The following is a 57,671-nucleotide window of genomic DNA, read 5'->3' on the forward strand; positions in this document are numbered from 1 at the left end:
TCCCCTGCTGAATTACATTTTTATACAACATAGCGTAGCGTCACCGCTCATTTTCTCCTTACTCATGTGTAATTCACCCTAAAAATTCATCACCTAGCGGCATCACAGTAAATTACGGATATTTGTCCTCGATACTCATACTCAACGGTGTTAAATATAATAATACTATCTAGAAATGTGTGGGTAATTACAGATAAGTTATGAACGTAGAACAAGATTTAGCGAAACTTCGTCGTTTAAATAGCATGGTTAATGGGCCACTTAAGCTCATTATCAGTGAAGTGTTGGCAATAACACCACTGGTTATTGACTGGATCAATGTACAAACCAGTGGCTCTGCAGTCTGCCGATACAAAGCCGACAATGTTCGGCAATATGAAGTCCGTTACCAATTTGGTAATATCGGCAACTTAGTGCACGAATTAACCCACGTCGCTGTGAATGAGTCTTATAATCTCGATTTTATCAACTACCCTAACAGAACTTCAATTGATCTGCCGGATAGAGAACTTGATATACTTGGTCGCTGCAAGAATGAAGATTTACGACAAACAAAGCAAATGAGTCAAAGTATGAATACAGCAAAAAGTGACATACTTATGCGCATTAAAGGCTGGACCGATGCATCAACAGAACTGTCACCAGCACAAAAATCGAATATATCAAACAAACTCATCTACGGTATGATAAACCCTCACAAAGAAAGTGACACAGTATTGAATCAAATTTTAGTGTGGTTATTTGAATGGGGCTTCCCAGTCACAGGGCAATATATCAATAAGCCAGTTGTAAACGCACTATATGAAGAGCTTAGCACCGCTGTAAAAACGGCTCACTTAGAGCGAAAAAATAGCAGGCTGCGCAACAAAATAAGGGAAAAATAGAATGACTAGCTAGGTATGCCCAAATATTGAAAACATAGGTAAAACTGATTAATAGATTGGTAGTTAACTATTTTATCAAACAAGGCCTGAGCCAATTTAAGCACTAACAATCTGAGACAAAAAAGCCGGCATTTGGCCGGCTTTAAATTCAATAATATGGTGCTTTATCTTACCTTAGCATCAATTTCCACTAAGTCAGTTAAATGGCATGTTTCACTTGAGTGCGTTTTAATACCATGCTCACCAAAATAATCACGCTGTGCTTGCACTAAATGACCATTACTTGGCGTGCTTAACGTTGCGATATACGTTTGTGTTGATGACAACACCGGAAATGCTAAACCACTTGAAACTGCCAGCCCCGTTACTTTACGTAATGCTGACATCTCTGTTTGTAAGCCGTCAATAAACTCAACGCCTTGTGCTACATCATCAAGGTAATCAGCACGGATAATACATCCAGCACGCCATGTCTGAAGTGTTTTAGCCAAGTCTACTTTCCATTGATGGGCACGTGATGCACCTTTAATTAAAGCTAACCCCTGACGGTAACAAAGTAAACTCGCCAAATAGAATGCTTGCTTTAATTCATCAAGATCAACATCGATATTGATGGTATCTTTGGCAGCATAGGTCATTTCTTTTGCCGCATGTGTATCAATCGTATTGGTCAAATGACGCGCTTGTACTGCGGCAACAAGCGATGGTACAGCAATACCAAGCTCTAATGCGTTCTGAGCAGTCCAAAGGCCAGTGCCTTTTGCACCCACTTTATTATCGATTAAATCGACTAGTGATTCATTTTTCGCCGTCTCTAAACGTAAAATATGACTAGAGATTGATAAGAGGTAGCTATTCAGCGTACCTTCTGACCAAGACTCGAATACCTCTGCTACTTCTTTAGGTGAACGACCCGTGCCATGGCGCAGTAACTGATACATTTCAGCAATGAGCTGCATCAAGGCATACTCAATGCCATTGTGTACCATTTTTACAAAATGACCACTGGCAGACTGACCTACACGCGCAAAACATGAATCACCATTATAACTGGCTGCAACTTTTTCAAACCATGGCTCGACACGCTCCCAGCCACCTTCTGATCCACTTGCCATCATAGCTGGGCCATGACGTGCACCTTCTGCTCCACCAGAAATACCCATGGTAGCGAATTCAAATTTATTCTGATATTTTAATTTACGAGTAATACCATCTTTATAGTTGCTGTTTCCACAATCAACGATGATATCTTCTTTCGCCACACCCGCTTCGACCAAATCACCACACACACGATCAACTAATTCACCGGCAGGAACCAGTAGTAAAATTGAACGAGGTGTTTCTAAACGTCTGACCATATCACCGAGATCTGAAACTATGTGTAAGCGCTCTGCCATGCCCAAAGATTGAGCGCAGCTAAGTAACTCAGCACCTGCGTCAGGGTTTCTATCATAGGCAACTAACGTTAACCCCTTTTCAATTAGGTTTAATGCTAGGTTTTTCCCCATCACGCCTAAACCAACTAATGCAACTTGCATTTAGTTTCCTCCTCGGTAACTACAAAATTGTGAGTAATCTATTACTTCGCGCCGCATTATACCCTAGCCGCTCTAAGAAGCCAGTGCATCACAGCGTATAACTAGCAAAGTCAGGCTAAATGTCCTTGCTAAACAGCTTTTTTTTCACTAGACACTTCTATGCGGTGTTTATTTAAGCAAACGCAATTGAACACGGTGCTGAAAATACTCTAAGATATTCACCAAAAGCCTCACCTTCGTACTTAAAACACACAGATGTTAACTAGCATAGTGTCAATATCAGAGATTGACCAACACTGACACCGGTGTCATAATGATGTAATACAGATCATATAATTTAATCCAAGTGTAAAAAAGAGTTTGAGACCAAATCTTTATACACATGATCTTTCTCATATGATGCATACGACGTTTTGTTTTGTAGCAAGGCAAAGCAGGTATCATCAATAGGTATGAATTTAAACAACCCTATAAATAGTAGGTCGACAGGAGATCCTGATGCTTAGACGCACAAAAATTGTAGCAACCCTTGGACCGGCAACAGACCGTGATAACAATTTAGAAAAAATTATCCGAGCGGGTGCAAATGTTGTAAGACTTAACTTCTCCCATGGCGTAGCGCAAGATCATAAAGACAGAGCTGAAGCGGTTCGTAAAATAGCCAAAGACCTGGGTAAACATGTTGCCATTCTAGCTGATTTACAAGGCCCAAAAATTCGCGTATCAACTTTTAAAGAAGGCAAAGTAACGCTAGATGTAGGTGCTAAATTTACACTTGATGCCGATATGGAGTTAGGCCAAGGTACCGCTGAAGCAGTCGGTATCGATTATAAAGAGTTACCACAAGATGTTAAATCTGGCGACCTATTACTATTAAATGATGGCCTTATTCAACTTACCGTTGATTCAATCGATGGTAACCTAGTCCATACCACAGTGACTGTCGGTGGTGTATTGTCTAATAATAAAGGCATCAACCGCTTAGGTGGCGGCTTAACCGCACCAGCATTTACAGACAAAGATAAAGAAGACTTAATAACCGCAGCTGAAATCGATGTAGACTACATTGCTGTGTCATTCCCTCGCAGTGGTGACGACATGCGTTACGTCCGCTCTTTGGCAGAAAAAGCAGGGTCAAATGCGCAATTACTTGCAAAGATTGAACGTGCTGAAGCTGTTGAAACACAAGCAGATGTAGACGATATTGTCCTTGCTTCTGATGCAGTCATGGTAGCACGTGGTGACTTAGGTGTTGAAATTGGCGATGCTGCACTGGTTGGTAAACAAAAGCTGATCATTAGCCGCGCTCGTTCATTAAACCGCACCGTTGTAACTGCGACGCAAATGATGGAGTCGATGATCGACAACCCAATGCCAACACGTGCTGAAGTAATGGACGTAGCAAACGCAGTTCTTGATGGTACCGATGCAGTTATGCTATCAGCTGAAACAGCTGCCGGCGACTACCCTGAAGAAACCGTTGCAACGATGGCACGTGTTTGTTTAGGCGCTGAATCGCAACCAGAAATTCATGTGTCAAAACACCGTTTAGACAGCATGTTCTCTGATACCTCAGAAACCCTTGCTTTATCAGCAATGTATGCAGCAAACCATTTAGATAGCGTTAAAGCAATTGTGGCACTGACTGAGTCTGGTAAAACCGCGAAACTCATGTCTCGTATTAGTTCGGGTTTACCAATCTATTCATTATCACGTCACGCCAGTACATTAGGCCAGACCGCACTATATCGCGGTGTATACCCGGTGTATTTTGACTCAACGACATGCTCTGACCAAACTATGGTACGTGATGCATTAGCAACGTTAGTTGAAGCGGGTTCGCTAGAAAAAGGCGATACCGTCATTCTAACGCACGGCGACGCGATGGAAACAGTGGGTGCAACGAATACAATGAAAATTGTTACTGTATAAATAACCCCGTTTGGGCGGCTTAATTCAAAGCTGCCCTTATTAGCTCGCTAAAGCGGCTTTGACCTTATCTCGATAACTTCGGCTCACTTTTAATTCTTGGCCATTATCTAACACTAATAAATATTCACCACTGCTTTGCGTCACCAACTTACTGATCTGTTTAGTATTTACAATTGCTGATCGATGCACACGAACAAACAAGGCAGGATCTAGCTCTTGTTCAAGCTCTTTCATCGTTTTACGCAAGATATGTGTTTGACCATCACTACAGTGTAAGCACATATAATCACCCGCAGCATCGACCCACTGAATGGTTGCAGTAGAAACGCGGACTATCTCGCCCTGCTCTTTTACGGCTATTGACTCAGGGTACTTTTTATCAACCAAGGTATCGCCTGTAGCGAGCTTTTTAAGGATCTCTTCACAGTTATTTCCTGTGATCCCCGCGACAAAGCTTGCGAGCTTTTTCTTATGCACATTGTCTTGCTGTGTTTTTAAATAACTTTGCACTTTTTCAACCGCCTGTTTTAATCTGTTGTCATCAACGGGTTTTAAAATGTAATCCAATGCGTGGATCTCAAATGCTTGCACAGCATATTGATCGAACGCAGTAACAAATACGATGGCAGGTAGTGGTTTAACACTTTCACTCAAAGCACGAGCAACCTCAAAACCATTCATCCCTGGCATTTGGATATCAAGAAAAACTAAATCTATATCATTTGTTTGGCACTGAGCGATAGCTTGCTCACCACCATTACACAATTCAACTACTTCTAACTCTGGAAATGATTTCAAACGAACCGCCAGACCTTTACGAGCCAATGGTTCATCATCAACAATCAATGTTCTAATCTTGCTCATTACTTCTTAGCCTTCTCAAAAGGAACCCGAATGTTTACTTTTAAACCATTGGGATCATTATGGGACAGTACAAACGAATAGTTATTTTCGTATAACGTTTTTAGTCTATCTATGGTGTTGGCAATGCCAACGCCTTGCGCGTTTTGTAAATGTCCATTTTTTAATTCTGCGCCGGGTCCATTGTCACCTACTTCTAACAATAGTTCATTGGCAAAAACTTGAGCTTTTATCTCTAACTTACCGCCCTCAACAAGGTGCGCTATTGCATACTTAATTGAATTTTCAATTAAGGGCTGTAGTATAAGGCTAGGTACTAATGCTTGTTTGGCTTCTTCGCTCACTTCTACATCAATACTTAACCTTTCATCAAAGCGCACTTTTTCTATTTCTAAATAAAGCATTAACGCATGTAATTCTTGTTCTAATGGGACCTTCTTTATTGGATCTGTATTTAAGGTATAACGTAAAAAGTCTGATAACCTTGATACCATTTGGTTTGCGTCTTTATTCTCTTCAACCAAAACCAACGTTGAAATAGCATTGAGGGTATTAAATAAAAAATGCGGGTTTAGTTGATAACGTAACATCTTTAGCTGCGCTTCGTGCGCCATTGTATTGGCTTTTAACGCTTTTTGACGTTCACTTTGCAGTAATTGATAGTACTTGATCCCAAAATACAGCCCGCTCCAACATAATACAATGTAAACTGAGTCTAGGCCTTGCTGAAAATAGTAGAACCATTCTGTAGGTCGATAGCCATGTCGATATATCTCCCACAAATTGAATTTTTGAATGACGGCCCACAATGTCCCTGTAAAATATGAGGCACCGAACACCACAAGAATAAGCACAACAGGTGACGCATTCCAGATGCGTCGATAAAGATACCTAAGTGGTACCGTTAATAAACACCCTGCATACGCGTTAAGCACGATCACAAAAACATAGATGTCTCGCATCTCAAACACTTTCGAGCCAATATAGTTAACCAAGGCATAGCCTAGCCAACCTGCTATTTGTAAAACCCAAAAAAATCGTTGTCGATTATCGACGAGTGCTTGCCAGTTCAACGGTATACTTAACTCCTATCATATTAATTTCATTATATATCAGTGACTACGTTTGGATCACTGCCGATGGTCTCAGAATTGTTACGACTCGACGCAAATAAAAAAGGCACCTAAGGTGCCTTTTTTACAACTATATTATTCGTTATGCCAATTTGTCTGACGCAACTTTGTATTTTGGATCTTCAATCACATTAACTTCAACCAAGTCATTCGCCTTATCAAGCAAGTCTTTGCAGTCTTGGCTTAAATGTCTTAAATGTAATTGCTTACCTGCTTTAGTGTATTTTTCAGCTAAATTATCAATGGCCTCTATCGCACTGTGATCTGATACGCGGCTATGCTTAAATTCAACAATGACATCTACAGGGTCATTTGCAACGTCGAATAACTCACCGAAATTTTTAACGGAACCAAAAAACAACGGGCCATGTAATTCATACACTTTAGAGCCTTGTTCATCAATATAGTTATTAGTATAAATATGTTTAGCATGTTCCCACGCAAACACCAATGCAGACACAATAACACCCACACAGACCGCAATTGCCAGATCGGTGATAACGGTTACCCCTGATACCAGCACAATGACAAATGCATCCGTCTTAGGGATACGTTTCATTAAGCGAAAACTCGACCACTCAAAAGTGCCCAGTACAACCATGAACATAACCCCCACCAATGCAGCTAATGGGATCATCTCGATAAGGCTTGCTGCGAACAAAATAAAGCCGAGTAATAAGAGTGCGGCTGTTATACCCGACAAACGACTACGTCCACCAGAATTAATGTTGATCATAGACTGGCCAATCATGGCACATCCACCCATAGCACCAAATACACCACAGGTCATATTGGCAGCACCCTGGCCAATACATTCACGGTTGCTATTACCACGAGTATCTGTAATTTCATCAATAAGAGTTAATGTAAGTAATGATTCAATCAAACCAATGGCTGCTAAAATTAACGCATACGGGAAAATAATTTTGAACGTTTCAAAATTAAACGGCACCATTGGAATATGAAATTCAGGGAAGCCACCAGCAATCGTTGCATTCACGTCGCCTGACATATCTTTTAAATAATCAAGCACGGTACGCGCTTCTAGGTCTAATCCAATCACTAAACCGGTTACAACCAATATTGCCGCTAATGACGACGGAATAGCTGTGGTTATCTTTGGTAGGAATTGAATTATCGCCATCGTTAATGCCACAAGCCCAGCCATAATAAGCAGTGGTGAACTATCCATCCATTGTAGCTGCCCATCTGCATCCATTACCTTAAACTGACCTAACTGCGCTAAGAAAATAACAATCGCCAAGCCATTTACAAAACCAAGCATAACGGGGTGAGGTACCATTCGAATGAATTTACCTAACTTAAAGACCCCTGCGAGTACTTGCAATATTCCCATCAAGAGCACCGTTGCAAACAGGTATTCAACCCCATGCTCCACAACCAAACTCACCATAACAACGGCTAGTGCACCCGTAGCACCAGAAATCATACCCGGACGACCACCAAATATTGAGGTAATTAAACCGACAATAAATGCAGCATATAAACCCACCAGTGGATCTACTTGTGCTACAAATGCGAAAGCGACAGCTTCTGGGACCAATGCTAATGCCACGGTCAAACCAGACAGTATGTCATTTTTAGCAGAGCTTGGCGCCTTGCCGATTAAATTAAACATTCATATCCTCTTGATTTACAACGAACAGAAAAGCGCTGGATTCTATCAAAATCCAGCGCTTTTAACAAATGGTGAACATTAACTATAGTACATTGTTATTATTTTAGTATGACAACGGTGCAGGCGCTTTATTATAAAGGCAGTGCCGTGGTGCGCTTGACGCAAGTCATCGTGACATTTGAGTGCACTTCTTGTACATATTCCAAATTAAGCAAATTATCTCGAACAAATTGCTCATACCCTTCTATGCCACGTGAAATAATGCGTAACATAAAGTCCATCGTACCGGCCATCGTGTAGCACTCTGTCACTTCGTCATAACTCATGATTAAGCTTTCAAACTCTGATAGATGGTTTCTTCCGTGATTTGATAAACGTACATGGGCATAAACCAACATATCGAACCCTAACTGCTTTTCATCGAGTAGCGCGACTTTTCCTTTAATATATCCATCTTGCTCTAGCTTAGCGATCCTGCGCCAACATGGTGATTGAGATAACCCAACTTTATCAGCGATCTCTGCTGTAGACAGACTTGCATCTTGCTGTAATAGTGCCAATATTTGACGATCAACTTGATTTAAAGACATATTTTCGTTCTTAATTTTAATTAAATTAGATAAATTATACATACAGAACTCATTTCTGTCTGTACTTTCCTTAGCCGTACTGTCCGCTCATAAATGGATTCGTACGTTTTTCATGACCAATCGAGGTATTCTCCCCATGCCCAGACAGTACCAATGTTTCCTCTGGAAGAGAGAATAGATTGTCTTTTATTGATTCTTTTAATTGCGCTGAGTTTCCTTTAGGAAAGTCTGTGCGCCCTATCCCACCCTTAAATAACACATCCCCCACGATCACGGTTTTAGCACTTTGTTCATAAAACACAATATGCCCAGGTGTATGTCCAGGGCAAAAAAGCACCTCTAAGCATATTTCACCCACCTGTACTGTGTCACCTGACTCTAACCAATTATCGGGTAAAAAAGTCTCTTTGGGCGCAAAGCCAAACATTTGAGCTTGCATTGGTAGTGCATCGAACCAAAAAAGCTCATCTTTATGCGGACCAATAATCTTAACATTAAGTTTGTCTCGCAATATATCAGCCGCGCCAACGTGATCGAGATGCCCATGCGTTAATAAGATAGCGTCTACCTTTAAACTATGCTCTGCAATCACAGACAATAATTTATCAGGATCGCCACCAGGGTCGATAACCGCACTTTTTCCCGTGACTTCACAGGTAATGAAGCGAGCGTTTTGCATAAACGGGGTTACCGGAATTGTTAATACTTGCACCCTACTCTCCAAATTCAAATAATACAGGGTACTTTAAATAAGCCTGATCATAAAAAGGAGTTTTCTTATAGAGCCAGTCTAAACGCGCTTTAGCATTTTTTGCGAACTCGCTGTCTTCTCGTATTTTTTTATCGAACTCTAACGCCATCGCAGGGTTATTTTTTAACATAGAACGGGCATAGGGTTCCAATGCATAATTTTCAACATACTCTGTACGTTGAAAAATCGTATTGAATTCGCCCCATTGAAAAAATGAGTCTGGTGCTTCTGGGTGCAACAGATGCGTGACCAATTCTGACTTGTCTTGGTTCGTTGAAACGTAATACCAATCAGTGAACGAGCTCGCAGGTAGTTCATCGAAGGCCACCTCGGCGCTAACCCTAAACCGCCCTTCAAAGGGAGAACTTGCAAAACTATGCTTAGTGATCACTGCTTGCTGCAATACTACTATCTCATCATTTGAAGTAACTTTTTCTACTAATAGTCCATGTAATTTTAATTTTTCCACAATATGCGGATAAGCTGGCGGTATATAAAATGCTTTTGGCACCGTCACAGTTTTAGCCACATCTTTTTGCCAATAAATAGGCAGCTTGTCATAGAACTCAGGTTTCCCCAAATATTTGGCTTCCATTTGACCGGATATGGCACTGTCAAAGTTCTTGTATGTGATCCCTTTAAACTGAATATGATCCGGTTGTTTGGCATAACGACGTTGCACCACTAATTCTGTCGGTTTATTAGCAAATTCTTGACTAACAGCCTCTTTCAATAAAGTATGATCCTTAGCCAAAGCCGATACTGCACCATCTAAAAAGACATATGTGCCTAACACTCGCTGTTTGTAAGGCTTTAATGAGTGGTTTTCAACTAAAATGGTAGGCACGCTTGCGAGATCACCCCAGCCATTTGAAAACCTCGGCGTAGCAACCCAACCCGCAAGCCCTTGTTTGAAATCACGCTTATTCATTACAAACACAAGTGGGCCGGCAATATGGCCTTTTTTCATTAATGTGTCGTCTATATGTGGTTTAAAATGCTCATCTAGCACTTTTGCAATGGCAGGTGACTCACTGGCAAATTGCGGGTTATAGCCGTAAGTCACGTCGTATTGATAGTCAGCACCATCAGTGACATGGACGTCAACATAAAGGTCTGGCTTATAATCCTTGATAACAGCCAAAATAGCGCGAACTTCCGGGGTATCTAGTTTTGTATAGTCGCGGTTCAAATTTAAATTATTTGCGTTGGTACGAAAGCCCATTTCAATTGGACCTCGCTGATTAATACGATTAAATTCACTTCGCCTCTCGTGCCCGTCAACATTCAAAATTGGCACAAATAAAATGTTAACCCTCGACAATATGTCTAAACGTTTGCCCGTAGCGATATCTCGCAGCAACATAAAGCCTGCATCTTTACCATCAATTTCACCAGCATGAATACCTGATTGGATCAACAACGTCGGCTTAGCACTATTGGTAATATCACCTTGACTAAACTTGCCCTGCTCAGACGCAACGAGCATTTTAATTGTTCGACCTGCATTGCTTTTACCAATATCTACCGCTTTAAATTGAGTTGGATTTGCAGCCACTAATCGCTCAACAAATGCCATAGTCTGACTATAATCAGGTGAAGCTAATCCACCACTTAACTCAAAATCAGTGGTTAAAGGCCCATTTTCCTGCATTAACTGCAAGCTTTTACCTTCCCACGCCATCTGTGGCGGTAAGTAAGCGTCCATACTAATTGTTGCTGATAACATAATAATACTGGCAATCATGCTGCATTCTCTAGTTCTTTGCCGGAATAGCACAATTATATCAATATTTTATTTAACAGCTTACAATGTGCGGTGATTCAACAAAAATATGCAGCTAATAACATGTTGCTCACATATTTACGGACTTTTAGCTAATACAAAGACAATATTATGAAAACGATTTTAATTACAGGGTGTTCAACCGGGATCGGCTACTATTGCGCAACTAATCTACACAAAGAGGGCTATCGAGTCATCGCGTCATGCAAACAACAATCTGATGTAGACGCACTGACTAAGGAAGGGCTTACATGCATACAGCTAGACTTAGCATGTAACAAGAGTATTCATGAAGGCTTTAACCTTGCTCTTGAATTGTGTGATGGCCAACTAGACGCCTTATTTAACAATGGTGCCTATGGACAGCCAGGTGCTGTGGAAGACTTACCAACCGACGCATTACGTGCTCAATTTGAAGTCAATGTCTTTTCTTGGCATACCCTGACAAACTTGGCTGTAAAACATATGCGTACTCGAGGCACTGGCCGTATTATTCATAACTCTTCAGTATTAGGATTGGTCGCATTGCCTTATCGAGGGGCTTACAATGCCAGTAAATTTGCCTTAGAAGGGCTAGCAGACACGATGAGAATGGAGCTTTCTAACACGAATATCCAAGTAAGCTTAATTGAGCCAGGCCCGATATTGTCCAAGTTTAGAGAAAACGCGCTACACGCCTTTATGAAAAATATTAATGTTAAAGACAGCGCACATACTGAAAATTACCAAAAGCAACTAAATCGCCTTGAATCTGACTCTGCACCACAAGCTTTTACGCTAGGCCCTGATGCTGTGTATAAAAAATTACTGCATGCACTTAACGCAAAAACAGCAAAGCCCAGATATTACGTAACCTTCCCAACGTACTTAATGGGTTACCTAAAAAGGTTACTGAGTACACGCATGTTAGATAAAGTTCTACTTAACAACAAATAACGAATTACGAGTTACAAGTTTAGGCTATTATCCTATTAAATTACCGGGACTTTTAACGCTTGATGAAGCTGGCTAAATACACGATTTAACCGAGGCACTTAAACAGCATGTAAAAATGTTCATTACTGAACACCAAGTCTATTTCAAATTGAGATATACACGCAGCAATGGGCAATAATCTTGCTGAGTGGGTGTTCTAAATACAGGCTAATTTGTGTCAGAGGATGGGTTTTATCTTCAAGTATGATTTATAAGATATAAGCAAGATCAAAAAAAGGAGCTCATGGCTCCTTTTTCGCATAATAAGTATAAACTTATTAAGCAGTAAGACTTTCTTTTGCTTTTGCAACTAGTGCTGCGAAAGCTACTTGATCGTATACTGCGATATCAGCTAGGATCTTACGATCGATTTCAATCGATGACTTTTTAAGGCCATTGATGAAACGGCTGTAAGATAGGCCATTTTGACGTGAAGCTGCGTTGATACGTGCAATCCATAGTTGACGGAATGTACGTTTCTTAGCTCTACGGTCACGGTATGCATATTGACCAGCTTTAGTGATTGCTTGGAACGCTACGCGGTAAACACGTGAACGTGCTCCATAGTAACCTTTAGCTTGTTTTAATACTTTCTTGTGACGTGCACGTGCGACAACGCCGCGTTTAACTCTTGCCATTTCTGATATCCTCTATTAAGCGAATGGTAACATACGGTTGATAAGACCAAGGTCATTTTTATGAACCATAGACTTAGCACGTAGGTGTAGCTTACGCTTAGATGATTTCTTAGTCAGAATGTGACGAAGATGCGATTGCTTGCGCTTAAAACCGCCTGAAGCAGTTTTCTTGAAACGCTTCGCAGCGCCTCTGTGTGATTTTAGCTTATAAGCCATTGCAATAACTCCAATAGTATTGCTTAAACAAATGTAAGTAGGCGGATGTTGCCATCACTTGGAAGGCCTAACTTACAACCATATTCCGGTGAAGGGTCACCCCTTTCTTTAAGACCGGTCAATACAGGTGGCCAGAGGCACTTTAAACCTGTATTAAATTCGCGCGCATTTTACCGTATCTATTACTTTTTAGCAATAGGGGCCATCATCATTATCATTTGACGACCTTCAACACGATTTGGGAAAGACTCAACAATTGCTAAATCTTCTAAATCGCCTTTAACACGGTTCAATAAGTCGATGCCGATTTCTTGGTGTGCCATTTCACGGCCACGGAAGCGAATAGTGATTTTAGCTTTGTCGCCCGCTTCTAAGAATTTTCTTAGGTTACGTAGCTTAACTTGGTAATCACCTTCATCAGTACCTGGACGGAACTTGATCTCTTTGATTTGGATCTGCTTCTGCTTTTTCTTCTGTTCTTTTTGTAATTTTGCTTTTTCAAAAATGAACTTACCGTAATCCATCACTTTACAGACAGGGGGTTCAGCATTTGGACTTATTTCAACTAAATCCACACCTAATTCATCAGCAATCGCCTGAGCTTCTCTTAACGACATGATTTTCGGTTCTTGGCCTTCTACACCAGATAATCGAACTTCTTTCGCTGTTATTTCTTCATTGATACGATTTTTTTGAGCTGTAGTTTGCCCTTTTTTTCCGCCTCTAATGGTACGTTCCTCCAAGAATATCAAAATATATTGTGTGCAGTTTGAATCTAACTACCGCACACAGGTTTTAGTACTTACAATTTTTACTTACGGTCTTTAATTTCTGCGCTAATATGCGCGATAAAATCATCAACCGAGAATTTGCCTAGGTCTTCACCCTTGCGTGTTCTCACTGCTACTTCTTGCTGTTCTACTTCTTTATCTCCAACAACAAGCAGATATGGTATACGTTTTAAAGTATGCTCCCGAATTTTAAAGCCTATTTTCTCATTTCTCAAGTCGGCACAGGCTCTAATTCCAAGTTTATTTAATTTTTGTACAGTTTCGTGCACATAATCAGCTTGTTTATCGGTAATGTTCATAATTACCACTTGCTTTGGTGCTAACCAAGTTGGGAATAAACCCGCATACTCTTCTGTCAAAATACCAATAAAGCGCTCAATAGACCCCAAAATAGCACGGTGGATCATGACAGGTGTTTTACGTTCATTATTTTCAGCGACATATGTTGCACCCAAGCGACCTGGTAATGCAAAGTCGAGCTGTACCGTACCACACTGCCATGCACGCTCTAAGCAATCATACAAAGTGAATTCAATTTTTGGTCCGTAGAACGCTCCTTCACCAGGCAAGTATTCAAACTCAATATTATTGACTTTCAGTGCTTCAGCCAAAGCTTGCTCTGCTTTATCCCAAATATCGTCTTCACCAATACGCTTTTCAGGGCGTGTCGACAGCTTAACAACAATTTTTTCAAAACCGAATGTTTCATACGTATCGTAAACCATCTTGATACACTGTGAAACTTCGTCCATTACCTGATCTTCTGTACAGAACACATGTGCGTCATCTTGCGTGAAGCCACGTACACGCATTAAACCGTGTAATGCACCTGATGGCTCATTTCGGTGACAACAACCAAACTCCGCCATACGTAATGGTAAATCACGGTACGACTTTAAGCCTTGGTTAAATATTTGTACATGGCCTGGACAGTTCATCGGCTTAATAGCATATTCACGTTTTTCTGACTCAGTTGTGAACATAGCATCAGAATATTTATCCCAATGGCCTGACTTTTCCCATAAACCACGGTCCATCATCATCGGACCTTTTACTTCTTCGTAGCTATATTCGCGCAGTTTTTCACGAACAAACTCTTCTAGCTCACGGTAGATGCTCCAACCATCATTGTGCCAAAACACCATGCCTGGCGCTTCTTCTTGCCAATGCCATAAATCAAGTGCTTTACCAATTTTACGGTGATCACGCTTTTCGGCTTCCTCTAAACGTTTTAAATACGCTTTAAGTTGCTTTTTATCTGCCCAAGCAGTGCCATAAATACGTTGCAGCATTTTATTTTCTGAGTTACCACGCCAATAAGCCCCTGCAACTTTCATTATTTTGAAGTGTTGGCAGAATTTCATATTCGGCACGTGAGGACCACGACACATATCCACATATTCATCATGGTGATATAGTCCTGGCTTATCATCTTTGTCGATGTTTTCGTCTAAGATCTCAATCTTATAACTTTCACCACGCGCTTCAAACGCATCACGCGCTTCTTGCCAAGAAACGGTTTTCTTAACAACATCGTAATTCGTTTTTGCAAGCGCTAACATACGCTTTTCTATTGCGTCCAAGTCTTCTTGCGTTAGAGAGTGCTCTAGGTCAACGTCATAGTAAAAACCATTGTCTATCGTTGGACCAATTGCCATTTTTACATCTGGGAATAGCTGTTTAATGGCATGACCGATTAAATGAGCACACGAGTGACGAATGATCTCTAATCCATCATCATCTTTGGCTGTAATAATCTCTAAGCTTGCATCTTCACTTATAATGTCGCATGCATCAACGCGTGTGCCATTAACTCGACCAGCAATGGTGGCTTTAGCCAAACCTGGGCCGATATCTTGAGCAACATCTAAAGTAGAAACTGGATTTTCAAAAGTACGCTGACTGCCGTCAGGAAGCGTAATAATTGGCATGATATGTCCTATTTACAGTGGTGACACCTACAATGCATCACATGTATAAAAAATTAATAATAATAATTGAATGTGCCTAACAACGCTTTTACGAATAAGCATTGGGTTACACAAGTAATTTACCTGTATTGTGTTTGAGGTCTTTCAAACCAGCAAGTATTTTGACTGTGCCCGTGACGAAATTCAAGAGAAAGACTAAAATTGATTCATTAAATGCAAATTTACTGCTCAAATTGAGTATAAGTAGTAAACAATTAAGGTATTCCATGGCCCATTCTCAGCAATATTGCTTCGCCTCACTAAATTTGCTTAATTTTACGGCACCGCCATTTTCGTTTTATCAACCTCATGAAACGTATAATGATACACAGTGGCAATCTAAAACCCAATTCATCACAGGGCTCATCGAACATATCAATCCTACAGTGATTGTGTTTCAAGAAGTTTTCAGTGTGGAAGTACTTGAAGCTTTGTGTAAAGATTTGGGGTTGATACACTTTGCAGTGGTGGATATGCCTCAGCCAGACAGTATGTACCCAACGGTGTTATTTAACCCCGTCGTTGCCGTCGCCTCAACGCACCCTTTGACTAGCGTTGAGGCATTAGAACCCTGCCCCGAGTTACTTGAATACCTTAATAACCAGCAGCAGTTTAGATTTAACCGGACACCAATCAAATGTAAAATAGAGTTAGAGGGTCTCGGGCCAATTGTCTGCTATGCCGTGCACTTTAAATCTCAACGAGTATTATCGATGGCGCATATGCTGGGCAGTTCAGAGCAAGATGATCCGCTACTAACCTTATTGCATGAAACCGTAGGCACAATGCAATCTCAAATATCCCGCTCATTAGAAGCCTCAATTATTTATTATGACGCTTTAAAAACCCAAAGAGAACAAAACTGCGCCACCTTGGTTATGGGCGATTTCAACGACCAATTACATAGCCCCGCACTGTCATTCATGACGCAAACCTTTCCACCTCAAGTAAGTAGTAACCCCCCTTTTGATAGCGTAGGCTTATTTGACAGCTATCTATTTGCCGATAACACCGTCTCATTAGCCGAAAAACCACCTACGCATTTTTACAAAGGAAAGGGCAACGTACTCGATTATATCCTCGCTTCCAAAAAGTTTAATCCAAATCAAATTAAGCCCACAGTAAAAGCACTGACATACCATAACTATGACGGCCACCTCGATGCAAAAAGAACCGAAGAAGATATCCGATATTCAGATCACAGTGCGATTGCAATAAAGGTCTCGCTATAATCTTTTGATTTAGTTCAGTGATTGCTATAATCGCCCGAGATTTTATATAAACTGGAAAGACAAATGAGAACATGTGGCGTTGAAATAGCGGGTAGCGAGGTGCTACTGTGCTTGCTAACTAAAGAAAACGACGTATTTGATATTCGTGATATTCGCCAAACTCGCTTCACACTGGGTAATGTCGGCCTAGACACTGAAGACATGCAAAAATTCCAATTTGATTTCGCAAAATTAATGCAAGATTATCAAGTTGATTCAGTAGCAATTCGCCAACGTATGCCAAAAGGTAAATTTGCAGGTAGTGCAACCGGATTTAAAATGGAAGCCGCCATTCAGCTAATTAAAGACTTAGATGTGCGTTTGCTGTCGACGACTGAAGTTAAAGAACAATTGAAACGCAATCCACTACCGATTGACTTCGCTGACACGGGACTAAAAAAGTTTCAAGAAAATGCATTTATTAATGCCTACGTATTTATACAAAAGAAAACATACCGCCCAGAAGAGTAACCCTTAATTAAAAGAGGTTACCGTTTTAACATAACCGCTTCTTGGCACAAAAAATCCGACATTAAGTCGGATTTTTTTTGCCTGAAGAACGTTCAAACTCTTAGGGTGTATCATTTGCGTAATGGTCAACGGAAAACGCATAACATACTTTGACTAAAAATAAGCCCGCTATGCACTGAAACCACAACGGAGATGACAATGATGCGATAACCATAAAACCCAATACAACAAAAGCAATCGCTATCACAGCCTGGGCTTTTCGCCCATATAATGCATTCAAAATTGCTGCTGTAATTATCGTATACCCCCATATAATAACGCTTTCATTCAGAGCAATATTGTACGACCAAGCTATCACAATAATATGAAAATGAATGGCAATAAACACCCAACGAGATTGGCTTCTCTGCTTATAATAGTCATTTGTGCCTTTGGTAAAATTAGCCACACACCCAGCTATCACATCAACTATTAACAAATCACCTATGATCCACTGCCACCACGCAACATCTGGTAATGTCTGTTGTCGAACAAAAAGCACATAGACAACATAACACCCAAACAAGGTCATTAGCCCTATTGAACTCAAAGCAAAACCAGACTGATGAGTGCCAAGCACTTCTCGTAATTGACTGGGAATTTTCATCTAACTACCCTCCTTGGTATTTATGTAATGCTTTGTTTATAATCAGCTTATTTTACTTATAATTATTGCGACTCATTAAGCTTGTTTTGCTGAGCAAAAAATAAGGTATCAGCAACAGCTCTTAAATCAGTATGGGGTATAAAGTCATCACTTAATGACAAAATACCATTGAGATTATTGATCAATCTATCATCTTCTAATTGCCCTGGCTTTAGGGCTGTTTGCAGCAAATGTAACGCCATATCGGCGAGTAATAATCGTTGCTTCTCTGGGAAAGTCGCATCATTTGCCGCCGCAGGATGGCGTAATACAGCTTGTTCAACTTGATCGTGCATACTCCAGCTCAGTGTGAGTATCTCTTGTCGCTGTTGCTTGTCCATAGCTTGCTCGATAACATAGTTTATAAGTTAGGCTGATACTTTGTAATAAATAATCACGAATTTCAATGCAATTTATTTCATTAAAGTCACTTTAGCCACTAAACAAGCCAAGTCATACTATGAATAGTTTAGCTAAAAAAAAGCGCTTCTAAAAAGAAGCGCCTAACTACTAGCTACAAAACTTGGAGAAGTGAATGTGCTAGTTAGTTATATTCAAACACCGTGCCTATTTGTAATAAATTTAACCGCCTGATCCTATTGAGGTAAAAAATACAGGCGACTTCCATTAGCAATATGCATCGCAACTATTTATGCAAATTGTTTCGGGTTTTTCGGGTAATAGTTAACTGACTGCTCAGCACATAAATCAAATTCACGGGTATTCTTGTAAGGCAGTTTCATAAACCCAGCGACCCCAACATCATCAATACTCATCGCGTATTGCATGATCCGTGCTAATAAAAGTTCGAATTGTGTTTCTTTCTCAGCATCTAACAATCGATAGTAATGGTGAATTTTAAGACGGTTTGGTAATGACTCAAATATAATGCAGCCCGTATGGTGAATTTGATTTAATTCAAAGACACATTGAATAATATTTTTGGGCAATTGCAGTTGTTCGTCAGGATCTTTACCGTCTTCAAAATAGCTATGTGGCCGCGTCACCTCATTATTAGCAACATCTACGACCGAATAGTGTAGCTTTGGCAACTTATCGAATATAAACGCCCCTGTTGCGTCTCGCTCAAGTTGAATTGTTTGCCGGGCGTCAAATAAGCAACATTTAAATAACCCTTTTTGGGTGATCCCCTGTGCGAGCATCACTGTGGCATTAACTGAATCTATCAACGCTTTATTCAGCGTTTCATCATGTAGTATTAAGCTCGACTCAACATACAAAGAGTTTTCTTTCCAATGAAAACTCAACCCACCCACTACAGGGTATTTCGCCAGCCTGCTAATTGACGCCAAAAATGCCTTTTCTGTATCACCAGTATCAAATAAAAACTCTTTGTAATAACGGTCTAGTTGCGCGTCATTAATATCATGTAATTGATGATTATGGTCAGCTCTGCGTAAAAACTCTTTACGTGAGCTATAAACCACCGTATCTGGTAAGTCATCTGTGTTGGTGATCCAAAACGGAATATTGGATTTGGGGCTTTTAAGACGTAACACAGGGAGGTACGATTTGGCTATTTTCGGCATATGTTGCATAAAGTAGTCTCCGGCTCGATCGCGCTCTTGCTTATTCTTGCTCAGCATAGCGTCAATGACAGCAGCAAACTCCTGAGGTAACCCCAAACTCTTAGCAGGGATCACTTGTTCACCAAAACGGCAAGACTGTGCACTTGCCAATGCATAAATGGTAGATGCAACACCTTGCTCATCAAAACGAGGGGATGACTGAGCACCACTCATTTGCTCATCACCAATAAAGTATACATCGCCCATTCTTGCGTTGGTACTGGCAACATCTGACGACATCAGATCCATAATATTGCTGGCAATAGGCTCACCATTGGTGTCTACTTGAGCATAGACAGAGCTTCCCCAGTCCACCAAAGAAAAACTCTTCGATGCTTCGTCCCAAACAATATTCGAAGGCTTAATATCGCCGTGTACTATCGGTTGTGGTAGTACGCCATTACGATGCGCTCTTAAGTCAAGTAGAACATTTCTTAGCAATAGCGCCAGCTCCACCAGCTCTTTTGGTTCAAAGCAGCCTCGCTTTAACGATACTTTTTCAAGATCCTCCCCCTTCGCTCGAGCCATCATCAAGATCCCTTGTTTTTTAACGCGTTCAAACGCTAAAAACTTGGGCACCATGGTATTATCAATTTGAGACAACATATAGGCTTCGTCTTCGAGTCGATCTCTTACACTTTGCGCTAAGGTGATCCTTGAAAACTTAAATACCCACTGCTGCTCATCAGCACTTACCCCACCGAATACAAAACCAAACGCGCCAGACCCTATTAGCTCAACGTTTTGATAGCCTAAAACACCCAATTGTTTTTTACATATATTGAGCCATTGCCTATGTTTTTTCGCATCATGATGTGACAACAAGTAAATCGATTGCTGTTCATTAATATAGAAATTATGAATTGATTTTAAATTGGCTTTCGCGTTGTTCGGTATTTTCATAAGTGACTATTTCAGACATAAAAAAGGCCGAATAACTCGGCCTTAATAAAACAATGTGCTATTAAGCGTTTTCTATTTTAGCCCAAGAATCTCGTAACCCAACAGTTTGGTTAAACACCAATGTATCAGATTTGTTATCTCGACAGTAATAGCCCATTCGCTCAAACTGGAAGCCTTGCTCTGCAACTGCATTAGCAAGTGAAGGCTCAAGTTTAGCGTGAGTAATAACGGTTAAAGAGTCTGGATTCAATACCTCTGAAAACGCTTCAGCAGCCGCAGGGTTTGGTACATTAAACAAGCGATCGTACTGACGTACTTCAGCATCAATACATTCAGATGCCGACACCCAATGGATAACCCCTTTAACCTTGCGTCCGTCAGTTGGGTTTTTACCCAGCGTTTCAGGGTCGTAAGAACAGAAGATAGTCGTAATATTACCATTGTCATCTTCTTCAATACGCTCTGCTTTAATAACATACGCATTTCTTAAGCGCACTTCTTTATCAAGCACTAGTCGCTTGAACTTTTTATTCGCTTCAATTCTGAAATCTTCGCGTTCAATGTACAGCTCACGAGTAAACGGTACTTCACGTGTGCCCATTTCTTCTATAGATGGATGGTTAGGCGCAACTAATTGCTCTACTTTGTCAGCATCATAGTTTTCTATCACCACCTTTATAGGGTCTAATACAGCCATTGCTCGTGGCGCATTTTCGTTCAAGTCATCACGAATACATGCCTCTAACATACCCATTTCGATCATATTGTCTTGTTTTGTAACGCCAATACGCTTACAAAACTCAACAACTGATCCCGGTGTGTAACCACGACGTCTTAAACCTGCAATGGTCGGCATACGTGGGTCATCCCACCCTTCAACATGATTATTTACCACTAAGTCATTAAGCTTACGCTTAGACATAATCGTGTATTCTAGATTGAGTCGAGAGAACTCAATTTGCTGAGGGTGGCACTCAAGGCTGATATTATCTAATACCCAGTCATATAAACGACGGTTGTCTTGGAATTCAAGCGTACAAAGCGAGTGAGTGATCCCTTCAAGCGCATCAGAAATACAATGCGTGAAGTCGTACATTGGGTAGATACACCACTTATCAGCAGTTTGGTGGTGGTGTACAAAACGAATACGATAAATGATAGGGTCTCGTAATACCATAAACGAACTTGCCATATCGATCTTCGCGCGTAGGACACATTCGCCCTCTTTGAATTCACCGTTACGCATTTTTTCAAACAATGCTAGGTTCTCTTCAACACTTGTATCACGGTGAGGGCTATTCTTACCTGCTTCGGTTAAAGTACCACGATATTCTCTTGCTTGATCCGGAGATAAAAAGCATACATAGGCTAATCCTTTCTCAATCAATTCAACCGCATAACCGTGTAATTGGTCAAAGTAATTTGATGAGTAACATATGTCGTTATCCCACTTAAAACCGAGCCAAGACACATCTTCTTGAATTGACTTTACGTAATTGATGTCTTCTTTTTCTGGATTTGTATCATCAAAACGTAAATTACATAAACCTTTATAGTCTTGTGCTATACCAAAGTTTAAGCAGATCGATTTTGCATGTCCGATATGTAAAAAACCATTCGGCTCAGGTGGAAAGCGCGTGTGCGTTTGCTGATGCTTACCACTCGATAAATCAGAATCAATAATGTTTCGTATAAAATTTGATGGGCGATTCTCTGTTTCCGCCATAGGTATGCATTCCTCAAAAATTTAGCACTCTTTATCAGCGCATTATTACAAAAAGCAAAGATAACTTACAGCAAATCCTTTGCTTAGTTTAAAGAATATTGGTCCAAGGGCTATCAATATCAATGAAGTTATAAAAATACATGACAAATTTTGTTCTAGCGCAATAAAAAAGTCATAAATAGCATCTATAGTGCGCTCAACATAAGATGTAACTTAAGGATATTCATCATGGCGTCAATGAGCTTAAATCGCGTTTATATTCCTGCCACTGCTCGCAATAATCAATATATTCTCGCTGAATTTAAACCCGAAACTGAGTTTTACGCATGCTTTGATAATGCCCAAAGCTGTTACGAACGACTCGCTAGACAACTATTTGCACTATGCGATGAATATGCCCTACACAATGTGCATTTAATCGCTAATGACAAACTACCTGTTGTACGCTTTCATGAAGAGTCACACTGTTTGCAGACTGAAAAGCAAATTTTGTTTTTTTATAACCCACAATATCATGAAGCGCATAAAACATATTGGCATGAAAATACCCAAGCCAAAAAAATACGCTTACTCTTTTTAGCAACTGGTGATGATATACGCTCTAACGCGGCCAACTTTCACAATAAAGTTAAAAAAACGCTTGATGCACTGCAACAAACACTGTCAGCTCACCCAATAAAATTTAAAGTCAGGGACCACCAACATCTAACGTATGACGTATTTGCTAAATCAAAAGGGAATAAAGAAAGTTATGGCTATAAATTACGTAGCCTTTACCCACGATATCAAGCGCGCAATTGCACCTTACCTGATGAACACTCGGAGATGACCTATGCAACGTTTAGTCTGCCCGTGACACGCTCCCTTAAAACCACCTATCAGCATTTGCTTTTGCCAAATGACAATACTAGATTTTACGAAACCATAGAAGATGCTTTCTTATCTGCTTGTGCTGACAAATCATTAACCCATGTTGCTTTTGTCGCAAATGGACGATTACCTATCATACGAAATAGCCGTACAGATAAATCCGACAAAAACTGTGAGCTACAAAAGCTAAGCTTTAATACTGACACTGAAGACACTCAGGTTAAATCTATTTGGCAAGATGATAAGCTGGTAGACACCCTACATTTTGTTGTTGTTGCTAGTAAATCCGACAAAAGAGATATGGGATACGGAAAATTTATGAACCAAGTAGAACCCATGGTCAAGGCATTTGCCGATAGCTTGGCGATTTCCCCTAAGAAGCAAGACGTCAACATTCGCTTTTTCCAGCATATTAGCTATCAGTATTAATAGTCAATTCGTAATTAGCGCTCCCGGTTAGGAAGATATTTTATCTCTTCCTAACCGCTTTGAACGGTACATTAGTTCATCAACCACTTTAATTATCTTATCTTTAGGGTGCTCTGCACTACTGGCAACTCCCGCACTGAATGTAACTGCCTCACTTTCGTGAGACAACTGTTCTTTAAGCACCGTTTGTAGTAATGATAAACGCTGCGTTAACTGTGTGACATCCATAAACTGACATACGACGACAAACTCTTCGCCGCCATAACGACATACGACGTCTGCATCTCCCCTAAAGTGCGATTTTAAATGTTGACTGAATCGAATCAAAATTTCATCGCCCACATCGTGGCCAGACACATCATTGATCCGCTTGAAATAATCTAAATCGAGCATCGCCAAAGTATATGACTGTTTCTTTTGTGATAGCTTGTCTATATGTTCTTGAAAATACCTGCGATTAAACAATTCCGTAAGCGGATCTTTATAAGCAAAATTACGATTAACCATACTCGCCTTTCTCTGCAGATAAGCAAAAAGTCCGATACTTAAACAGCTCAGTATTGCAATGAATATATAAGCTCGACTAAGCTGCTCTTCTTTTTCTAACTCTGCTAGATTGGCAGCCTGTGCTTTGAGTTTTTCGTCGGTTAATGCCAAATTCAATTTATGCTGTTCGGCTTCAAAAAAGCTTTGTGCCTCCTGCTCTAATACTTCTTTGGTCGCTAATTCATTCTCTTCTAAAAGGCGAATATAGCGCTTTAACACGTCGATACTATTTTCATAATCTTGTTGTAACTCTAGTACTTGTGCTTTTAGTTTAAGCGTTCTTCGCATATAGCGGTTGTTTAACGGACTTTGGTAGTTATCTAAGATCACCAGGGATTCTTGTAAATGAGTTTGGGCCTGCGGATATTTTTCCATGGCTGATAGTGCCTTTGCCAAGTTATTTCGTAATACAATAAGATGAGCGGGGTTCACTATAGCGATATATTCTAGCTTTTTAGCTTGTTCAAAATACCTAACCGCGTTCTCATACTCGTTTAATAATAAAGAGACTTTACCGAGCCCTGCATTTGCCCAAAAGTGATAGCGAGGTAACTTATATTGTTTAGCACTAGAGAGCATTTCTTGATAGCAGGCTCGGGCTTTTTCTACTAATTTAGACCGCAGTAACGCCATACATAAATTATACTTTATCGGTAAGCCATCCAAAATATTCTGCGATTGGACCGCTAAAGAGTTGGCCTGCGTGGCAAACTCAATGGCTTTTCTATGATACTTTAGTGTTGAATAATAAGCAGTTAGTCCATCTAATACAGCCAGTTTACTGACATCGCTAATGTCATTACGCATTATATAAGCATGTGCAGCCTGCACTGACTTAAGTGCTTCACTGTATTCTTCGCGCCAAATTGCGACAATCGCTTCCATTGCTTGAACACGCACCAGCATTGATGAGTCTTTCAGGTGAGTAAATGCCCTTCTCGCCTGCTTAACCAAGCGCTTAGCATCATCTAGTTGACCTTGTTCAATGGCAAAAAAACTACGATATAAATACCAGTAGCCGGCACCCCAAGTAAATTGTTGAACTTTAAGCTCAGCGTCATAACGGGAAAATTCACTTTTAGAACGTTCTATATGTCCGGCAAAAAAAAGCGCTCTGGCTTTAAGTGCACTTAAAAATAACTCGGCATCAGCGGGCTCACCAGTATGTTCCCACTTATTAGTCAAATTGAGATGTTGTTCGGGTGATTTTAGTACCGTTTGTTCAAACGACAAATACTCTTTGGTACTTGCATGCGCTACCTGATTTAACACGATCAAAGTACAAACAACTAAAATTGCTAAATTTACTCTTACCACTACACCAACTCATCAATTTGTATGAGCTCAATGTAATATTTTGTAAAGAAAAAGGCAACAAAAAAGGCCCCTTAAGGGGCCTTTTTTAAGCAAGAATTAGTAATTACCAACCCGCTTTTTCTTTTAGTGCAACACCGATGTCTGCAAGAGAACGTACAGTTTTAACACCAGCAGCTTCTAGTGCAGCAAACTTCTCGTCAGCAGTACCTTTACCGCCTGCGATAATTGCACCAGCGTGACCCATGCGCTTACCTTCTGGAGCAGTAACACCAGCAATGTAAGAAACGACAGGTTTAGTCACGTTAGCCTTGATGTATTCTGCAGCCTCTTCTTCTGCAGTACCACCAATCTCACCGATCATGACGATAGCTTCTGTCTGGTCATCTTTTTCGAACATTTCTAATACGTCGATAAAGTTAGTACCTGGGATTGGATCACCACCGATACCAACACAAGTAGATTGACCGAAACCAGCGTCAGTAGTTTGCTTAACCGCTTCGTACGTAAGAGTACCAGAACGAGAAACAATCCCTACTTTACCTGGCTTATGAATGTGACCAGGCATGATACCAATCTTAGTTTCACCCGGAGTGATAACACCTGGGCAGTTAGGACCGATCATACGAACACCTGATTGGTCTAGTTTAACTTTAACGTCAACCATATCAAGTGTTGGAATACCTTCCGTAATACATACGATAAGCTCAATACCTGCATCGATAGCTTCTAAGATAGCATCTTTACAAAATGGAGCTGGTACGTAGATAACTGATGCAGTAGCACCCGTTTCTAATACTGCATCACGTACAGTGTTGAATACAGGTAAACCAAGGTGCGTTTGACCGCCTTTACCCGGAGATACACCACCAACCATTTGCGTGCCGTACTGAATAGCTTGCTCTGAGTGGAAAGTACCTTGACCACCAGTGAAACCCTGACAGATTACTTTAGTATCTTTATTAATTAATACAGACATTATTTGCCCTCCGCAGCAGCAACAACTTTCTCAGCAGCATCAGTTAGAGATTCTGCAGCGATAATGTCAAGGTCAGAGTTAGCTAGAACTTCACGACCTAGTTCAGCGTTAGTACCTTCTAAACGTACTACTACTGGTACTTCAACGCCAACTTCTTTCACTGCGCCGATGATGCCTTCTGCAATCATGTCACAACGAACGATTCCGCCGAAGATATTTACCAATACAGCTTTAACATTGTCATCAGAAAGGATGATCTTGAATGCTTCAGCTACACGCTCTTTAGTTGCACCACCACCAACATCTAGGAAGTTAGCTGGCTTACCGCCGTGTAGGTTTACGATGTCCATAGTACCCATCGCTAGGCCTGCACCGTTAACCATACAACCAACGTTGCCATCTAGCGCTACGTAGTTTAATTCAAAGCTTGCTGCATGTGCTTCACGTGCATCTTCTTGCGAAGGATCGTGGAACTCACGGATCTTAGGCTGACGGTATAATGCGTTACCATCGATGCCAATTTTGCCGTCAAGACAGTGAAGGTTACCTTCGTCTGTCACAACTAGAGGGTTGATCTCTAGAAGTGCAAAATCATGATCATTGAACATATTTGCTAGACCCATGAAGATCTTAACAAACTGCTTCATTTGAACTGGGTTTAGACCTAGTTTAAAGCCTAACTCACGACCTTGGTAAGCTTGAGGGCCTACTAATGGATCGATTTCAGCTTTATGAATAAGCTCAGGTGTTTCTTCAGCAACAGTTTCAATTTCAACGCCACCTTCAGTAGATGCCATGAAAACAACTTTACGAGTTGCACGGTCTACAACAGCGCCAAGGTATAATTCGTTCGCGATGTCTGTACAGCTTTCTACTAAAATTTTAGCAACTGGCTGACCTTTTTCGTCTGTTTGGTAAGTAACTAAGTTTTTACCTAACCAGTTTTCAGCAAATGCACGGATTTCGTCTTTGCTATCTGCAAGTTTAACACCACCCGCTTTACCACGGCCACCGGCGTGTACTTGACACTTAACTACCCACTTGTCGCCGCCAATCTTAGCAGCTGCTTCTACAGCTTCCTGAGGAGTATCGCATGCGAAACCCTCAGATACTGGTAAACCATAGTCGGCAAACAGTTGTTTTGCCTGATACTCATGCAAATTCATGATGCTTTATCCAATTTCTTGTACTAAAAAAGCTGAATATTTATGCAAATAATCAGCTATCCCAAAATGCGCCCCTAGTATAGATCCCAAGGGTACTTATGAAAACCCTAGTTAGACCAAAGGCGCAAAAAAAAAGCTGTATGGACTAACATACAGCTTAATATCTAATCAGCTTGCTTATACATCCAGCAACAGACGTGTTGGATCTTCAAGAAGCTCTTTAATCGCTACCAAGAAGCCAACCGATTCTTTGCCATCAATTAGGCGATGGTCATAAGACAATGCTAAATACATCATTGGTAATATTTCAACTTTACCATTTACGGCCATTGGACGCTCTTGTATTTTGTGCATGCCTAAAATAGCAGCTTGTGGCAAGTTTAGAATTGGCGTAGATAACAATGAACCAAATACACCACCGTTGGTAATTGTAAAGTTACCACCCGTCATATCTGCCATTGACAACTTACCATCGCGGCCTTTAATTGCTAAGTCACGAATACCATTTTCAATACCAGCCATGCTCAGCTGATCTGAATCGCGCAGTACTGGTGTTACCAGGCCACGTGGTGTAGATACAGCAATAGAGATATCGAAGAAATTATGATAAACAATATCATCACCATCAATTGAAGCATTTACCGCTGGGTAGCGTTTAAGCGCTTCAGTTACAGCTTTAACGTAAAAAGACATAAAGCCAAGACGTGTATCGTGTGTCTTTTCGAATAGGTCTTTATATTGCTTACGAAGATCCATGATAGGCTTCATGTTCACTTCATTAAACGTTGTTAACATTGCTGTAGAGTTCTTTGCTTCAAGCAAACGTGTCGCGATTGTTTTACGTAAACGCGTCATTGGTACACGTTTTTGTGTACGCTCGCCCAATGCTGCAACTGGTGCAGGCGCTGGTGCCGCTTGAGCAGGAGCTGGTTTAGCAGCTGGTGCAGACAAGAATGCGTCAACATCTTCTTTAGTAATACGGCCGTTTTTGCCAGTACCTTTAATAACCGAAGCATCTAACCCTTTCTCGGCAATTAAGCGACGTACCGAAGGTGTTAGTACATCTGAACTTTCATCACTTGAGGTACTTGCTTCAGGTGCCGATGCTGGCGCTGCAGGTGCAGCAGAACCCGCGCTGATTTTACCGATAACTTGTTCGCCAAGTACGGTGTCACCTTCAGCGTGTATATGCTCACCCATTACACCGTCTTCAGGTGCAACAACTTCTAATACAACTTTATCTGTTTCAATATCTACCAAGTTTTGGTCACGGCTAACCGCTTCACCTGGTTGAACGTGCCAAGTTGCAATTGTAGCATCTGCTACTGACTCTGGAAGTACTGGTACTTTGATATCCACTTCGTTACCTTCTGATGCTGTAGTGGCTGTTGCCGCTGCTGTTTGTTCATTTGATTGCTGAGCTGGCGCACTTGCTGATGCACCGGCTGCACCGATAAGTGCAATAACTTGTTCACCTAAAACTGTTGCACCGTCAGCTTGTGAAATCTCAACGACTACACCATCTTCTGGAGCGACAACTTCTAATACTACTTTATCTGTTTCAATATCAACTAGGTTTTGATCACGCGTTACGGTATCGCCAACGCTAACATGCCAAGTTGCAACTGTTGCATCCGCAACAGACTCAGGAAGAACAGGAACCTTAATTTCGGTTGTCATCTCTTATCCCTTATTTTTAATTGTTAAAGCGTCAGCCACTAACGCATTTTGTTCTTTTGTATGGGTCGACATATAACCACATGCAGGTGCCGCAGACGCTTTACGTCCAGCGTATGTTAGATTTGCACCTGAAGGGATAGCTTCCCAGAAGTGGTGCTGAGAACAATACCAAGCACCTTGGTTTTGCGGTTCTTCCTGACACCAAACGAAATCGTTAACATGCTGATAGCGAGCCATGATCTCATCCATTTCCTGATGAGGGAATGGATAAAGTTGCTCCACACGCACGATTGCGACGTTATTAAGTTCTAGCTTACGACGTTCCTGCAGCAACTCGTAGTAAACCTTACCACTACAGAATACAACACGCTCAACAGATGCCGGATCAATATCATCAATCTCGTCAATCATATTATGGAACACGCCATCTGCAAGTTCATCCATTGATGATACTGCTAATGGGTGACGTAACAGTGATTTTGGCGTCATAACAATCAGTGGTCGACGTAACGGACGTACCGATTGGCGACGTAACATCGCATAAACCTGTGCAGGTGTTGAAGGAACACATACTTGCATATTATGATCAGCACACAATTGTAAGTAACGCTCTAAACGCGCTGAACTGTGCTCTGGACCCTGACCTTCATAGCCATGTGGTAATAGCATTGTAAGACCACACAAACGGCCCCACTTCTGTTCACCTGAACTTAAGAACTGGTCGAAAACAACCTGCGCACCATTGGCAAAATCACCAAACTGCGCTTCCCATAAAACAAGAGAAGTCGGTTCTGCTGTTGTATAACCGTATTCAAATGCTAGTACAGCTTCCTCTGAAAGCACAGAGTCATAAACTTCAAAAGCACCTTGATCAGCATGAATATTTTGCAACGGAAGGAATGTCTTACCATCGGCTTGATCATGAACAACAGCATGACGGTGGAAGAATGTACCACGACCTGAGTCTTGACCTGTCATACGAATATTGACGCCATCGTCAACAAGCGTTGCGTAAGCCAACGTTTCTGCCATGCCCCAGTCTAAAGGCTTTTCACCCGCAGCCATCAATTTACGATCTTCGTAAATCTTTTTCACGCGAGACTGTGCTTTATGATCTTCAGGATAAACTGATACTTTTGCACTCAGCTCTTTTAGTTTTTCAACCGGAACAGTTGGGTCATAAGCTACATCCCAATCATGGCCTACAAATTTTGACCAGTCAGATGAGTGTTTTGTATCAGGACGAATTTCTTCGACAACACGCTCACCATTATCCAAACCATTTCTGTAGTCATTGGCAAGTTGTTTAGCATCTTCAGCACTTAATACACCTTCGCTTGCTAACTTGTCTGCGTATAACTGACGCGGCACTGGATGTTTTTTGATCTTCTTGTACATAACTGGCTGTGTAGCACTTGGCTCATCAGCTTCGTTATGCCCATGACGACGATAACAAACAAGATCAATAACAACGTCACGGTGGAACTTGTTACGGAAATCTAACGCCAATTGAGTGACAAATGTAACCGCTTCAGGATCGTCTGAGTTAACATGGAAAATAGGTGCCTGAACCATCTTAGCGATGTCAGTACAGTAATCTGTTGAACGCACATCTTCTTGTTTACTTGTCGTAAAACCAACTTGGTTATTCACAACAATGCGGATTGTCCCGCCCACACCAAAAGCGCGAGTTTGAGACAAATTAAACGTTTCTTGGACTACACCCTGACCTGCGATTGCAGAATCACCGTGAATGGTTATAGGCAGTGCCTTTGACCCATTTTTACAACCTAGTCGCTCTAGACGTGCACGCACAGAACCCATAACAACTGGGTTAACAATCTCTAAATGAGATGGGTTAAACGCCAAAGCCATATGTACGTCACCGCCTTGCGTTGCAAAGTCAGATGAGAAGCCCATATGGTATTTAACGTCACCAGAACCAGCTAATTCGCCGTATTTACCAGCAAACTCGTCAAATAACTCTTGCGGGTTTTTACCTAGTACGTTAACTAAAACATTTAAACGGCCACGGTGTGCCATACCAATAACAGCTTCTTCTTGACCACTTTCACCGGCGCGATGAATAAGCTCTTTAAGCATAGGTACTAATGCATCCCCCCCCTCAAGAGAGAAACGCTTTGCACCGGGAAATTTAGCACCAAGATATTTTTCTAAGCCATCAGCAGCTGTTAGGCCTTTCAAGATGCGTAGTTTTGTTTCTTTGCTAAATTGAGGCTGTGAGAAGGTAGATTCAATGCGTTGTTGTAACCAACGTTTTTCTTCTGTAGAAGTGATATGCATATATTCCGCACCAACAGAACCACAATATGTGGTCTTCAATGCCGAATATAAGTCTTTCAACTTCATTGTCTCTTTGCCTGATGCAAAAGAGCCAATGTTATATTCTTTTTCTAGGTCCGACTCAGTTAAGTCATGATACTCAAGTTCTAAATCGCGAACTCGTTCTCGCTTCCATAACCCAAGTGGGTCAAGGTTTGCGTTTTGATGCCCTCGAAACCTAAATGCGTTTATGAGTTGTAGCACGCGTACTTGCTTGGCATCAGATGTGCCACTTGCTGCAACAACTACTTCTTTGTGTTTGTTTTTAGCAAGGTCCTTAAACTGGGCCCTTACTTCTGAATGTTTAACATCAACATCCACACCATCAACTTTTGGCAGTTGATCAAACACTTCTCGCCATTCTTCTGGCACTGAAGTCGCATCATCTAGATACGCTTCATAAAGCTCTTCTACATAAGCTACGTTTCCGCCGTACAAATGCGAAGATTCTAGCCATGCCTTCATCACACCTTCGTGCATTTATTAGCCCTTTTCTCTAGCGCAGAAATTTAATTATTAACAAGATGGCATGCTAAGCATGCCATCTGACTGTTTAAATATGTATTAAATCGAACGATTTAACAACATAGATTTTATATGACCAATGGCTTTAGTTGGATTCAAGCCCTTTGGACAAACGCTAACACAGTTCATAATACTGTGACAGCGGAATACACTGAATGCATCATCAAGATCAGCTAATCGCTCTTCAGTTGCCGTATCACGCGTATCTGCTAAGAAACGGTAAGCATGAAGAAGACCTGCTGGACCTATGAACTTGTCTGGGTTCCACCAGAACGAAGGACATGAAGTCGAACAACATGCACATAAAATACACTCATATAAACCGTCTAGCTTGTCACGATCTTCAACAGACTGAAGACGCTCCTCGCCACCCGTTGGCTTATCATTGATAAGGAACGGCTTAACTTTTTCATATTGAGTGTAGAATTGGCTCATATCAATTACTAAGTCACGAATAACCGGCAACCCCGGTAATGGACGAAGAATGATTTTGCCTTTTCCATTTTTCTGTAGCGATGAAATTGGCGTAATACATGCTAGGCCATTTTTGCCATTCATGTTCACACCATCAGAACCACAGACACCTTCACGACAAGAACGACGGAAAGAAAGAGTAGGATCTTGCTCTTTTAATAGTAAAAGCGCGTCCAACACCATCATGTCACGACCTTCTTCTACTTCTAGTTTATACTCCTGCATATGTGGTGCATTGTCCACATCAGGGTTATAACGATAAACAGATATTTCTAAAATTGCCATCGTTTTACTCCTAGTAAGTACGTGCTTTAGGTGGGAATGCTTCACGAGTTTTCGGCGCGTAGTTTACTTCACGCTTGCTCATGCTTTCCGTTTCAGGATTGAATACTGTATGACACAACCAGTTCTCATCATCACGATCTGGATAATCAAAACGAGAGTGTGCACCACGGCTTTCTGTACGGAAATTCGCGGCAACCGCTGTTGAGTACGCAGTTTCCATTAAGTTATCTAGTTCTAGACACTCAATTCTTTGCGTATTGTATTCAGTCGACTTGTCATCTAAACGAGCATGCTGTAAACGCTCTCTGATCTCTTTAAGCTGCTGTAAACCTTCAGCCATAGAGTCACCTTCACGGAATACAGAGAAGTTTAATTGCATACATTGCTGTAGATCTTTCTTAATTTGTGCAGGATCTTCACCCTGACCTTTCGTCGAGTTTTCCCAGCGATTATAACGCGCAAATGCCGCATCGATGTTATCGCTTGACGCTTGCTTAGTCACTTCAGCATTCGCCAAGTATTCACCTAAGAAGTTACCCGCAGCACGACCGAATACAACCAAGTCAAGCAGTGAGTTACCACCTAGACGGTTAGCACCGTGTACAGATACACAGGCGATTTCACCAACCGCAAATAAACCTTCAACGAGTTTATTATTACCCTCAGCATCAACGCTCAATACCTGACCGTTAACGTTTGTCGGTACACCACCCATCATATAATGACATGTTGGAATAACTGGGATCGGCTCTTTAGCTGGATCAACGTGCGCAAATGTTTTAGATAGATCACATACACCCGGTAAACGTTTATACAGTGTTTCTTCGCCTAAGTGGTCAAGCTTAAGCTTAATATGCGGACCTAAAGGACCATCACAACCACGACCTTCACGAATTTCTGTCATCATAGAACGAGCAACTACGTCGCGCGACGCAAGGTCTTTCGCGTTAGGTGCATAACGTTCCATGAAACGTTCGCCATCTTTATTTAAAAGATAACCACCTTCACCACGACACCCTTCAGTTACCAGTGTACCCGCACCTGCGATACCTGTCGGGTGAAACTGCCACATTTCCATGTCTTGCATTGCAATGCCTGCGCGTGTCGCCATACCTACACCGTCACCAGTATTGATATGAGCATTAGTCGTAGAGGCATAAATACGTCCAGCACCACCTGTTGCTAGTACAACGGCTTTTGACTTGAAGAAGGTAATTTCACCCGTCTCAATTTCAATTGCAGTACAGCCAACAACATCACCGTTATCGTTCTTAACGATATCTAGTGCATACCATTCAGAAAAAACGTTCGTTTTATTTTTGACGTTTTGTTGGTACAACAAGTGCAGCAATGCATGGCCCGTTCGGTCAGCTGCTGCAGCGGTACGAGCAGCTTGCTCACCACCGAAGTTTTTAGACTGACCACCAAAAGGACGCTGATATACGCGACCATTTTCAAAACGAGAAAATGGTAGACCCATATTTTCAAGTTCTGTGATCGCCTCTGGACCAGTTTGACACATATACTCGATTGCATCTTGGTCACCGATAAAGTCAGACCCTTTGACCGTATCGTACATGTGCCATTCCCAGTTGTCTTCATGTGAGTTACCTAGCGCAACAGTGATACCACCTTGCGCTGAAACCGTATGAGAACGTGTTGGGAAAACTTTCGAAATCAATGCGCAAGTTTTGCCTGATTCAGAAATTGCAAGCGCTGCACGCATACCAGCACCACCGGCACCGACTACAACAGCGTCAAATTCACGTACATGATATTTCACTTAAACACCCCACAAAACAAACAGGCCTATTGCTACGTAAGCAAGCGCCATAAGGTTTAACACGAAGCCAAGTACCGAGCGCAATGTCGTACACTTTACATAATCCGTTAAAACTTGCCATAAGCCGATAGTTGTATGCACCATAATGCATACAAGCGTCACTAAGGTCGCAGCTTTAACCGCTAAGTTTGAAAACAAACCTTGCCAAGCTTCGAATGTTAGTTCTGGTGTTAGAAGTAAATAGCCGACGATAAACACAGCATATGCTGCAATGATTAACGCGGTTGTACGCAGTGAAACGTAATCTTGTACGCCATCGCGTTTCAGAGTTGCTTGATTTAAGACCATATCCACACTCCTGCTAACACGGCTACAATTACAGAAATTGCAATCGCAATATTAGCGCTGCTGTTACCTGACTCTAATTCTTCCCAATGACCCATGTCTTGGATCAAATGACGGATACCAACGATTAGGTGATATGCCAACACAGAAAGCGTGCCCCACGCGATGAATTTTGCGATAAAGCCGTTAAACAGCCCTTTCACTAATTCAAAACCTTCAGGAGAAGAAAGAGACTCAGACCATGCCCAAAGTACAAACGTTAAAGCGAAGAATAATGCCACACCAGTTACGCGGTGTAGGATTGACGCTTTAGCCGTTGCTGGCATCGATATAGTCGTAAGATCTAGATTTACAGGTCTTTGCTTTTTCACAGTTACTTGCCCATCTTGCCCACAAAGGAGCTCATCTACTTTGTTTTTATAAAATCCACTTGCGCGACATGCGCAAATGGCACACTCTAGGTATACCTTCTTTTTGAACAAACCGATCTCAATATGCTCTGTTTGTTGTAAAAAAAGGTTTACCCACAGACGATACGGTGTAAAACCTATCACAGTATATAAGGCCGTGCGCGCTTTTACAATTCTTGTTTAGATTGAGACGCTTGCGAATTAGCCAATGGTATAATATTTAAACTGCACAGAATATTTATTATACATCTTTGCATAATTCCTAGAAAAATTGACTTTATACCCTAGTTTTACGTTAAAATGATCTGAATTTGCTTAACATTAGTATCACAACATAACAATCAGAATTGTTATTCCATAGGAGATAAATAGATGGCAGATAAAAAAGCCACAGTCCATATTGATGGTCACGACCCAATCGAGCTACCAATCTACTCAGGTACCGCTGGTCAAGATGTAATTGATGTTCGTACTTTAGGGGCTCATGGCCACTTCACATATGACCCAGGTTTTATGTCTACCGGTTCTTGTGAATCATCTATCACCTACATCGACGGTGGCAAAGGTGTTCTTTTACATCGCGGTTATCCGATTGAGCAGCTAGCTGAGCACTCAAACTACATCGAATTATGTTATTTACTACTAAACGGTGAGTTACCAACAGCTGAGCAACATGCTGAATTTGCAGATGAAATCACTCGCAATACCATGATGCATGAGAAAATTGCCGCGTTCTTCCAAGGCTTCCGTGTAGATTCACACCCAATGGCAATGCTGTGTGGTGTAGTTGGTGCATTATCGTCTTTCTACCACGACGATTTAGACATCTCAGATGCTAACCAGCGTCAGCGCAGTGCTATCAAGTTGGTTGCTAAACTTCCGACAATTGCTGCAATGGCGTACAAATATAACGTTGGTCAACCATTCGTTTATCCACGCAACGATTTAAGCTATGCAGAAAACTTCTTGCATATGATGTTCTCTGTCCCAGCGGAAGATTACACAGTTAACCCTGTTGTAGCGAAAGCTATGGACCGTATCTTCATGCTACACGCTGATCACGAACAAAATGCTTCAACGTCTACAGTACGTTTAGCTGGTTCATCAGGTGCTAACCCTTATGCATGTATTGCTGCTGGTATCGCGTCACTATGGGGACCTGCTCATGGTGGTGCAAACGAAGCGTGTCTTAATATGCTTGAAGAAATCGGTTCGCTTGACCGTATCGACGAGTATGTAGCGAAAGCAAAAGATAAGAGCGACCCATTCCGTCTAATGGGCTTCGGACACCGTGTATATAAAAACTTCGACCCTCGCGCAACTGTAATGCGTCAAACTTGTCATGAAGTTTTAAAAGAGCTTAATATTCAAGATCCGCTTTTAGACGTTGCAATGCGCCTAGAGCAAATTGCCCTTGAAGACCCATATTTCATCGAGAAGAAACTTTATCCAAACGTTGATTTCTATTCAGGTATCATCCTGAAAGCTATCGGTATTCCAACAAGCATGTTCACAGTTATCTTTGCTATGTCTCGTACTGTTGGTTGGATTTCTCACTGGGATGAGATGTTGTCTCAAGCAGGCCACAAAATTGGTCGCCCTCGCCAGCTTTACACAGGCTACGCACAACGCGACTATTCAGATGCAGCAAAAAGATAACGCCTATCTTTTATAAAAAGGCCGCCTTTGCGGCCTTTTTTATTGCATATGACAAAAATCAAATTACAATCCACTTCGGTAAAATCATCGGAAATAATATACATGAACACCATAGCTGAGCTTCGTCACGACTTCCCTTTATTGACTCGTACGGTTGATGGTCAGCCTTTAATCTACCTAGATTCTGGTGCTACCAGTCAAAAGCCTCAGTGTGTTATCGATGAAATAAATGATTTTTATCGTAAAAACAACGCTAACGTACACAGAGGTTTACACTCGTTAAGTGAAATCAATACATTCAAATATGAGCAAGTGCGGGTAAAACTAGCAAAATACTTAGCCGTTTCAGAACAAGAAATAGTCTGGACAAGCGGTGCTACAGAAAGTATCAACATTGTTGCTGCGGGCATTGCCAAAAGCTTGAGCCAAGGTGATATTATCCTGATTAGCGCATTAGAACACCATGCCAATATCGTCCCATGGCAACAAGCAGCAAAACTCAGCGGGGCATCTTTACAAGTGATGCCAATAGACCAACAAGGTGTGCTGGATTTAACCTCAGCCTTAGATATGATCGCCCAGTTACGACCTAAAGTGGTTGCATGTACCCACGCTTCAAACACATTAGGGAATATTAATGATGTAGAGGCGATAATTAAAGCAGCAAAAAAAGCAGATGCTGTGACCGTTATTGACGGCGCACAAGCATTTCTACACCTTAGGCCGAATTTATCGCATCTAGACTGTGATTTTTATGTCGGATCTGCACATAAAGCACTGGGCCCTACAGGGCTCGGTTTTTTATTCGGAAAATATAACAAGCTCAATGCCCTACCCATATTCAAAACGGGTGGGGAAATGATAGAGACAGTCACTTTTTCAACTACAACTTACCGAAATGCTCCTGCAAAATTTGAGCCTGGCACCCCTAATATCTCGGGCGTACTTGGCTTCGGTGCCGCATTAGATTACCTCGATAAAATTGATTTTGATCTCCTACAAGCATACGAGCAAGCACTATTTATATACTGCCTAAATGCACTCCAAAACATAGAGGGGATCACCATTTACGGCGATACCGAGAATAATATTGGCACCATCAGTTTTAATTATCGAGCCGAGCATCACTACGACATAGCCACGCTATTGAATAGTTATGGCGTCGCCCTGCGTAGCGGCCATCACTGTACTCAGCCACTCATTTCAGAACTAGGAATTGAAGGTACATTAAGAGTAAGCCTTGCTTTTTACAACTCTCACGCCGATGTGGACGCATTTATTAGTGCTCTGAAGAGTAGCATTGAATTAATCGAAGGATAAACTGTGAACTACCAAGAAATACGAAACACTCTCATCGCCGCTCATAGTTGGCAACAAAGCTATAGAGAGATCATGATGCTTGCAAAACAGCTGCCTAGCCTTCCTGATTGTTTAAAAACAGATGATTCGCTCATAAAAGGCTGTGAAAGTAAGGTTTGGTTACATATAGATTTAGATGAAGATCAGCAAAACCTTATCCTCGTTGGTGACTCTGACACTCGGATAGTAAAAGGACTATTTGCCATTATTATAAGTATGTATAGTGGTATTTCACCAGCACACGCGAAAGAAGTTGACGCTTATGCTGAGTTTGAAACTTTGGGGTTAATTAAGCACCTTAGTCCGTCTCGTGGCAATGGGGTTCGCGCAATCATAGAGACTATCCAAAGCAAACTTTCTCAGTGGTAAACACTGAGAAAGCAAATATCTAAACACTCTGCATTTTTTCTCTTTTTTGCAAATACTTTTTAATGGCCCTTGATGCCGCAAAAAAGCCAAATGTCCCCGTTATCATCGTTGCCGATCCAAAGCCAGTAGCACAATCCATGTTTTTCGACCCATCAGCCTGTTGCTTAGCCTGGCATACTTCTCCACTTGATGTTGGGTAGACAAGTTGTTCAGTCGAATAGACACAATCAACAGCAAACTTTCGTTTTGGGTTTGACGTAAAGTTATAATTTTTACGTAAAATATACCGTACTTTAGCCAATAAAGGATCTTGAGTGGTTTTCGCCACATCGCCATATAAAATTTGGCTTGGATCCGTTTGGCCACCAGCGCCACCAGTGGTAATAATGGGTAGCTTCCGGCGTTTACAATGAGCGATTAGCGCTGACTTCTCTTTAACTGCATCAATACAATCTATCACATAGTCATAATCTGTAATATGATCTGTAATATTATCTAATGTTAGAAAGTCATCCACTAAACTCACTTTACAATTGGGGTTTATATCTAGCAAACGGGATTTCATGGCTTCAATTTTTTGTTCACCCACGCTACTTGAAAGTGCATGTATTTGACGGTTTATATTAGTCACACAGATATCATCTAAATCAATCAATGTGATATGGCCAATTCCAGTACGAACCAACGCCTCCGCAGCCCAACTGCCAACACCGCCAATACCGACCACACAAAAGTGAGCTTGTTGTAGCCAATTGAGTTGCTGCTCACCATATAAACGTGAAATACCGCCAAACCTTAATTGCGTTTGTTGTTCCATTATACTACCACTCTAGCGACCATGGGCTGTTCCACTTTGAGAAAACCTCATGATTAATTAATTTCATAAACTTTTCGCCCTCACAAGGAACAGCCTGATAATTGTAGGTTTGGCCATGCCACTGAAAACGAAGTGCATAAGCATGCAAATATACACGGTCAGCTTTCTCACTTCCGTATAATTCATCACCAAAAATTGGTGCTGAAATACTCTTCATTGCCACCCTAAGCTGGTGCGTTTTGCCTGTGTAAGGTTTTAAAATAACGCCTCGAAGCCCAGCTTCAATACTCATCGTATAAAAACGTGTTATTGCAGGGTTATGCACTGATTTAAGTAGCTTATGTGCACCTCTTCGGGCCTTAGACATATCGCCTTTAATCCAACCTTGTTTTTTATTTGGCTTATTAGCAATAAGAGCTAAATACACTTTGTCTATTTCTCTGTTTGCAAATAACTCACTTAACTGGCTGGCTACGGTGCTAGATTTAGCGAAAATCAATAGCCCTGATGTCACCTTATCTAAGCGATGGACAGAAAAAAGTTTTATCTTAAGCTGAGCTTCTAATTGCACAACGAAGCCCGCACCGCCTTCGCTATGAAAACTTATTCCCGCGGGTTTAATCGCAACAATAAAATCACACTCATCTGCGATTATTTCAAACTTGCTCATTAACCAACTCAACAACTCGCGCTAAATCTTCTGCCGTATCTACGCCTGCGTGCACAGGCTTTGCAGCTTTTGATATTTTTATTTTGTGACCATGATATAGAACGCGTAACTGCTCAAGCGACTCTTGACCCTCAAGTGGCGATACAGGAAGCGCCAAATAATCTTTAATAAACCCAGCTCTGTATGCATAAATACCAACATGCCGCTGAAAATTATCAACAGGAATTGCGTCTTTATCTAACGCTAACATACTGCTGCGTTGAAAAGGGATGGGTGAGCGAGAGAAATACAATGCATTGCCGTGAACGTCGTTTACCACTTTTACCGCATTAGGGTTTAATACTTCTTCAACATCTTCAACATCCACACTAAGTGTCGCCATCGGTGCATTCGAGGTCGTTAACAAGCTTGCCACCTGATTTATGTTTTCAGCTTCGAGTAACGGCTCGTCACCTTGTACATTAACAACAATTGTTTCAGGGTCTAATTTCAGTGTTTCAACAACTTCCGCTAACCTTTCAGTGCCTGACTGATGATCCTCTTTCGTCATTAAAACCTTATCGGTAAACCCTCGTACAGCATCAAACACCAATGAATGATCTGTTGCAATGTACACTGCGCTCGCATCGGAGCGGGAAGCTTGTTCAAAAACATGTTGGATCATTGGCTTACCACAAATATCCGCCAACGGTTTTCCAGGTAAACGACTCGATGCATAACGGGCAGGTATAACGACTACGAATGCCACTTTTCAACCTCGTCTAAACTCAATTCTCTTGCTTCGTTTTCTAATAAAACTGGAATATCATCTCTAATTGGATATGCTAACTTGGATGCAGTACTGATAAGTTCACTGTGCTCTTTGTCATATTGCAACTTACCTTTGCACACAGGACAGGCTAAAATTTCTAATAACTTTTTATCGAAGGCCATGATGGATCTCTTTATTCTTTAAAATATCTAATAATTGATTTACTAACATCTTACTCGGTTGTGCTTCAACTTTTAAGTAATACCAATTCTCTTTTGCAAAGCTTTGGCATTTTACAGCGTCTTTTTCGGTCATAAATATTGCCGTATCACCAAATTGACTAAAGTCCGATTTTACATACGCATGATGATCACGAAAGTGTGCAGTATCGATGATATCAACACCTTCTTCTTGCAATGATTTTTCAAAGCGCTGAGGATTGCCTATTGCGCTAACAGCGACTCCTTTTTTAGGGTAGTCTTCGCACTTGAGCCCGGTATGAACACTGTAAATACCCGTGCTTTGTAAAACGTAATTAACAGGTGCAGTACCACCATTTTCGATCACAAGGTCAACATTATCTAGCCGGCTAGGGAGCTCTCGCAATGGCCCTGCTGGCAATAAACATCCGTTCCCGAAGCGACGCTTGCTATCAACGATACAAAACTCAACAGATCGTTGCATCTTATAATGTTGTAATCCATCATCAGAAACGATTAAGTCTATTTTATATTTATTCTTAAGATAGTTGCAGCTTGCTTCTCGGTCTGGCCCTATCACTACAGGGCAACCAAGACGTGAATGTAATAAATAAGGCTCGTCACCAGCCTCTGTTACCGAACTCAAGTCCGTCACCTCAAATGGGTAATTTGGCGCTTGAGACCCATAACCTCGACTTATCACTGCAACTTTAAATCCTTGTGTCTGCAAAAACGCGACCAACCACAAAGCAAATGGGGTTTTGCCATTACCGCCAATACTGATATTGCCGACAACAATAATCGGTGTATGTGACGTAAATCGTTTCAGTAACCCCAGTGAAAATAGCCCTCGCCGAATAGTTGAAACAGCCCAAAACAATAAACTTAATGGCAATAACAAATAGGTAACTAAGGACTTAGGTTGGTACCATGTTTGCTCTATACTTTTCAAAACTTATTCACCATACTGCATTTTGCACAACGCCGCATAAGCCCCTTGCTGGGCCAATAAGCTTTGATGAGTGCCTTGTTCAACAATTTCGCCTTGCTCCACAACATAAATTTTATCTGACTTTTCGATTGTTGAGAGTCGATGTGCTATCACAATAGACGTTTTATTTTGCATTAAATTATCGAGTGCATCTTGTATTAACCGCTCTGACTCAGTATCGAGCGCTGACGTTGCCTCATCTAAAATAAGGATAGGTGCATCTTTAACTATGGCGCGAGCTATTGCCAGTCGTTGACGCTGCCCACCAGAGAGCATAACGCCATTCTCTCCAACCATTGTATCTAACCCGTCAGGGAGATCTTTAATAAACTCCCAAACATGTGCTTGTTGTGCAACAGACTTTAACTCGTCAGAAGACAATAGTGTTTCTAATCCGTACATAATATTATTGGCAATGGTATCATTGAACAATACAACTTGCTGTGAAACGACAGCAAACTGCCTTCTCAAGTCCTGTAAAGAGAGTGACTTGATGTCTACACCATCAAGCTTAATAGACCCTTGCTCAATATCATAATAACGAGGCAATAAGTTTGATAATGTTGACTTGCCAGAGCCAGAGCGCCCAACTAGGGCAATACTTTCACCCGCAGTCACGTGTAAATTAAGCGATTTTATAACAGGGACGTCTTTTGTAGGATAACAAAACGTTACGTCTTTAATTTCCAACTGGCCGTTTGCTTTATCAAGCGAAACCGTGCCCGTGTCTTTTTCTGTCTGTGTATCTAAAATTTCAAAAATACTTTGCGCTGCAGAGATCCCGCGTTGTAAATCGCTATTCACGTTCGCCAATTGCTTTAATGGCCTCAACATCATCATCATCGATGTCAATAGTGAAACAAATGCCCCTGCGCTGATAGTATCAATCATCGAAGGCATGGCAATGATCGCTAGAATAAGCGCCATTGCGCTTGCAGCCAGTATTTGAATAACAGAAACACTTAATGCACGTGTCGCATCCATTTTAACTCTTTGCTGTCTGTTTCTATTATTCACAATTGAGAATTTATCGATTTCTTTTTTTTGCCCACCAAAGCCATGAATAACTTTATGGCCAGCAAGCATTTGCTCAGATCCGCGGGTGACTTCTCCCATTGCATCTTGAATATTTTTCGATATTTTACGAAAACGTTTAGAAACAAGGGTAACAATCAGTGCGACAACAGGAATAATAATTAAAAAAACCGACGATAACTGCCAACTTGAGCGGAACATAACCACAAGTAGAAAAATAACAAAAGCGCCTTCTCGGATCATAACTTGTAGTGCACGTGTGATCGCTTGTTGAACTTGCTCAGTATCGAACGTGATCTTTGATATCAGCTCACCATTGGAATGTTTATCATGAAATGAAACAGGCAAGTACAGCATATGTTCATATAATTCTTGTCTAAGCTGCCTAACGACTTGCGAACCTACATAGGTCAGACAATACGATGCCATATAATTGAAAATACCGCGACCAAGTACCAATGCTATTACAACAATCGGTGCCCAAGACAGTATGTCCACATTTCTGTCACTCAAACCTTCATCTATAAATGGTTGCATTAAGCGAACAAATAGCGCATCCATTGCGGCATATCCAAGCATCCCAATAACGGCACATATGGCAACCGCTTTATACTCAAACGTGTAAGCCAGCAAACGTTTATAAATTTGCTTCGCGCTCATTTGCATATACTTTCTTCCAATCTTTTTCTACAAAACAAGGTATTGTACTTGTCATACTAATAAAACAAAATGCCCAACTTAAATTAATCGCCGATGTACTCTGTATTCGATAAAATATTACCTAAGAAACCAAAATTCCTTGGCAGTTCGAGCCTTACTGAGCACTAATTCATCATCAAACACCTTTATATTAATATGGCCATTGATGGCTGTATCTAGTTGGACTACATCTGACTCTCTATACCTATCGACAACCTCGGAATGAGGGAGTTTCCATTGGGAGTGATAACTACGCGAATAGATGGCAATTTCGGGGTTTACTGCCCGAATGAACTCATCAGATGACGATGTTTTACTGCCATGATGCGGAGCAAGCAGAATCGTGCTAGTTAGCTTGCCAAGAGGATACTGCTCTATTAGCTTAAATTCAGCTTTACGCTCAATGTCTCCAGGTAACAAAAGAGAAAACTTACCGTCACTTATTTTAACAACGCAAGAGTTATTATTTTTAGAGCCTAAATCAAACATAGGCCATAAGGTCTCAACAAATACGGTGTTAAGCTGTAAAGATTTCAACTCACAATGGCTGTGGGTATTACCTTTATGAAACTCCGCCAAAGATTCAAACCGGTCAAACCTATAAAGCTCCTCAACCCCTCCAATATGGTCTTTATCTTGATGACTTAGTATTGTGTAAGCCAACTCTATGTCATTTGCTACAATATGCGGCTGAACCACATGTTCAAAAATGGCGTATTTATTAAAGTACTTAGCCCCTAAATCGTAGAGAAGCCCTTTTCCTTGACTGCTGACTAATACCGACGTGCCATGCCCGACATCAAAAACATCTATCTCCCAACGTGGCTGAATGAGCGTCAACCTGTAAACTCCATATAATACGATTGGCCACCAAACCAACTTTCTTATGGGGTCAAAAAGCAAAAATATGAATACACTGTAGATAAATAGCAAAGTAATTAATTCAATTTTCCCACTATTCCACCAGCCATTTGAGCCTAATACCTCTATAGCACTTTGTAATAGCCAATTAAATAACCCATCGAACCGCGCTAAAGCGCTGGTTATGTTTACGAGATAAGAAAGCGCAACACCCAACAGGATAAAAGGAAAAATAACAAACGTCAGCAAAGGAATTGCAACTAAGTTAGTAAATAAACCCGCCAAACTAACACCTTGAAAAATAAAGATGCTTAGGGGCGCTAGCAAAATACCAATGTAAAACTGCACTTTGATTAACCGAAACAACCAACTCATAGGTGTTATAAAATCAGTCTGATAATGCACAACGGAAATAAAAATAGCGGTGACCGCAATAAATGAGAAATACCACCCAACATTTAACAGCACAAACGGGTCTAGTAATAAAGTTAAGCTTGCAGCGATAAGCAATAACCTAGGTTTGCTTATATTCCTTTTCAAAAAGTACACTAATGTAGCTAATAAAATCATGCTATAAGCTCTTATAGCAGATACGCTCATACCGCTTAAATAGACGTACATAAACGCAATCACTAGCCCAGCTAACGCGTAAAACATTCTCAAATGGTATCGCTGTACCTGGTCGTTTCTTGTAATACTAAGAACCACCCAAGACGCAAATTTGCTTATCCAAAATGAGATCGCAAACACGATCCCTATATGTAACCCAGAAATTGCCATCAAATGACTCAAACCAAGTGTTCGCATTACCTCCCTGTCGTTATCTTCAATCTTACTTTTATCGCCAGTCAGCAATGTATAGTAAAACCAGTTAAGTTCTAAGGATCCAAATGTGCGCCATATAAAATGCCTATATTCATGATATGCGCTTTCATCTTGCGGCCCCAACAACTGATAGCTGTTAATTCGTCCTTTAAATATTATTTTATTTTTAAAAGCGTAAAGTTCACTATCAAAGCCTGAAAAGTTTTTTCGTCCTCGAAACAACCTTAATTTGGCGTTACCTGTTAATTTTAAACCAGTTTGAATATCGAAACCTGTATTTTTAATGGCTAAGTTAGCCAATGGCTTCACTAAAGGTCCGTAGTGCATATCACCTACTTGGGACAAGCGTACTTGAACATAATTTGTAGGTTGCCCCCCTAACACTCGCTGTATCTTACCAACAATGAATACCTCCTCATTAAATGTCATATTTTCAGTGTTAAATGTGTAAAATAAGCTGTGATGACCAATAACATTGAAAATAGACACAATAAACCCTAACAATACGGGCAGAAACCGCTTAAAATAACGGGACAAAATCGTGAGGAAGACAATACAGCTATAAAACTGCCATGTTTTGTAAAAAAATACGGTGATGATACAGCCGAATAGAAATCCCCAACACATAAAAATTGAAGTATACGGTTGCTTGCTATGGCTAAAAAAACGATTCAACGCTTTTTACCTGATCACAATAAAATTAAAGAACAAAAATCCTTGAAGATTTTTGGCCGTTGGTTACATGATGCGAACCTATGGCATTTAAATCGGCGCTCTGCACGAGGTGCTTTTTCGGTTGGTTTATTTTTCGCATTCATCCCTGTTCCTTTTCAAATGATATTAGCAGCAGCATTCGCAATTCCATTTCGCGTAAATTTGCCACTTTCCGTTGCTTTAGTATGGCTTACTAACCCACTAACAATGCCTCCTATTTTTTATTGCTCCTATATTGTTGGGGTATTTGCACTTGGACAAGAAACTCAGCCATTTCATTTTGAAGCAAGTTGGGAATGGTTAGTCCAAAGCATAGCAACAATTGGCCCCGCATTTATGGTTGGCTCACTGATCTGTGCTTCAATCGCCGCAATATTAGGTTATTTTAGTATAGATTTTTTATGGCGTCGCTCTGTCTATAAAGCGTGGGAAGCACGTAACAAATAATACTTTTCATAAAGCAAAAAAAAGGCTCCAATGAGCCTTTTTTTTGCTTTATGACCCATACTAGGTTGGGTCACTATATGCTATATCGACATTTTCTTTTTGCGTCTTAGCCATATAAACGGCATAGACAGTAAACTAAGCCAATACGCAGTACCAGACTGACGTTCGTAAGTTTCAGCCTCAGGTGGTGTACAGTCTTCTACTTCACCACTTATCGGAGTCAACATAACAGGGACAGTTACCGACTCATATTCAACTTCACCTTTGCTGTCGGTTTCGACCTCTCCAAGTCTGTTACGACGCTCTTCTGTCTTAACAGCAATAGCATAAATCGTATTTGAGTCTGTTATTTTGATCGCTTCAGCTATCGTATAAGGGTAAGCATCGCCATTCGCATCTTTACACGGTAATAGTGAATTAATGTTAACAATGCTTTCGTCACCTAATTTATATAAAAACCCTTCTCTTCGACGATTTGTACCACTTTTTTCAACTTCACCTTGACCAACGACATAACCCGTATTATTTATGTCATTAATAGCGGTCTCTGAGCCCGTAAAGTAAGTTGGAATATCATTAATTTTCTGAGTCGTCATGTCATAGTAAAAACCAACAGTATCAAATGGTGATCCTTGGCTCGACTTGGCTCGATACCCTACAATCACGTTACTATTATTTACATCAACAGCTTTACCCGTTTTATACCACTCATCTTTTTCAGAGATATCCGTAAATTGACCGTCCTGAAAGTATCCAGGAACAACCAATGAATTTATCTTGTCATCATATCTCGCTATCGAGTAACCCACCGTAATACCGGCGTTATTCGTCGCCATAGCAACACTATAAATGTTACTCTCTTCATCGTCCCTTCGAACTGCACCTACCCCAATCTCTTCTGCACCGGTGACAATAAAATTATCATCAAGCGTCCACTGGTATGCACGTAAGTCATAAAAAGATGACGAACCATTTAAGTTTGTAGCTCTTCGCTCCTCCGCCCACACACAGGCTTGTATAGGAGTTGTTTCGCCTTTGCATCTATCATCAAAATCATCTTGACGACGCTGGATAATCCCTACACTTGCATAGCCCACTACATGATAACTACCATCTGCCATACGTTTAATGTCAGTAGCAATACTAGCCCCACCATGCTCGGTGAACGAAGGCTCTAATGTTACTTTTTCACCCGATGGCGTGATTACTATACCACGCGTACCCCAATCTCTTACAAAAAAGGTATCTTCCTCAGTTTCATCTTTTGGCGTAAACTGTGTTTTTAAAAAAGGTGCAGAGCCCCACCCAACAATAACGCCATCGTCGCTAATTGCAGTTAAATAATTTCTTACCGACCGGGTTAATGAATCGTAGTCCGGACTTTGAACGTCAAATAAAACTTGCTCATCAGCAAACTCTGCATCAAACGATATACCAATACGATCTTCAAGTTTTTGATATTCAGATGACCCACTCAAACCACTTAGAAAGCCAATCATAAACACATTAGCGTCTGCATTTGTTGCAGTAGCGCCATTTTGAACATCTTCTAGTGTAAATGTGATTGTTTCATCAATTAACTCATATCTTCGCTTTTCAGCGTCATAAGCGTTTTTAATACGTGAATCATCGAAATCAATATAACTTACATCAATAGGCAAATTATAAATATGTGATGCAGTCCCAATAACCTTACCATTTTCATTCGCATCTGAAATGATTGTGTTAGCTGCGCCATTATGCCTTGGTAATTCTGTAAGTTGATATGTGGCAGCCAAAGCCTGGCCACTCAAGCCAGCAAAAATGCCCGCTGCTATTAAAGTGTGCTTCATTTTATTCCTTAATACTGATTCTGTAATGCTTCAAGTTCTTCCCAACGCTCAAACGAGGTTTCAAGCTTCGACTCAAGGTCAGCTAAATGGTTCAACGCGGCTTGCGTTGTTTCTGCATCTTGCTTGAAAAAATCGGCAGAGTTAACAATTTCTTGCTGTGCTTCTAATGCAAGCTCAAGTGACTCTACTTTACTGGGCAACTCTTCTAATTCAAGTTTTAATTTGTAACTTAACTTAGTATTTTTGTTACTCGATTGCGGGGCTGGCTTTGTATTTAACTTTTCATTCTTCTGCGTTTTTTGCTTATCAAGCTTTTCTAACTCTTTGGCCTGGGCAGCTCGATGGGCAACATACTGTTCATAGTCACTATACCCACCGACAATTTCCGTGATCACACCTTTGCCTTCAAAAGCCCAAACACTATTACACGTGTTATCAATAAATTCCCTATCGTGGCTTACTATTAATATTGTGCCTTGATATTGATTTATAATCTCTTCTAATAGTTCTAGCGTTTCAATATCGAGATCATTGGTTGGCTCATCCAAAACCAAAATATTTGAGGGCTTAAGAAATAACTTTGCCAATAAGAGTCTATTTTTTTCGCCACCTGACAATGCCTTTACTGGCGTTCTTGCTCTGGCTGGCGGAAACAAAAAGTCTTGTAGATAACCCAACACATGACGGCTTCGGCCACCCATCATAACTTCTTGCTTACCTTCTGCAACGTTATCTTGTACCGTCGCATTTTCATCTAGTTTCTCTCTATATTGATCAAAATAAGCAACTTCTAGATTCACGCCTTGTTTAATTTTACCCTGATCTGCATCTAAGTTACCAAAAAGCAACTTGAGCAGTGTTGTTTTACCCACACCATTGGGGCCAACAAGCCCGACTCTGTCGCCTCGCATCACCAAGGTAGAGAAGTCTTTGGTGATCACCTTATCTTTAAAGGCATGGTCAACATGTTGCGCTTCAAAGACCAACTTACCTGAACGATCGGCAGTTTCGATGTTAAAGTCTGTTTTGCCCACTTGTTCGATACGCTGTTTGCGCTCAGTTCGTAGTGATTTAAGCGCCCTAACACGACCTTCATTACGCGTTCTTCGCGCTTTGATCCCCTGTCGGATCCATGCTTCTTCTTCCGCTAGTTTTTTATCAAAGAGTGCATTTTGCGTTTCTTCGACTTTGAGGTCATGCGCTTTCTGTTCTAAGTAGGTCGCATAATCGCCCGGGTAAGAAATTAACTTGCCTCGGTCTAGGTCTAATATACGGGTCGCTACAGCACGAATAAATGCCCTGTCATGCGATATAAAGACAATGCCACCTTTAAACTCTTTCAAAAACTGCTCTAACCAAATCACACTGTTCATGTCTAAGTGGTTCGTTGGCTCATCAAGGAGAAGTAAATCGGGTTCACAGACCAACGCCTTCGCAAGCGCTACTTTACGTAACCATCCGCCTGACAACTTTTCTAAACGCATATCACCCGTTAATTCAAGCTGGCTTAATACCGCTTGAATACGGCTTTCAAAACGCCATGCATCAGCCGCTTCGATTTTAGTTGATAATCGCTCAAGTTTATTGAGTTGGGCTTGAGATTGATCCGTTTGTAATGTTTCATTGACCTGATTAAACTCAATCAGTAGGTTTGCGATATCAGGCAAACCACTGGCTACATAATCAAATACAGGGCCTTCAGCACCTTTCGGTGGATCCTGTTCTAATCGTGAGATTTTAAGCTCACCAACACGATTAATTTCACCATCATCAAGTACAACTTCACCATCTAGTACTTTTAACAGTGTTGATTTACCAGCGCCATTCCTGCCGACAATACATACTCTCTCACCCGCTTCAATAATTGCGTCGGCATTATCTAGCAAAGGGTGAGTTCCAAACGCCAATTGCGCTTTGGCTATTCTTATTAAATCCATATTATTCTACGAGTTGTTGAATTTGAGATAGTTCAAAAGGCCATGATAACTGTACATGATCGCTTTTGCGCTCGAATACCGGAATAGTTGTTTGATAACTTTGCATCAAAGCTTCATTGCTCGTGATATCAATTTCTTCGATATCACTGGCAGGTAAAGTTTGTAGAGCAAGCGAATAAGCTTGCTCACAAAGATGACAACCATCGGTATGGTATAAAACAAACCTAGCCATGTGTGATTAACCAGCTATTGTGAATTTGTTTGTTACGCTTAAAATCTGGTGAGAGTGTTTTTTCTGAAATATTTTCAGCTTTAAGTCCTAATCCAATCAGCGCAACTTCATCCATTTTAAAGCCACGTTTATTATTAGAGAAAACAAGTGTGCCATTGGGACTCAATATATTTTTTATCCAAGTGAATAACTGGATATGGTCACGCTGTACGTCAAATGCTTCTTTCATTCTCTTTGAATTAGAAAATGTAGGTGGATCTAAGAAGATCAGATCATACTGCCCTTGAGCATACTCCAACCATTTCAAACAATCAGCCTGTTCAAACCTAAAACGAGTATTTTTCAACTCATTAAGTGCAAAGTTTTCTTCTGCCCATTTTAAATACGTTTTTGACATATCAACAGTTGTAACCGCTTTAGCACCCCCCAAAGCTGCATGAACCGACACAGAGCCGGTATATGCAAATAAATTAAGCACACGTTTACCATTGGCGTTCTCTTGAATATAGCGACGTGCAAGACGGTGATCCAAAAATAACCCAGTATCAAGGTAATCAAACAAGTTTACTTTAAACTTAGCGCCGAACTCTTCCACGATCTCAAAGCGATTCTGCTTATCCATTGACGTATATTGTGCTTCACCTTTCTGGCGTTTTCTCACTTTTACGGCAATATTCTCAGGTTCTATATTGAGTTGCTGTGCCGTGAGTGTGATCACATCCTGTAAACGTTTTTGCGCTACATCATCTTCAATTTCTTTTGGCGCAGCATACTCAAAAATCACAGCACAGTCATTGTACACATCTACAGCCACGTTATATTCAGGGATATCTGCGTCATAAACGCGATAAGCTGATACCTGCTCTTTTTTAAGCCACGACTTTAATGCTTGCTTGTTCTTTTTTACTCGGTTTGCGAACGCGCTTGACCCTTCATAGTTCAGCCCTGTCGCACGTTCATTCTGATTCACTTGGCGCTCATTTAATTCATATAAATTAAACTCAGCATCTAATGGACCATTCTTAAATTTATAACGTTTTTCTCGCGACAATTTCAATAGTTTAAACAAACTATCGTCTGTTCCTAATAAAGCCAGCTTCCAGTTAGGAAAGTATTTTTTAAATGCCACACCCATATTACGGTGTAAATTGACTAACTCAGCCATTGAACCAATACGCTCACCGTAAGGTAAGTTACTGATCACAACACCCGGACGTTTGGCAATGCTTTTCAATTGATTCGCATCACCTTGCTTAAACTTAATCGTGTTACTCACACCAGCACGACCAGCATTTTGCTCGGCCACTTCAACGAGTTTACTGTCAATATCTGAACCAATTAGCCATAAGTTATTATCTTGCTGCTGTTCTTTAAGTTCAGCTTTGACTATATCAAACTTCGCTTTTCGAAAGCTTGGTAAACGCTTAAACGCAAATTCACGTTCAGTATTCGTTGGCGCGTTATTTGCCATACCCGCGGCTTCAATCAGCAGCGTACCCGAACCACAACATGGATCAAATAAAGGTTGCGTAATGTCATCTAACCAACCACTACGCTTAACTAATGCGGCAGCTAAGTGCTCACGAATAGGCGCTTTACCCTGCTTAGTTCTGTAACCACGGTCAGATAAACGAGGTCCAGAATAATCAATATATAACGCGCATTTGTTGCGATTAAGTTTCGCTATAATACGAATATTTGGCTCAGATTTATCAACATTAGGCCGCTGTTCATATAAGTCATTAAAATAGTCTACTACACCATCTTTAATCACTAAGCCTGAAAATTGTGTGTTCTTTAGCTCTGTGTTGGTACCATTAAACTCAATCGCAAATGTTTGCGTTGGTCCGAACCAATCTTGCCAAGCTTGAAAGCGTGCAAATTTATAGAGCGCATCTTTATTAGATATCTCTTCACTTTCATCAATTAAAAGCATGATCCGAGTGGCAAAGCGCGTCATCATACAAATTCTTTGCGCGGTGCTATTATCCGTTTCAAATCGGACCGAACCGACACTTTGTTTACCCAGTGTCACGCCTGCTTGTTCTAATTCTTCAGCTAATAAGTGCTCTATGCCGATAGATGTAAGTGCGATAAATTGCAATGTGCTAACCCTATGTATTCAATTGGAAGCGAGTATAACATAGGTTAACGTGAGGAGGAGTAACAGGATTACGCTGATTTGATAATTTTATCGGCGATCACTAACGGATGGATCCTGTCGTTTAACACTTTAATGGCTTGAAATTGCTCAAGCTCTAAATGCTCATCAAGTTTGAAGTTCGCGGTCAAATTAATGCAAAGTGACGATTCTTCACAATACTCAACGATAAAAAATTCACCCGTTTGAGTTTTCGAATGTAAGCTGATAATCGCCTCGGTACATGCTTCCCCCCCTTGATAAGGATGAAAAAACCAACTCTTTGCTTGTACTGGCAATAAATAAAACTTGGCAGCGGTTGCATTCAGTGCAATTTGACAACATTGCGCTTCACTCCACACCGCGAATTTACATAGGTAGGCAAATACATTTTGATAGTAGCCAGCTTCATTTAGGCTAAAGTTTGGGCTATGAACAATATCTTGAGTCAGCTGACGCTGTCTGAATGGGGTACATAAACTGAGGTCTTCACCTAGGTCTACGAGCAAGCGATTTCGGTGGCTACATAACTGCCATTGCCATTCTTTAGATGCTTGCACAATACGACTCCCACCAACTATTTATGATTATTTAATAGTAGATGGGAGTATAACTAAAAAACCTAAACTGTGAAATTTTTTATAATAACAATTTGTTTAGGATCATTTTGTTATATAACGGATCCTTATAACCCGTCAACGATCCTTTTCACCAGCCCTGGACCTTCATATATAAAGCCCGTATATACCTGAACCAAATCTGCTCCAGCAGAAAGTTTCTCTTTTGCAGATTCTGCTGAATCAATGCCACCAACGCCAATTATTGGTAATTTACCGTCGGTAATGCGTCTCAACTCATCAACAACAAACGTCGACTTTTCTCGAACTGGACGACCCGATAATCCACCGGCTTCTTCGGCATACTGCATACCTTGAACCGCAGTGCGCTCCAGTGTCGTGTTGGTGGCAATCACGCCATCGATGCGATTTTTTGTAAGAGATTCAGCAATTTGAGCAACTTGCACCGCGTCAATATCAGGCGCTATTTTAACAAGCATAGGCACTGACTTATTGTGTTTTGCAATTAAATCCATTTGCTCATTCTTCAAGCTTTCAAGCAAATCATCGAGTGCATCTCCGTATTGAAGGTCACGTAAACCTGGCGTGTTAGGCGATGAAATGTTCACCGTAATATATGACGCGTGTTCGAATACTTTACGCATACAGTGGATGTAATCATCTTTGCCCTGTTCATTCGGTGTATCTTTATTTTTTCCTATATTGATCCCTAAGATCCCAGAATACTTTGCCGCTTTTACATTATTAACTAAGTTATCGACGCCTTTATTATTAAATCCCATACGATTAATAACCGCATGTGCATCAGGAAGCCTAAAAATACGTGGCTTATCGTTTCCAGCTTGAGGCCTTGGCGTCACCGTACCAACTTCAAGAAAACCAAAGCCCATTTGTCCAAACGCATCTATGCACTCTGCGTTTTTGTCTAATCCGGCAGCCAATCCAACCGGGTTTTTAAAATCAAGTCCTAAGAAGTTCACTGGCTTATCAGCCACTGTTTGAGACCACGCAGCACTCAGTGGTGTATTTGCAAAACGACGTAAGTTATTTAATGCAAAGTCGTGGGCCCATTCAGCATCGCGGCTAAACATATAACGTCGTGCAATATCGTAAAACATGAAAACTCCTAAAAGATCCTAAGTAACACAAGTCTGCCGCATAAACAGCAGATAAAAAAATACCCCAGCAAGGCCGGGGTATTTTAACGAATTATAATTTATTTGGAAGTATCACAGTTATGACTTAATAACATCAATTCACGTAATGCAACCGAGAACTTAGCAAAATCATGGCTTTGCGAAGTCTTAAACTCTAATAGCATTTGTTGCCAACGGTGTAACAACGAAGACTGACTGTCCATCCACTGCTCAACTAGTGCATTCACATCATGGTCATCACCTTCGAAGCTATTTAACACAACTTCTGATAACGAACGTTGCTGCCAATCCAGCTCTTCACGATATGAAGCACGTGCAAGCGCTTGCCAATGGTTTGCTACTGGCTGAGCGGTAATTTGATCTAAGAACCAATGAAGGCCCATGCTCGAACCAAGTTTAAAGTAAGTATTCGATACGACGTCAATCTTACGTTTCGAGTTATCAGCAACTTCTGCAAGATCCATCACTGAGAACAAGCTAGATAAAGACACGATACGTAATGCTATGTCAGCTGGTACGCCTTGTGCTTCTAATTCAGCCGCTTTCGCTGAAATAGTCTCTTTCTCTTCTTCAATCATGTAACTATTTAAGTTCGCACTGACATCTTTAAACGTTGGAGTAAAGAACTCAATAGTTTGTTCAATCGTCATCGCTTTATTTCGATGGCGTAAGAACCAACGTGTTGCTCTACGAACCGTTCTACGCAATTGATATAGCATCTCTGTTTGCACTGAAGCAGGGATTTTATTATCTAGCGCAGCAATAGACGACCAAGTATCACTCATTTCAAAAATAGCACTTGCAATTGAGTAACACAGTGCGATTTCACTGTCTGTGGCACCTGTCTCTTCATTCATGCGTACCATAAAGTTTAGGCCCATATCATTGACGATATTGTTCGCTAACTTAGTGGCAATAATTTCTTTGCGTAGTGGATGATTATCCATTGCAGTATTAAATTTGTCGCGAAGTGGCACTGGGAACGAAGTAACTAGTAATTGACGGTAATACGGATTTTCCGATACTTCATCAACAACTAAAGACTCTTTAAGCACCATTTTTGAATAAGAAACTAACACTGACAACTCAGGGCGAGTTAAATCTTTACCGGCTGCTGCACGCTCTGCTAACTCTTCATCTGTTGGTAAAAACTCAATATTACGATCAAGCTTGCCGTCTTTTTCTAACGCATGAATAAAGCGGACTTTCTCTTTAAGCGTTGCAGGGCCTTTAGATTTAGTAATCGATAAGGTATGCGTTTGACGGTAACAATCTGCAAGTACCAACTCAGATACTTCGTCAGTCATTGAATACAGTAGCTCATCGCGCTGTTTCTGCGTTAAATCTCCTTCAGCAACCAAGCCATTAAGTAAAATCTTAATATTAACTTCGTTATCTGAACACGCAACACCACCTACATTATCGATGAAGTCCGTGTTAATACGGCCGCCTTTGGCTGCAAACTCAATACGTCCAAGTTGAGTCGCACCTAAGTTACCTCCTTCACCAAACACTTTAGTACCTAGCTCAGAACCGTTTATGCGTAGCGCATCATTCGCGCGATCGCCCACATCTGTGCTAGTTTCGCTGCTATGCTTGATGTACGTACCAATACCACCATTCCAAAGAAGATCCGATGGCATCATAAGCAATGCTTTGATCAGTTCATTTGGCGTCATGCTGGCTTTTTTCGTGCCAACCATTTTCTTCATTTCTGGTGTCAGTGTAATTGACTTGGCTGCGCGAGAGAAAATACCACCACCAGCAGAAATTAAAGACTTATCGTAGTCTTCCCAAGAAGAGCGTGGTAAAGCAAATAAGCGGTCACGTTCTACGTATGAAGATGCCGCATCAGGCGTTGGGTCAATAAAGATATGCATATGGTTAAAGGCAGCTTGTAAACGAATATGCTTAGACGCAAGCATACCATTACCAAATACATCGCCCGCCATGTCGCCAATGGCTACAGCTGTGAAATCAGTTGTTTGACAATCAATCCCCATTTCACGGAAGTGACGCTTTACAGACTCCCACGCACCTTTTGCTGTAATACCCATTTTTTTATGGTCATAACCAATTGATCCGCCAGATGCAAACGCATCTCCTAACCAGAAGTTATAGTCATCGGCAATGCCATTAGCGATATCAGAGAATGTGGCTGTGCCTTTATCTGCCGCAACCACCAAATATGGGTCATCTTCATCATGACGAACCACATCAATCGGTGGCACAATATCACCATGAATAATGTTATCTGTGATATCCAACAAACCACGTATAAAGATTTTATAACATGCTTGACCTTCTTTGAAGAACGCTTCTCGCTCACTTGGTAGCTGCTTACATACAAAACCACCTTTTGAGCCGACTGGCACTATCACCGTATTTTTAACTTGCTGTGCTTTAACTAAGCCAAGTACTTCAGTACGGAAGTCTTCACGACGGTCAGACCAACGCAGGCCACCACGAGCAACTTTGCCGCCACGTAAATGTACACCTTCAATACGAGGTGAATAAACAAAGATCTCAAATGCTGGAAGTGGTAATGGCATATCAGGAATGCCACTTGATTTGATCTTAAATGAGACATATGACTTATTATCGCCACTCGCTTCTTTTTGGAAGAAGTTTGTACGTAAAGTGGCATTGATCATATCAACGTACAAACGAATGATTCTGTCATCATCCAAGTTTGCAACATTTTCTAGTTCTTCATAAATGCCTGCAATGAGCTTCTCTAGTGTTTTCTCTGAAGCTGGTTTTACTGGAGTGAACTTTTTCGTGAATAGCTCAACAATCTTTGCCGCAATATTTGGGTAGTTATCAAATGTGCTTTCAATGTAAGTTTGTGAGAATGTCACACCAATTTGACGCATGTACTTTGCATACGCTCTCAAAAT

48 protein-coding genes (1 of these 48 running past the window's edge) are annotated in these 57,671 nt (G+C 41.0%); 10 read left to right on the forward strand and 38 right to left on the reverse strand.

The window, feature by feature from the left end:
• Positions 1 to 200: 200 nt before the first annotated feature.
• The gene (locus tag BGP78_RS04830; protein WP_119860347.1) at positions 201 to 884 is read left to right on the forward strand and encodes a hypothetical protein; all 684 of its coding nucleotides are present in this window, start codon (positions 201 to 203) and stop codon (positions 882 to 884) included.
• A 164-nt stretch (positions 885 to 1,048) separates the two neighbouring features.
• On the opposite strand, the gene gndA is transcribed toward BGP78_RS04830, so the two are convergent.
• Positions 1,049 to 2,422: an NADP-dependent phosphogluconate dehydrogenase gene (gene gndA, locus BGP78_RS04835; RefSeq protein WP_119860348.1), complete on the reverse strand. Its 1,374-nt coding sequence runs from the start codon at positions 2,420 to 2,422 to the stop codon at positions 1,049 to 1,051.
• Positions 2,423 to 2,920: 498 nt separating this feature from the next.
• On the opposite strand from gndA, the gene pyk reads away from it, so the two are divergent.
• Positions 2,921 to 4,354, forward strand: a complete 1,434-nt coding sequence (gene pyk / locus BGP78_RS04840) for a pyruvate kinase (protein WP_119860349.1) — start codon at positions 2,921 to 2,923, stop codon at positions 4,352 to 4,354.
• 39 nt (positions 4,355 to 4,393) lie between these two features.
• On the opposite strand, the gene BGP78_RS04845 is transcribed toward pyk, so the two are convergent.
• The 6 genes from BGP78_RS04845 to BGP78_RS04870 all read right to left on the reverse strand — a co-directional run bounded on the left by BGP78_RS04845 (position 4,394) and on the right by BGP78_RS04870 (position 11,075).
• Positions 4,394 to 5,218, reverse strand: a complete 825-nt coding sequence (locus BGP78_RS04845; protein ID WP_119860350.1) for a LytTR family DNA-binding domain-containing protein — start codon at positions 5,216 to 5,218, stop codon at positions 4,394 to 4,396.
• Entirely contained in the window at positions 5,218 to 6,288 is a 1,071-nt protein-coding gene (locus tag BGP78_RS04850; protein WP_119860351.1) for a sensor histidine kinase, read from the reverse strand. The genes BGP78_RS04845 and BGP78_RS04850 overlap by 1 nt, the downstream gene beginning before the upstream one ends.
• A 142-nt stretch (positions 6,289 to 6,430) precedes the next feature.
• On the reverse strand, positions 6,431 to 7,987 hold the full coding sequence (locus BGP78_RS04855; protein ID WP_119860352.1) for a SulP family inorganic anion transporter: 1,557 nt from the start codon (positions 7,985 to 7,987) through the stop codon (positions 6,431 to 6,433).
• 131 nt (positions 7,988 to 8,118) lie between these two features.
• Positions 8,119 to 8,577 carry an Lrp/AsnC family transcriptional regulator gene (locus BGP78_RS04860; protein WP_040696614.1) on the reverse strand — a complete coding sequence of 153 codons (459 nt, stop codon included), beginning with the start codon at positions 8,575 to 8,577 and terminating at the stop codon, positions 8,119 to 8,121.
• Between the two features lie 70 nt (positions 8,578 to 8,647).
• Positions 8,648 to 9,289 carry an MBL fold metallo-hydrolase gene (locus BGP78_RS04865; protein ID WP_119860353.1) on the reverse strand — a complete coding sequence of 214 codons (642 nt, stop codon included), beginning with the start codon at positions 9,287 to 9,289 and terminating at the stop codon, positions 8,648 to 8,650.
• Position 9,290: 1 nt separating this feature from the next.
• On the reverse strand, positions 9,291 to 11,075 hold the full coding sequence (locus BGP78_RS04870) for a M14 family metallopeptidase (RefSeq protein WP_119860354.1): 1,785 nt from the start codon (positions 11,073 to 11,075) through the stop codon (positions 9,291 to 9,293).
• Between the two features lie 150 nt (positions 11,076 to 11,225).
• Between BGP78_RS04870 and BGP78_RS04875 the strand changes: the two genes are divergently transcribed.
• Positions 11,226 to 12,050 carry an SDR family oxidoreductase gene (locus BGP78_RS04875; RefSeq protein WP_119860355.1) on the forward strand — a complete coding sequence of 275 codons (825 nt, stop codon included), beginning with the start codon at positions 11,226 to 11,228 and terminating at the stop codon, positions 12,048 to 12,050.
• Between the two features lie 317 nt (positions 12,051 to 12,367).
• Here BGP78_RS04875 and rplT read toward each other — a convergent pair whose 3' ends face one another.
• The 4 genes from rplT to thrS form a co-directional block, all read right to left on the reverse strand.
• A complete protein-coding gene (rplT, locus tag BGP78_RS04880; protein ID WP_010363887.1) occupies positions 12,368 to 12,727 on the reverse strand; it encodes a 50S ribosomal protein L20 in 360 nt (119 codons plus the stop codon).
• 15 nt (positions 12,728 to 12,742) lie between these two features.
• Positions 12,743 to 12,943 carry a 50S ribosomal protein L35 gene (gene rpmI, locus BGP78_RS04885; RefSeq protein WP_010363888.1) on the reverse strand — a complete coding sequence of 67 codons (201 nt, stop codon included), beginning with the start codon at positions 12,941 to 12,943 and terminating at the stop codon, positions 12,743 to 12,745.
• Positions 12,944 to 13,125: 182 nt separating this feature from the next.
• Complete coding sequence (infC, locus tag BGP78_RS04890) at positions 13,126 to 13,686, reverse strand: translation initiation factor IF-3 (protein WP_084622626.1); 561 nt, start codon at positions 13,684 to 13,686, stop codon at positions 13,126 to 13,128.
• A gap of 68 nt (positions 13,687 to 13,754) precedes the next feature.
• Positions 13,755 to 15,665 carry a threonine--tRNA ligase gene (gene thrS / locus BGP78_RS04895; RefSeq protein ID WP_010363890.1) on the reverse strand — a complete coding sequence of 637 codons (1,911 nt, stop codon included), beginning with the start codon at positions 15,663 to 15,665 and terminating at the stop codon, positions 13,755 to 13,757.
• A gap of 266 nt (positions 15,666 to 15,931) precedes the next feature.
• Between thrS and BGP78_RS04900 the strand changes: the two genes are divergently transcribed.
• Positions 15,932 to 16,936 (forward strand): endonuclease/exonuclease/phosphatase family protein, encoded by a 1,005-nt coding sequence (locus BGP78_RS04900; RefSeq protein WP_119860356.1) that lies wholly within the window; start codon positions 15,932 to 15,934, stop codon positions 16,934 to 16,936.
• Positions 16,937 to 16,999: 63 nt separating this feature from the next.
• Positions 17,000 to 17,446 (forward strand): DUF3010 family protein, encoded by a 447-nt coding sequence (locus tag BGP78_RS04905; protein WP_119860357.1) that lies wholly within the window; start codon positions 17,000 to 17,002, stop codon positions 17,444 to 17,446.
• A gap of 100 nt (positions 17,447 to 17,546) precedes the next feature.
• Here BGP78_RS04905 and BGP78_RS04910 read toward each other — a convergent pair whose 3' ends face one another.
• From BGP78_RS04910 to glnS, 4 genes are all read right to left on the reverse strand, one after another.
• Entirely contained in the window at positions 17,547 to 18,092 is a 546-nt protein-coding gene (locus tag BGP78_RS04910; RefSeq protein WP_119860358.1) for a hypothetical protein, read from the reverse strand.
• 62 nt (positions 18,093 to 18,154) lie between these two features.
• Positions 18,155 to 18,472, reverse strand: coding sequence for a hypothetical protein (locus BGP78_RS04915; protein WP_119860359.1), 318 nt, complete (start codon positions 18,470 to 18,472; stop codon positions 18,155 to 18,157).
• Between the two features lie 309 nt (positions 18,473 to 18,781).
• The gene (locus BGP78_RS04920; RefSeq protein ID WP_119860360.1) at positions 18,782 to 20,623 is read right to left on the reverse strand and encodes a protein kinase domain-containing protein; all 1,842 of its coding nucleotides are present in this window, start codon (positions 20,621 to 20,623) and stop codon (positions 18,782 to 18,784) included.
• Between the two features lie 61 nt (positions 20,624 to 20,684).
• Positions 20,685 to 22,349, reverse strand: coding sequence for a glutamine--tRNA ligase (gene glnS / locus BGP78_RS04925; RefSeq protein WP_119860361.1), 1,665 nt, complete (start codon positions 22,347 to 22,349; stop codon positions 20,685 to 20,687).
• A 228-nt stretch (positions 22,350 to 22,577) separates the two neighbouring features.
• Between glnS and BGP78_RS04930 the strand changes: the two genes are divergently transcribed.
• Complete coding sequence (locus BGP78_RS04930; RefSeq protein ID WP_119860362.1) at positions 22,578 to 23,648, forward strand: DUF3083 family protein; 1,071 nt, start codon at positions 22,578 to 22,580, stop codon at positions 23,646 to 23,648.
• 27 nt (positions 23,649 to 23,675) lie between these two features.
• Here BGP78_RS04930 and BGP78_RS04935 read toward each other — a convergent pair whose 3' ends face one another.
• The 9 genes from BGP78_RS04935 to sdhC form a co-directional block, all read right to left on the reverse strand.
• Complete coding sequence (locus BGP78_RS04935; RefSeq protein WP_119860363.1) at positions 23,676 to 25,511, reverse strand: diguanylate cyclase; 1,836 nt, start codon at positions 25,509 to 25,511, stop codon at positions 23,676 to 23,678.
• 103 nt (positions 25,512 to 25,614) lie between these two features.
• Positions 25,615 to 26,487 carry a succinate--CoA ligase subunit alpha gene (gene sucD / locus BGP78_RS04940; protein WP_119860364.1) on the reverse strand — a complete coding sequence of 291 codons (873 nt, stop codon included), beginning with the start codon at positions 26,485 to 26,487 and terminating at the stop codon, positions 25,615 to 25,617.
• A complete protein-coding gene (gene sucC / locus BGP78_RS04945; RefSeq protein ID WP_010363906.1) occupies positions 26,487 to 27,653 on the reverse strand; it encodes an ADP-forming succinate--CoA ligase subunit beta in 1,167 nt (388 codons plus the stop codon). Before sucC ends, sucD begins: the two co-directional genes overlap by 1 nt.
• A 177-nt stretch (positions 27,654 to 27,830) precedes the next feature.
• Positions 27,831 to 29,333 carry a 2-oxoglutarate dehydrogenase complex dihydrolipoyllysine-residue succinyltransferase gene (gene odhB, locus BGP78_RS04950; RefSeq protein ID WP_119860365.1) on the reverse strand — a complete coding sequence of 501 codons (1,503 nt, stop codon included), beginning with the start codon at positions 29,331 to 29,333 and terminating at the stop codon, positions 27,831 to 27,833.
• A 3-nt stretch (positions 29,334 to 29,336) separates the two neighbouring features.
• A complete protein-coding gene (gene sucA / locus BGP78_RS04955) occupies positions 29,337 to 32,156 on the reverse strand; it encodes a 2-oxoglutarate dehydrogenase E1 component (RefSeq protein ID WP_119860366.1) in 2,820 nt (939 codons plus the stop codon).
• Between the two features lie 84 nt (positions 32,157 to 32,240).
• A complete protein-coding gene (locus tag BGP78_RS04960) occupies positions 32,241 to 32,960 on the reverse strand; it encodes a succinate dehydrogenase iron-sulfur subunit (RefSeq protein WP_119860367.1) in 720 nt (239 codons plus the stop codon).
• Between the two features lie 10 nt (positions 32,961 to 32,970).
• Positions 32,971 to 34,743 carry a succinate dehydrogenase flavoprotein subunit gene (gene sdhA / locus BGP78_RS04965; RefSeq protein ID WP_119860368.1) on the reverse strand — a complete coding sequence of 591 codons (1,773 nt, stop codon included), beginning with the start codon at positions 34,741 to 34,743 and terminating at the stop codon, positions 32,971 to 32,973.
• A complete protein-coding gene (gene sdhD / locus BGP78_RS04970; RefSeq protein ID WP_010363915.1) occupies positions 34,744 to 35,091 on the reverse strand; it encodes a succinate dehydrogenase, hydrophobic membrane anchor protein in 348 nt (115 codons plus the stop codon).
• The gene (gene sdhC, locus BGP78_RS04975) at positions 35,082 to 35,459 is read right to left on the reverse strand and encodes a succinate dehydrogenase, cytochrome b556 subunit (protein ID WP_119860427.1); all 378 of its coding nucleotides are present in this window, start codon (positions 35,457 to 35,459) and stop codon (positions 35,082 to 35,084) included. The genes sdhD and sdhC overlap by 10 nt, the downstream gene beginning before the upstream one ends.
• Before the next feature lie 411 nt (positions 35,460 to 35,870).
• On the opposite strand from sdhC, the gene BGP78_RS04980 reads away from it, so the two are divergent.
• The 3 genes from BGP78_RS04980 (at position 35,871) to BGP78_RS04990 (ending at position 38,885) form a co-directional block, all read left to right on the forward strand.
• Entirely contained in the window at positions 35,871 to 37,157 is a 1,287-nt protein-coding gene (locus tag BGP78_RS04980) for a citrate synthase (protein ID WP_119860369.1), read from the forward strand.
• Between the two features lie 102 nt (positions 37,158 to 37,259).
• Positions 37,260 to 38,477 carry an aminotransferase class V-fold PLP-dependent enzyme gene (locus tag BGP78_RS04985; RefSeq protein WP_119860370.1) on the forward strand — a complete coding sequence of 406 codons (1,218 nt, stop codon included), beginning with the start codon at positions 37,260 to 37,262 and terminating at the stop codon, positions 38,475 to 38,477.
• Positions 38,478 to 38,480: 3 nt separating this feature from the next.
• Positions 38,481 to 38,885 carry a SufE family protein gene (locus tag BGP78_RS04990; protein ID WP_119860371.1) on the forward strand — a complete coding sequence of 135 codons (405 nt, stop codon included), beginning with the start codon at positions 38,481 to 38,483 and terminating at the stop codon, positions 38,883 to 38,885.
• A 19-nt stretch (positions 38,886 to 38,904) separates the two neighbouring features.
• Here the strand turns inward: BGP78_RS04990 and tcdA are convergent, their stop codons facing one another.
• From tcdA to BGP78_RS05025, 7 genes are all read right to left on the reverse strand, one after another.
• Positions 38,905 to 39,702 (reverse strand): tRNA cyclic N6-threonylcarbamoyladenosine(37) synthase TcdA, encoded by a 798-nt coding sequence (gene tcdA, locus BGP78_RS04995; protein WP_119860372.1) that lies wholly within the window; start codon positions 39,700 to 39,702, stop codon positions 38,905 to 38,907.
• Between the two features lie 4 nt (positions 39,703 to 39,706).
• A complete protein-coding gene (locus BGP78_RS05000; RefSeq protein WP_119860373.1) occupies positions 39,707 to 40,372 on the reverse strand; it encodes a TIGR01621 family pseudouridine synthase in 666 nt (221 codons plus the stop codon).
• Positions 40,359 to 41,120 carry a 3-deoxy-manno-octulosonate cytidylyltransferase gene (kdsB, locus tag BGP78_RS05005; RefSeq protein WP_119860374.1) on the reverse strand — a complete coding sequence of 254 codons (762 nt, stop codon included), beginning with the start codon at positions 41,118 to 41,120 and terminating at the stop codon, positions 40,359 to 40,361. The genes BGP78_RS05000 and kdsB overlap by 14 nt, the downstream gene beginning before the upstream one ends.
• Complete coding sequence (locus tag BGP78_RS05010) at positions 41,108 to 41,305, reverse strand: Trm112 family protein (protein WP_119860375.1); 198 nt, start codon at positions 41,303 to 41,305, stop codon at positions 41,108 to 41,110. Before BGP78_RS05010 ends, kdsB begins: the two co-directional genes overlap by 13 nt.
• A complete protein-coding gene (lpxK, locus tag BGP78_RS05015) occupies positions 41,292 to 42,275 on the reverse strand; it encodes a tetraacyldisaccharide 4'-kinase (protein WP_119860376.1) in 984 nt (327 codons plus the stop codon). Before lpxK ends, BGP78_RS05010 begins: the two co-directional genes overlap by 14 nt.
• A 3-nt stretch (positions 42,276 to 42,278) precedes the next feature.
• A complete protein-coding gene (gene msbA, locus BGP78_RS05020) occupies positions 42,279 to 44,015 on the reverse strand; it encodes a lipid A export permease/ATP-binding protein MsbA (protein ID WP_119860377.1) in 1,737 nt (578 codons plus the stop codon).
• Positions 44,016 to 44,126: 111 nt separating this feature from the next.
• On the reverse strand, positions 44,127 to 46,223 hold the full coding sequence (locus tag BGP78_RS05025) for a DNA internalization-related competence protein ComEC/Rec2 (RefSeq protein ID WP_182912222.1): 2,097 nt from the start codon (positions 46,221 to 46,223) through the stop codon (positions 44,127 to 44,129).
• 165 nt (positions 46,224 to 46,388) lie between these two features.
• Between BGP78_RS05025 and BGP78_RS05030 the strand changes: the two genes are divergently transcribed.
• On the forward strand, positions 46,389 to 46,895 hold the full coding sequence (locus BGP78_RS05030; RefSeq protein ID WP_119860379.1) for a DUF2062 domain-containing protein: 507 nt from the start codon (positions 46,389 to 46,391) through the stop codon (positions 46,893 to 46,895).
• Between the two features lie 80 nt (positions 46,896 to 46,975).
• On the opposite strand, the gene BGP78_RS05035 is transcribed toward BGP78_RS05030, so the two are convergent.
• The 7 genes from BGP78_RS05035 to BGP78_RS05065 all read right to left on the reverse strand — a co-directional run.
• Positions 46,976 to 48,727: a DUF3466 family protein gene (locus BGP78_RS05035; RefSeq protein ID WP_119860380.1), complete on the reverse strand. Its 1,752-nt coding sequence runs from the start codon at positions 48,725 to 48,727 to the stop codon at positions 46,976 to 46,978.
• 8 nt (positions 48,728 to 48,735) lie between these two features.
• A complete protein-coding gene (locus BGP78_RS05040) occupies positions 48,736 to 50,664 on the reverse strand; it encodes an ABC transporter ATP-binding protein (RefSeq protein ID WP_119860381.1) in 1,929 nt (642 codons plus the stop codon).
• Between the two features lies 1 nt (position 50,665).
• On the reverse strand, positions 50,666 to 50,896 hold the full coding sequence (locus BGP78_RS05045; RefSeq protein ID WP_119860382.1) for a glutaredoxin family protein: 231 nt from the start codon (positions 50,894 to 50,896) through the stop codon (positions 50,666 to 50,668).
• On the reverse strand, positions 50,889 to 53,000 hold the full coding sequence (gene rlmKL, locus BGP78_RS05050; RefSeq protein WP_119860383.1) for a bifunctional 23S rRNA (guanine(2069)-N(7))-methyltransferase RlmK/23S rRNA (guanine(2445)-N(2))-methyltransferase RlmL: 2,112 nt from the start codon (positions 52,998 to 53,000) through the stop codon (positions 50,889 to 50,891). Before rlmKL ends, BGP78_RS05045 begins: the two co-directional genes overlap by 8 nt.
• A 68-nt stretch (positions 53,001 to 53,068) precedes the next feature.
• On the reverse strand, positions 53,069 to 53,599 hold the full coding sequence (locus BGP78_RS05055; RefSeq protein ID WP_119860384.1) for a cell division protein ZapC domain-containing protein: 531 nt from the start codon (positions 53,597 to 53,599) through the stop codon (positions 53,069 to 53,071).
• A 122-nt stretch (positions 53,600 to 53,721) separates the two neighbouring features.
• On the reverse strand, positions 53,722 to 54,732 hold the full coding sequence (pyrD, locus tag BGP78_RS05060; protein ID WP_119860385.1) for a quinone-dependent dihydroorotate dehydrogenase: 1,011 nt from the start codon (positions 54,730 to 54,732) through the stop codon (positions 53,722 to 53,724).
• Positions 54,733 to 54,830: 98 nt separating this feature from the next.
• Positions 54,831 to 57,671: the 3' portion of an NAD-glutamate dehydrogenase gene (locus tag BGP78_RS05065; protein WP_119860386.1), read on the reverse strand. It continues 1,998 nt past the right edge of the window; 2,841 of the gene's 4,839 nt are visible here — the last part of the coding sequence; the start codon falls outside the window, past its right edge; it ends in the stop codon at positions 54,831 to 54,833.

Source organism: Pseudoalteromonas sp. MSK9-3 (assembly GCF_003590335.1).
Classification (GTDB): Bacteria; Pseudomonadota; Gammaproteobacteria; order Enterobacterales; family Alteromonadaceae; genus Pseudoalteromonas.

Bases quoted from the DNA above. Each gene is read 5' to 3' on its own strand.
- BGP78_RS04830 (WP_119860347.1), top strand. From the start codon at position 201: ATGAACGTAGAACAAGATTTAGCGAAACTTCGTCGTTTAAATAGCATG.
- gndA (WP_119860348.1), bottom strand. From the start codon at position 2,422: ATGCAAGTTGCATTAGTTGGTTTAGGCGTGATGGGGAAAAACCTAGCA.
- pyk (WP_119860349.1), top strand. From the start codon at position 2,921: ATGCTTAGACGCACAAAAATTGTAGCAACCCTTGGACCGGCAACAGAC.
- BGP78_RS04845 (WP_119860350.1), bottom strand. From the start codon at position 5,218: ATGAGCAAGATTAGAACATTGATTGTTGATGATGAACCATTGGCTCGT.
- BGP78_RS04855 (WP_119860352.1), bottom strand. From the start codon at position 7,987: ATGTTTAATTTAATCGGCAAGGCGCCAAGCTCTGCTAAAAATGACATA.
- BGP78_RS04860 (WP_040696614.1), bottom strand. From the start codon at position 8,577: ATGTCTTTAAATCAAGTTGATCGTCAAATATTGGCACTATTACAGCAA.
- BGP78_RS04870 (WP_119860354.1), bottom strand. From the start codon at position 11,075: ATGATTGCCAGTATTATTATGTTATCAGCAACAATTAGTATGGACGCT.
- BGP78_RS04875 (WP_119860355.1), top strand. From the start codon at position 11,226: ATGAAAACGATTTTAATTACAGGGTGTTCAACCGGGATCGGCTACTAT.
- rplT (WP_010363887.1), bottom strand. From the start codon at position 12,727: ATGGCAAGAGTTAAACGCGGCGTTGTCGCACGTGCACGTCACAAGAAA.
- rpmI (WP_010363888.1), bottom strand. From the start codon at position 12,943: ATGGCTTATAAGCTAAAATCACACAGAGGCGCTGCGAAGCGTTTCAAG.
- thrS (WP_010363890.1), bottom strand. From the start codon at position 15,665: ATGCCAATTATTACGCTTCCTGACGGCAGTCAGCGTACTTTTGAAAAT.
- BGP78_RS04900 (WP_119860356.1), top strand. From the start codon at position 15,932: ATGGCCCATTCTCAGCAATATTGCTTCGCCTCACTAAATTTGCTTAAT.
- BGP78_RS04905 (WP_119860357.1), top strand. From the start codon at position 17,000: ATGAGAACATGTGGCGTTGAAATAGCGGGTAGCGAGGTGCTACTGTGC.
- BGP78_RS04910 (WP_119860358.1), bottom strand. From the start codon at position 18,092: ATGAAAATTCCCAGTCAATTACGAGAAGTGCTTGGCACTCATCAGTCT.
- BGP78_RS04915 (WP_119860359.1), bottom strand. From the start codon at position 18,472: ATGGACAAGCAACAGCGACAAGAGATACTCACACTGAGCTGGAGTATG.
- BGP78_RS04920 (WP_119860360.1), bottom strand. From the start codon at position 20,623: ATGAAAATACCGAACAACGCGAAAGCCAATTTAAAATCAATTCATAAT.
- glnS (WP_119860361.1), bottom strand. From the start codon at position 22,349: ATGGCGGAAACAGAGAATCGCCCATCAAATTTTATACGAAACATTATT.
- BGP78_RS04930 (WP_119860362.1), top strand. From the start codon at position 22,578: ATGGCGTCAATGAGCTTAAATCGCGTTTATATTCCTGCCACTGCTCGC.
- sucD (WP_119860364.1), bottom strand. From the start codon at position 26,487: ATGTCTGTATTAATTAATAAAGATACTAAAGTAATCTGTCAGGGTTTC.
- sucC (WP_010363906.1), bottom strand. From the start codon at position 27,653: ATGAATTTGCATGAGTATCAGGCAAAACAACTGTTTGCCGACTATGGT.
- odhB (WP_119860365.1), bottom strand. From the start codon at position 29,333: ATGACAACCGAAATTAAGGTTCCTGTTCTTCCTGAGTCTGTTGCGGAT.
- sucA (WP_119860366.1), bottom strand. From the start codon at position 32,156: ATGCACGAAGGTGTGATGAAGGCATGGCTAGAATCTTCGCATTTGTAC.
- BGP78_RS04960 (WP_119860367.1), bottom strand. From the start codon at position 32,960: ATGGCAATTTTAGAAATATCTGTTTATCGTTATAACCCTGATGTGGAC.
- sdhD (WP_010363915.1), bottom strand. From the start codon at position 35,091: ATGGTCTTAAATCAAGCAACTCTGAAACGCGATGGCGTACAAGATTAC.
- BGP78_RS04980 (WP_119860369.1), top strand. From the start codon at position 35,871: ATGGCAGATAAAAAAGCCACAGTCCATATTGATGGTCACGACCCAATC.
- BGP78_RS04985 (WP_119860370.1), top strand. From the start codon at position 37,260: ATGAACACCATAGCTGAGCTTCGTCACGACTTCCCTTTATTGACTCGT.
- tcdA (WP_119860372.1), bottom strand. From the start codon at position 39,702: ATGGAACAACAAACGCAATTAAGGTTTGGCGGTATTTCACGTTTATAT.
- BGP78_RS05000 (WP_119860373.1), bottom strand. From the start codon at position 40,372: ATGAGCAAGTTTGAAATAATCGCAGATGAGTGTGATTTTATTGTTGCG.
- BGP78_RS05010 (WP_119860375.1), bottom strand. From the start codon at position 41,305: ATGGCCTTCGATAAAAAGTTATTAGAAATTTTAGCCTGTCCTGTGTGC.
- msbA (WP_119860377.1), bottom strand. From the start codon at position 44,015: ATGCAAATGAGCGCGAAGCAAATTTATAAACGTTTGCTGGCTTACACG.
- BGP78_RS05030 (WP_119860379.1), top strand. From the start codon at position 46,389: ATGGCTAAAAAAACGATTCAACGCTTTTTACCTGATCACAATAAAATT.
- BGP78_RS05035 (WP_119860380.1), bottom strand. From the start codon at position 48,727: ATGAAGCACACTTTAATAGCAGCGGGCATTTTTGCTGGCTTGAGTGGC.
- BGP78_RS05040 (WP_119860381.1), bottom strand. From the start codon at position 50,664: ATGGATTTAATAAGAATAGCCAAAGCGCAATTGGCGTTTGGAACTCAC.
- BGP78_RS05045 (WP_119860382.1), bottom strand. From the start codon at position 50,896: ATGGCTAGGTTTGTTTTATACCATACCGATGGTTGTCATCTTTGTGAG.
- pyrD (WP_119860385.1), bottom strand. From the start codon at position 54,732: ATGTTTTACGATATTGCACGACGTTATATGTTTAGCCGCGATGCTGAA.